This window comes from Chloroflexia bacterium SDU3-3 (assembly GCA_009268125.1).
In the GTDB taxonomy this organism is placed as follows: Bacteria; Chloroflexota; Chloroflexia; order Chloroflexales; family Roseiflexaceae; genus SDU3-3.
This window is the reverse complement of record WBOU01000003.1, coordinates 458,433-512,591: the sequence shown is the minus strand read 5'-3', so window position 1 is coordinate 512,591 and position 54,159 is coordinate 458,433. Positions and strand designations below refer to the sequence as shown.

The 54,159-nt window shown below is 66.6% G+C and carries 48 protein-coding genes and 1 other annotated feature (1 of these 49 cut by a window edge); of the genes, 26 read left to right on the top strand and 22 right to left on the bottom strand.

Annotated elements, in window-relative coordinates; all coding sequences use genetic code 11:
* From tuf to F8S13_07265, 9 genes are all read left to right on the top strand, one after another.
* Positions 1–127 (top strand): elongation factor Tu (gene tuf, locus F8S13_07305; GenBank protein ID KAB8144669.1); only part of this gene is annotated, 127 nt, incomplete at its 5' end.
* A 74-nt stretch (positions 128–201) separates the two neighbouring features.
* On the top strand, positions 202–429 hold the full coding sequence (gene secE, locus F8S13_07300; GenBank protein KAB8144668.1) for a preprotein translocase subunit SecE: 228 nt from the start codon (positions 202–204) through the stop codon (positions 427–429).
* Positions 430–447: 18 nt separating this feature from the next.
* Positions 448–1,020 carry a transcription termination/antitermination protein NusG gene (gene nusG, locus F8S13_07295; protein ID KAB8144667.1) on the top strand — a complete coding sequence of 191 codons (573 nt, stop codon included), beginning with the start codon at positions 448–450 and terminating at the stop codon, positions 1,018–1,020.
* A 101-nt stretch (positions 1,021–1,121) separates the two neighbouring features.
* Positions 1,122–1,547, top strand: a complete 426-nt coding sequence (gene rplK, locus F8S13_07290) for a 50S ribosomal protein L11 (protein ID KAB8144666.1) — start codon at positions 1,122–1,124, stop codon at positions 1,545–1,547.
* Between the two features lie 80 nt (positions 1,548–1,627).
* Positions 1,628–2,347 (top strand): 50S ribosomal protein L1, encoded by a 720-nt coding sequence (locus F8S13_07285; GenBank protein KAB8144665.1) that lies wholly within the window; start codon positions 1,628–1,630, stop codon positions 2,345–2,347.
* A 50-nt stretch (positions 2,348–2,397) separates the two neighbouring features.
* Positions 2,398–2,541 (top strand) — a sequence feature (ribosomal protein L10 leader region).
* A 118-nt stretch (positions 2,542–2,659) separates the two neighbouring features.
* Positions 2,660–3,193 carry a 50S ribosomal protein L10 gene (locus tag F8S13_07280; protein KAB8144664.1) on the top strand — a complete coding sequence of 178 codons (534 nt, stop codon included), beginning with the start codon at positions 2,660–2,662 and terminating at the stop codon, positions 3,191–3,193.
* 92 nt (positions 3,194–3,285) lie between these two features.
* Positions 3,286–3,681, top strand: a complete 396-nt coding sequence (locus F8S13_07275) for a 50S ribosomal protein L7/L12 (GenBank protein ID KAB8144663.1) — start codon at positions 3,286–3,288, stop codon at positions 3,679–3,681.
* Positions 3,682–3,745: 64 nt separating this feature from the next.
* On the top strand, positions 3,746–5,023 hold the full coding sequence (locus F8S13_07270) for a DUF2029 domain-containing protein (GenBank protein KAB8144662.1): 1,278 nt from the start codon (positions 3,746–3,748) through the stop codon (positions 5,021–5,023).
* Positions 5,024–5,064: 41 nt separating this feature from the next.
* Positions 5,065–6,297, top strand: a complete 1,233-nt coding sequence (locus F8S13_07265; protein KAB8144661.1) for a DUF2029 domain-containing protein — start codon at positions 5,065–5,067, stop codon at positions 6,295–6,297.
* Positions 6,298–6,370: 73 nt separating this feature from the next.
* Here the strand turns inward: F8S13_07265 and F8S13_07260 are convergent, their stop codons facing one another.
* Entirely contained in the window at positions 6,371–6,658 is a 288-nt protein-coding gene (locus tag F8S13_07260) for a PspC domain-containing protein (GenBank protein ID KAB8144660.1), read from the bottom strand.
* A 190-nt stretch (positions 6,659–6,848) separates the two neighbouring features.
* Between F8S13_07260 and F8S13_07255 the strand changes: the two genes are divergently transcribed.
* Together F8S13_07255 and F8S13_07250 are read left to right on the top strand one after the other, a co-directional pair.
* Entirely contained in the window at positions 6,849–9,962 is a 3,114-nt protein-coding gene (locus F8S13_07255; GenBank protein ID KAB8144659.1) for a GAF domain-containing protein, read from the top strand.
* Between the two features lie 3 nt (positions 9,963–9,965).
* Positions 9,966–10,622 (top strand): endonuclease III, encoded by a 657-nt coding sequence (locus F8S13_07250; GenBank protein KAB8144658.1) that lies wholly within the window; start codon positions 9,966–9,968, stop codon positions 10,620–10,622.
* Positions 10,623–10,660: 38 nt separating this feature from the next.
* On the opposite strand, the gene F8S13_07245 is transcribed toward F8S13_07250, so the two are convergent.
* Positions 10,661–11,560 (bottom strand): NAD(P)-dependent oxidoreductase, encoded by a 900-nt coding sequence (locus F8S13_07245; GenBank protein KAB8144657.1) that lies wholly within the window; start codon positions 11,558–11,560, stop codon positions 10,661–10,663.
* A 443-nt stretch (positions 11,561–12,003) separates the two neighbouring features.
* Between F8S13_07245 and F8S13_07240 the strand changes: the two genes are divergently transcribed.
* Positions 12,004–12,594: a hypothetical protein gene (locus F8S13_07240; protein KAB8144656.1), complete on the top strand. Its 591-nt coding sequence runs from the start codon at positions 12,004–12,006 to the stop codon at positions 12,592–12,594.
* Between the two features lie 66 nt (positions 12,595–12,660).
* Here F8S13_07240 and F8S13_07235 read toward each other — a convergent pair whose 3' ends face one another.
* The gene (locus F8S13_07235) at positions 12,661–13,578 is read right to left on the bottom strand and encodes a methionyl-tRNA formyltransferase (protein KAB8144689.1); all 918 of its coding nucleotides are present in this window, start codon (positions 13,576–13,578) and stop codon (positions 12,661–12,663) included.
* A 332-nt stretch (positions 13,579–13,910) separates the two neighbouring features.
* Here F8S13_07235 and F8S13_07230 point away from each other — a divergent pair, with 332 nt between their 5' ends.
* From F8S13_07230 to F8S13_07210, 5 genes are all read left to right on the top strand, one after another.
* Entirely contained in the window at positions 13,911–14,879 is a 969-nt protein-coding gene (locus F8S13_07230; GenBank protein ID KAB8144655.1) for an alcohol dehydrogenase catalytic domain-containing protein, read from the top strand.
* Positions 14,880–14,881: 2 nt separating this feature from the next.
* Positions 14,882–16,024, top strand: coding sequence for a hypothetical protein (locus F8S13_07225; GenBank protein KAB8144654.1), 1,143 nt, complete (start codon positions 14,882–14,884; stop codon positions 16,022–16,024).
* Positions 16,025–16,119: 95 nt separating this feature from the next.
* Positions 16,120–17,088 carry a ribokinase gene (locus F8S13_07220; protein KAB8144653.1) on the top strand — a complete coding sequence of 323 codons (969 nt, stop codon included), beginning with the start codon at positions 16,120–16,122 and terminating at the stop codon, positions 17,086–17,088.
* Positions 17,089–17,157: 69 nt separating this feature from the next.
* Entirely contained in the window at positions 17,158–18,501 is a 1,344-nt protein-coding gene (locus F8S13_07215; GenBank protein KAB8144652.1) for a response regulator, read from the top strand.
* Positions 18,502–18,535: 34 nt separating this feature from the next.
* Positions 18,536–22,081 (top strand): tetratricopeptide repeat protein, encoded by a 3,546-nt coding sequence (locus F8S13_07210; GenBank protein KAB8144651.1) that lies wholly within the window; start codon positions 18,536–18,538, stop codon positions 22,079–22,081.
* Positions 22,082–22,152: 71 nt separating this feature from the next.
* Here F8S13_07210 and gmd read toward each other — a convergent pair whose 3' ends face one another.
* Both gmd and ybaK read right to left on the bottom strand, forming a co-directional pair.
* A complete protein-coding gene (gene gmd, locus F8S13_07205) occupies positions 22,153–23,124 on the bottom strand; it encodes a GDP-mannose 4,6-dehydratase (protein KAB8144650.1) in 972 nt (323 codons plus the stop codon).
* Positions 23,125–23,228: 104 nt separating this feature from the next.
* Positions 23,229–23,690: a Cys-tRNA(Pro) deacylase gene (gene ybaK, locus F8S13_07200; protein KAB8144649.1), complete on the bottom strand. Its 462-nt coding sequence runs from the start codon at positions 23,688–23,690 to the stop codon at positions 23,229–23,231.
* 450 nt (positions 23,691–24,140) lie between these two features.
* Here ybaK and F8S13_07195 point away from each other — a divergent pair, with 450 nt between their 5' ends.
* Positions 24,141–25,343: a L,D-transpeptidase gene (locus F8S13_07195; GenBank protein ID KAB8144648.1), complete on the top strand. Its 1,203-nt coding sequence runs from the start codon at positions 24,141–24,143 to the stop codon at positions 25,341–25,343.
* 611 nt (positions 25,344–25,954) lie between these two features.
* Here F8S13_07195 and crtI read toward each other — a convergent pair.
* The 3 genes from crtI to F8S13_07180 form a co-directional block, all read right to left on the bottom strand.
* Complete coding sequence (gene crtI / locus F8S13_07190) at positions 25,955–27,448, bottom strand: phytoene desaturase (GenBank protein KAB8144647.1); 1,494 nt, start codon at positions 27,446–27,448, stop codon at positions 25,955–25,957.
* Positions 27,449–27,519: 71 nt separating this feature from the next.
* Complete coding sequence (locus F8S13_07185; GenBank protein ID KAB8144646.1) at positions 27,520–28,440, bottom strand: hypothetical protein; 921 nt, start codon at positions 28,438–28,440, stop codon at positions 27,520–27,522.
* Between the two features lie 50 nt (positions 28,441–28,490).
* On the bottom strand, positions 28,491–29,894 hold the full coding sequence (locus tag F8S13_07180; GenBank protein ID KAB8144645.1) for an NAD(P)-binding protein: 1,404 nt from the start codon (positions 29,892–29,894) through the stop codon (positions 28,491–28,493).
* 137 nt (positions 29,895–30,031) lie between these two features.
* On the opposite strand from F8S13_07180, the gene F8S13_07175 reads away from it, so the two are divergent.
* The 3 genes from F8S13_07175 to F8S13_07165 all read left to right on the top strand — a co-directional run bounded on the left by F8S13_07175 (position 30,032) and on the right by F8S13_07165 (position 31,805).
* Positions 30,032–30,487 (top strand): hypothetical protein, encoded by a 456-nt coding sequence (locus F8S13_07175; GenBank protein ID KAB8144644.1) that lies wholly within the window; start codon positions 30,032–30,034, stop codon positions 30,485–30,487.
* Between the two features lie 91 nt (positions 30,488–30,578).
* The gene (locus F8S13_07170) at positions 30,579–31,445 is read left to right on the top strand and encodes an SDR family oxidoreductase (GenBank protein ID KAB8144643.1); all 867 of its coding nucleotides are present in this window, start codon (positions 30,579–30,581) and stop codon (positions 31,443–31,445) included.
* Positions 31,446–31,478: 33 nt separating this feature from the next.
* Complete coding sequence (locus F8S13_07165) at positions 31,479–31,805, top strand: DUF4174 domain-containing protein (protein ID KAB8144642.1); 327 nt, start codon at positions 31,479–31,481, stop codon at positions 31,803–31,805.
* A 116-nt stretch (positions 31,806–31,921) separates the two neighbouring features.
* Here the strand turns inward: F8S13_07165 and F8S13_07160 are convergent, their stop codons facing one another.
* From F8S13_07160 to F8S13_07135, 6 genes are all read right to left on the bottom strand, one after another.
* Positions 31,922–32,656 (bottom strand): RNA methyltransferase, encoded by a 735-nt coding sequence (locus tag F8S13_07160; protein ID KAB8144641.1) that lies wholly within the window; start codon positions 32,654–32,656, stop codon positions 31,922–31,924.
* Positions 32,657–32,672: 16 nt separating this feature from the next.
* Entirely contained in the window at positions 32,673–33,623 is a 951-nt protein-coding gene (locus F8S13_07155; GenBank protein ID KAB8144640.1) for a threonine/serine dehydratase, read from the bottom strand.
* A 351-nt stretch (positions 33,624–33,974) separates the two neighbouring features.
* Positions 33,975–36,758 (bottom strand): chitinase, encoded by a 2,784-nt coding sequence (locus F8S13_07150; GenBank protein KAB8144639.1) that lies wholly within the window; start codon positions 36,756–36,758, stop codon positions 33,975–33,977.
* A 92-nt stretch (positions 36,759–36,850) separates the two neighbouring features.
* On the bottom strand, positions 36,851–37,582 hold the full coding sequence (locus F8S13_07145) for a class I SAM-dependent methyltransferase (GenBank protein ID KAB8144638.1): 732 nt from the start codon (positions 37,580–37,582) through the stop codon (positions 36,851–36,853).
* Positions 37,583–37,751: 169 nt separating this feature from the next.
* Positions 37,752–39,740, bottom strand: a complete 1,989-nt coding sequence (locus tag F8S13_07140; GenBank protein KAB8144637.1) for an ABC-F family ATP-binding cassette domain-containing protein — start codon at positions 39,738–39,740, stop codon at positions 37,752–37,754.
* A 393-nt stretch (positions 39,741–40,133) separates the two neighbouring features.
* A complete protein-coding gene (locus tag F8S13_07135; GenBank protein ID KAB8144636.1) occupies positions 40,134–40,946 on the bottom strand; it encodes an alpha/beta hydrolase in 813 nt (270 codons plus the stop codon).
* Between the two features lie 436 nt (positions 40,947–41,382).
* Between F8S13_07135 and F8S13_07130 the strand changes: the two genes are divergently transcribed.
* Positions 41,383–41,835, top strand: a complete 453-nt coding sequence (locus F8S13_07130) for a helix-turn-helix transcriptional regulator (protein KAB8144635.1) — start codon at positions 41,383–41,385, stop codon at positions 41,833–41,835.
* A gap of 73 nt (positions 41,836–41,908) precedes the next feature.
* On the opposite strand, the gene sucC is transcribed toward F8S13_07130, so the two are convergent.
* Positions 41,909–43,051 carry an ADP-forming succinate--CoA ligase subunit beta gene (gene sucC / locus F8S13_07125; GenBank protein KAB8144634.1) on the bottom strand — a complete coding sequence of 381 codons (1,143 nt, stop codon included), beginning with the start codon at positions 43,049–43,051 and terminating at the stop codon, positions 41,909–41,911.
* 1,251 nt (positions 43,052–44,302) lie between these two features.
* Here sucC and F8S13_07120 point away from each other — a divergent pair.
* The 3 genes from F8S13_07120 to F8S13_07110 all read left to right on the top strand — a co-directional run bounded on the left by F8S13_07120 (position 44,303) and on the right by F8S13_07110 (position 46,724).
* Positions 44,303–45,532, top strand: coding sequence for a PLP-dependent transferase (locus F8S13_07120; protein KAB8144633.1), 1,230 nt, complete (start codon positions 44,303–44,305; stop codon positions 45,530–45,532).
* Between the two features lie 4 nt (positions 45,533–45,536).
* On the top strand, positions 45,537–46,352 hold the full coding sequence (locus F8S13_07115) for an MBL fold metallo-hydrolase (protein KAB8144688.1): 816 nt from the start codon (positions 45,537–45,539) through the stop codon (positions 46,350–46,352).
* A gap of 69 nt (positions 46,353–46,421) precedes the next feature.
* Positions 46,422–46,724, top strand: coding sequence for a hypothetical protein (locus tag F8S13_07110; GenBank protein ID KAB8144632.1), 303 nt, complete (start codon positions 46,422–46,424; stop codon positions 46,722–46,724).
* Between the two features lie 73 nt (positions 46,725–46,797).
* Here the strand turns inward: F8S13_07110 and F8S13_07105 are convergent, their stop codons facing one another.
* Positions 46,798–47,280, bottom strand: coding sequence for an acyl-CoA thioesterase (locus F8S13_07105; GenBank protein KAB8144631.1), 483 nt, complete (start codon positions 47,278–47,280; stop codon positions 46,798–46,800).
* 120 nt (positions 47,281–47,400) lie between these two features.
* On the opposite strand from F8S13_07105, the gene F8S13_07100 reads away from it, so the two are divergent.
* Entirely contained in the window at positions 47,401–48,582 is a 1,182-nt protein-coding gene (locus tag F8S13_07100) for an alanyl-tRNA editing protein (protein KAB8144630.1), read from the top strand.
* Positions 48,583–48,656: 74 nt separating this feature from the next.
* Here F8S13_07100 and F8S13_07095 read toward each other — a convergent pair whose 3' ends face one another.
* The 6 genes from F8S13_07095 to F8S13_07070 form a co-directional block, all read right to left on the bottom strand.
* The gene (locus tag F8S13_07095) at positions 48,657–49,064 is read right to left on the bottom strand and encodes a response regulator (GenBank protein KAB8144629.1); all 408 of its coding nucleotides are present in this window, start codon (positions 49,062–49,064) and stop codon (positions 48,657–48,659) included.
* A 6-nt stretch (positions 49,065–49,070) separates the two neighbouring features.
* A complete protein-coding gene (locus F8S13_07090; protein KAB8144628.1) occupies positions 49,071–50,552 on the bottom strand; it encodes a two-component sensor histidine kinase in 1,482 nt (493 codons plus the stop codon).
* Between the two features lie 116 nt (positions 50,553–50,668).
* Entirely contained in the window at positions 50,669–51,244 is a 576-nt protein-coding gene (locus F8S13_07085; protein ID KAB8144627.1) for a histidine phosphatase family protein, read from the bottom strand.
* 57 nt (positions 51,245–51,301) lie between these two features.
* The gene (locus tag F8S13_07080; GenBank protein ID KAB8144626.1) at positions 51,302–52,534 is read right to left on the bottom strand and encodes an aminopeptidase P family protein; all 1,233 of its coding nucleotides are present in this window, start codon (positions 52,532–52,534) and stop codon (positions 51,302–51,304) included.
* A gap of 66 nt (positions 52,535–52,600) precedes the next feature.
* Complete coding sequence (locus tag F8S13_07075; protein ID KAB8144625.1) at positions 52,601–52,912, bottom strand: hypothetical protein; 312 nt, start codon at positions 52,910–52,912, stop codon at positions 52,601–52,603.
* A 518-nt stretch (positions 52,913–53,430) separates the two neighbouring features.
* Positions 53,431–54,159: the 3' portion of a peptidoglycan DD-metalloendopeptidase family protein gene (locus tag F8S13_07070; protein ID KAB8144624.1), read on the bottom strand. The gene runs 459 nt beyond the window's last position; only the last 729 of its 1,188 coding nucleotides appear in the window; the start codon falls outside the window, past its right edge — the gene reads right to left on this strand; its stop codon occupies positions 53,431–53,433.

The following is a 54,159-nucleotide window of genomic DNA, read 5'->3' as shown; positions in this document are numbered from 1 at the left end:
GGGCGACAACGTCGAGATGGACGTCGAGCTGATCGTGCCGGTGGCGATCGAGGACGGTCTGCGCTTCGCGATCCGCGAGGGTGGCCGCACCGTTGGCTCGGGCGTCGTTACCAAGATCGTTGAGTAAGAACCGTGTTGGTAGAGCAGGGCGGGGCATACCCCCGCCCTGTTGCATCCTGAATATGGGCGAAGAGGCGTAGCATGGCGGTTGTCAAAGAAAAAGAGAATCGCGAAAATCTGGTTGTCCGCACATTTCGTGAGTTGCGTGCGGAGATGAAGAAGGTTGTTTGGCCGACACGCGAAGAGACGGTCCGCCTGACAACCGTTGTTGTTATTGTCTCAGCTGCTATTAGTCTTTTGCTTTTTATCGCCGACTCCATCTTTCAGTTCCTGCTGCTTCAGCTGCAGAACTGGGCTGGCAGGCTGTAGCTTGCCCCTGGGAAGATTATGGCAGATATCGATCACCAAAACGAGCCGATTGTCCAGGATGATGGACGCCGCTGGTATGTGATCCACACCTACTCGGGCTACGAAAACAAGGTGAAGCAGAACCTGATGCACCGCATCGAAACGATGGAGATGGGTGATCAGATTTTCCGCGTCATCGTGCCGACCGAGGAGGAGATCGAGATCAAGAACGGCCAGCGACGCACGGTGCAGAAAAAAGTCTTCCCTGGCTACGTGCTGGTGCAGATGCGCATGACCGAGGACTCGTGGTATGTGGTGCGGAACACGCCCGGCGTCACGAGCTTTGTCGGCCACGGCAACCGCCCCACGCCGCTGGAGGAGGACGAGGTCAAGAAGATCCTTCGCCAGATGGAGGAGGAGGCACCGAAGGTGCGCGTCAGCTACCAGGTGGGCCAGCCGGTGAAGATCACCGATGGGCCGTTCACCGACTTCGAGGGCGTCGTCGATGCCATCGATCAGGAGCGCGGGCGCGTGCGGGTGTTGGTCTCGTTCTTTGGCCGCGAGGCACCGATCGAGCTGGACTTCCTCCAGGTGATGCGTCTAGTTGACTAAATAAAGCATGTCTGTTAGAGTGTCGGGTCGCAGGCCTGTAGAGGCAGCATGATATTGGCCCTACGGGCTGCGGCTTGTAGCGTACACATAGGAGCACTGTTGTGGCAAAGAAAGTCGTTGGCGTTGTCAAACTCCAGCTGCCAGCAGGCAAGGCGACGCCCGCGCCGCCGGTAGGCCCGGCGCTCGGTAGCTATGGTATTAATATCATGGCTTTCGTGAAGGAGTACAACGAGAAGACCGCTAGCCAGGCCGGGAGCATCATCCCCGCCGAGATCACGGTCTACTCGGATCGCTCGTTCACACTGACGCTGCGCACGCCCCCTGCGGCGGATCTCCTGCGCAAGGCCGCAGGCGTCGACCGTGGCTCGGGCACCCCGAACCGCAAAGAGGTCGGCACGATCACCCGCGAGCAGCTGCGCAAGCTGGCCGAGCAGAAGATGAGCGATCTGAACGCGATCGACATCGCTGGCGCCGAGAAGATCATCTCGGGCACCGCCCGCAGCATGGGCATTCGGATCGTCGACTAGTATGAGACGGTAGGGCGAGCGCCCTGCCCCACAGCGTGGGAGAGCCGCGAGGCTCGATCGGACCACGAGGAGAAACACACGTGACCAAGAAGCACGGCAAGAACTACACATCGGCGCTGGCCAAGATCGACCAGGGCCGCGTGTACACCGCCAACGAGGCGATCAGCCTGCTCAAGCAGGTGACCTTCACCAAGTTTGATGCGACGGTTGAGGTGCACCTCCGCCTCGGCATCGACCCCCGCCACGCCGACCAGAACCTGCGCACCACGGTGGCTCTGCCCCACGGTACCGGCAAGGTCGTGCGCGTGCTGGTGTTCGCCCAGGGCGAGGCCGCCGCTGCCGCCCAGGAGGCTGGCGCCGACTTTGTCGGCTCGGATGAGCTGATCACCCGCATCGACAAAGAGAACTTCTTTGACTTCGATGTGGCGATCGCCACCCCCGACATGATGGGTAAGGTTGGCCGCATTGGCCGCAAGCTCGGCCCCCGTGGCCTGATGCCGAACCCCAAGTCGGGCACCATCGTCCCCGGCGAGGAGCTGGCCCGCACCATCCGCGAGGTTCGCGGTGGCCGCGTGGAGTTCCGCAACGATAAGACCGGCCTGCTGCACGTGGCGGTCGGCAAGGTCAGCTTCACCGACCAGCAGATCTACGAGAACATCGCGGCTCTGATGGACGTGGTCAAGGCTGCCAAGCCCTCGTCGACCAAGGGCGCGTTCATCCGCAGCGCCACCTTCACCTCCACGATGTCGCCTGGTGTTCCGGTCGATGTCGCCGATGTGCAGTCGATGAAGGTTAGCTAGTCGTTTGTATGTTGCTTGTCGGGCGGGGCCGCTGGCCTCGCCCAGGGCCGTGGGAAAGTTCATAGCTGCCACAGACAGCAGGTGCTTTGCATAATGGCGTTCGCGCCGCCTGCCGAGGTAGACCAATGCGAGGCGGTGTGATGCTGCCCGATGGCTGCTGTGTCTGTGGACAGCGGCCCTTTTTGTGTGCCGCTGCTATGGCCTCTCCCGCCCCCTCGGCAATGTATCTTTATCTGGCGGCCTCAGGGCTTCCAGATGCGCGAGCCGCATATGCGGCCTACACACTCCTCAAAAGGAGGGAGGTGAAACACAATGCCAACACAGCGCAAGATTGATCAGGTTGCTGATCTGACCGATAAGCTTTCGCGCGCGCAGGTGACCCTGGTGGCCGACTACCGCGGTCTGACCGTGGCCGAGATCACCGACCTGCGCAGCCGCCTCCGCAAGTCGGGGGCCGAGCTGATCGTGGCCAAGAACACCCTGATGGAGATCGCGGCCAAGGAGACCGGCCACACCGGCCTCAGCGAGCTACTGGCTGGCCCCACTGCGGTGGCGTTTGCCTACGACAACGCCTCGGCGGCAGCTAAGGCCATCCAGGACTTCAACAAAGGCCAGAAGCAGCTGAAGGTTCGCGGCGCGATGCTGGGCAACAGCCTCCTGAAGGAAGATGCCCTCGATCAGGTCGCCAAGATGCCTACCCGCGAGCAGGTGCTGGCCCAGATCGTCGGCGGTATCTCGTCGCCGGTGTCGGGCGTGGTGGGCGTGCTCAACGCGGCGATCACCAACGTGCTCTACGCCCTCCAGGGTCGCATCGACCAGGTGGGCGGCGACAGCGCCTCGGCGTAGTTTGCTTGGTCGCGCGGCCTCGCTGCGCGCCACCCTTGTTCGTTAGATGAAATCTCTAGTTCTTATTAAATTTGCTCTAGGAGGCAAATATCATGGCGAGCGATAAAGTCAACAGCATCATTGAGTCGATCGAGGGCCTGAATGTCCTCGAGCTGGTCGAGCTGAAGAAGACCATGGAGGAGAAGTGGGGCGTGACCGCCGCTGCTCCGGTGTTCGCGGGCGCTCCGGTTGCCGCCGCTGGTGGCGATGCCGCTCCGGCCGCCGCCGCTGAGGAGAAGACCGAGTTCGACGTGATCCTGACCGCCGCTGGCGCGAACAAGATCAACGTGATCAAGGTCGTGCGCGAGCTGACCAGCCTGGGCCTGAAGGAGGCCAAGGACCTGGTCGAGGGCGCTCCCAAGCCGGTCAAGGAGGCTGTGAGCAAGGAAGAGGCTGAGGCCGCTAAGGCGAAGCTGGTCGAGGCTGGCGCTTCGGTCGACGTCAAGTAGTGCTGGGGCTGCATCAGCAGCACCTCGGGGGCGAGAACATCACCATGTTCTCGCCCCCGTTTTTATGCGTCGCTTTGCTACCAGATCCGGAGTGGTTATGATGAGATCGACAAAGCCTCGGGGGCTTGCTCAGCTGGCCGCTATCCCGAGCCTGATCTTCTTTCTGAGCGCCTTGATCGCGTGGCCTGCGGTGGCGATTGGACAGAGCGATGTGAAGCTATACTACCGCTACGCCAATGCGATCTTTCAGGGGGCGGTGCCCTACCACACCCTGCCGATCGAGTATCCCCCGCTGTCGCTGATTCCTATCTTGCTGCCACGCATGTTCTCGCTCGGCTTCCCCATGTCGATTACGGTCTACTGGTTTCTGCTGCTCTGTGAAAATACGCTGTGGTTCTACCTGATCGTGCTGATCAGCTGCCGTCTGGCGCGCTCGCTAGGGCTGGCCGTGGGCAGCTTCCTTTTTCGCATGAGCCTTGTGGGTGCGGTGGCCGCGCTCACGCTGCCGTGGCGCTTTGATCTGTTTCCGGCGCTGATGACCTCGGCGATGCTGCTGGGCTTGGCGCAGGGCCGCGCTGGATGGGCTGGTGGCTGGCTGGGGGCGGGTGTGGCGGCAAAGCTCTACCCAGCGGTGTTTGGCCCGGTGGCGGCGGTGTGGCTGCTGGTCCAGCGGCGCTGGGCCGATGTGCTGCGCATGACCGGGGCTGCGGCTGCGGCGCTGCTGCTGGCGGTGCTGCCGTTCTGGCTGATAGATGCCAATGGGCTGCTGGCAATGTTTCGCTACCATAGCGCGCGCGGCGTGCAGATCGAGAGCGTGGCGAGCGGGGTCATCATGGTCGGCAAGCTTCTGGGCCTGACCACGGTGAGTGTGCAGTATAACTATGGCTCACATCACATGACTTCGCCCTGGGCGACTGTGGTTTTGCCTTGGCTGATGCCGCTTTTTCTCGGACTGTATGCGCTTTTCCTGGGGTTTGTCTTTTGGGCTGAACTGCGATCCCAGCACGTTGCTGATCCTGATGCGGAAGCGGCGCTTATGCGGCGATTTCAGTATTTGCTTGTGGTGCTTCTGCTCTTTATCATTACCAATAAGGTTTATTCGCTGCAGTATATTGCCTGGATATTGCCTTTTGCCGTTATACTATCTCGGCGACAGTCACTGTATTTGTTTGTCATTGTTCTCTTTTCGGTGCTGATATATCCTTTTACCTATCGATCGTTGCAGCAAGTGCAGTTTCTGGGTATAGTGGTGCTGAATATTCGTAATATCGCTACACTGCTGTTGATGGCCGATGTCTTTATTGCTATTCTGAGCCGCTACCGTAGCCTTCGGAGCCGGTAGCAGCTGGCGTCCGCTTGTGTCTTGTGACCAGAGGTTATGATATGCGTCGTGTGTTTTCTCGGCCATGGTTTCTGCTGGTGCTGTTGCCCGGCGTGCTGCTGGTGCTGATCGCACTGGCCACCCACAAGCCTACGGCGCAGTGGCAGGGCGACCTGGACATCTACGCCCGCTATGCGAATGAGATTGTCCACGGCAAGCTGCCGTACCGCGATGTGAAGGTTGAGTACCCGCCGCTGGCGCTGCTGCCGATGCTGCTGCCGCGCATAGTGACGCTGGGCTATGCGCTGCCGATCAAGTATATCAACGGCCTGTTCTTGCTGGGCAATGCCCTGTGGGCGACGATCCTAGCTGGGGCGATGTGGCGGGTGGCGCGGCAGGTGGGGCGGCGACCATGGGTGGCCATGCTGGTGCTGGCGGGCCTGGTGGGCACGCTCGCGCCCATGCTGGGCTGGCGCTTCGATCTGTTTCCGGCCATGCTCACCGCGCTGGCGCTGGTCTCGGCGCTGGCGGGCCGCGATGGCTGGGCGGGCGGCTGGCTGGGGCTAGGCATCGCGGCCAAGCTCTACCCGGTGGTGCTGGGGCCGGTGTTTGCGGCCCGCGCGCTGGCGCGGCTGCGCTGGCGCAAGCTGCTGGCGCTGGCGCTGGGCGCTGGGCTGGCCGTGGCCCTGGCCGTGGGGCCGTTCCTGCTCGTGGGGCGCGCCGGGCTGCTGAGCTTCCTGCTCTACCACGAGAATCGCGGGGTTCAGATCGAAAGCCTGGCGGGCGGCCTGGTGCTGCTGGGCGTGCTGGCCGGGCAGACCACGGCCACGGTGGTGTTCACCTATGGCTCGCTGAACCTGGAGTCGCCCTGGGCTACGGCGCTGCTGCCCTGGGCCATGCCGCTGTTCGTGGTGCTCTACGGCGGGCTGGTGGCGGCGCTGGTGGTGCGCGAGGTCAATGAGGCCCGCATGCTGCGCGACGACCCCAGCGCGTGGGCGTCGCGGCTCATCCAGGCCAGCGCGGCGGCGCTGCTGGTGTTTATTGTGGCCAACAAAGTCTATTCGCCGCAGTATCTGGCCTGGTTGCTACCCTTTGTGCTGCTGCTGCGCCCCGGCCAGATCGCGCTGTTCGGTGCTATCTGTATCGCCACGATTATCTTCTTCCCGTTTTTCTACCAGAGCCTGCTGGATTTTGTGCCGTGGACGATCTGGCTGCTGAATGCGCGGAATCTGGCCACGGTGGCGCTGCTGGTATGGGTGGTGCTGGCCCCGCCGCGCCTGCAGCTGCGGGCCTGATCGGGCGCGGGGGCGCGAAAAAGCGGGCCTGTGTGGGTATGCCACACAGGCCCGCCTGTTTGTGCCGATGGCGCTAGGCGCTGAAGGCGCTGCGCACGCGGTTGATCACATCCTCGGCGGCGCTGCGCATCTCGTCCACATTCTCGCGCACCTGCGAGCGCGAGTCGACATAGACGCTGTCGGCGTTGGGCACCAGCAGCCACAGCGCCAGGTAGAGCAGCACGCCCAGCCCGTTGAAGAGCGAGAAGATGACGAAGCCCAGGCGGACGAACACCGGGTCGATGTTGAGATATGTCGCGATCCCGCCCGCGACACCGCCGGCGACGCGGTGGTCGCGGCTGCGGTAGAGTCGTTTTTCCATGGTTTGGTATCCTTTCAGGTTCCTTCGTGCTCCTGCCACTACGACGCGGGCCTCTGGGGATTTGTTGCAGCGGTCGATTTGCGATCTTGCTCTGGCTGGGGCGCATGTGTGGCATGCCCCTAACCCTAGGGAATGTTGACAAGGCGTATTCACACTCGGTATTATTGTGCCTCATGGCGATGATTTTCTGATGGGAAGGCATGGTGGCATGCAGCGTTCACGCTACCGTTCATTTATCGCACGTCGGGTGATTCTCGCAGCGCTGCTGAGCGCTATTGCCCTGATCGCCTGCTTGAGTGCGCTTGCCTACTATGTGCTTGCCTATCTGCCCGTGCGCACGCTGCCGACAACGGCCTCCGACGCCCAGGCGATGGCCGCCCAGCTGCTGCCGATCTGGCCGCTGGCGGTGGCCGCCGCCGCCTTTATGGTGCTGGTGCTGTGGGGCATGTCGAGCTGGGCGGTCAGCCCGGTGGAGCACCTGGTGACGGCCGCGACCACGCTGGCCGATGGTGCGCGCATGCGCGCGGTGGGCCACGCGGGCGACCAGGGGCGGCTGGCCCAAAACTTCAGCGATCTGTCGGATGTGCTTATCCGCTCGTCGCGCGAGCTGGAGAAACAGAATCGGCTGATGAGCGAATCGATCGGGCGGCTGGAGCAAATGATGAAGGTCGGGTCGGAGCTGAGCACGATGCTTGACTCGGACGATCTGCTGCGGCGCTCCGCCGATACGATGCACGATCTGCTGGGCTACGAGCGGGTGGCCGCCGTGCTGGTAGATGGCGACATGCTGGCCTACCACTACTACGGGGCCGACCCGAAGGACCGCACGCTTCCCCGCATCCCGCTGCGCGAGAACACATCCGCCGCCCGTGCGGTGGCTACATCCGCGCCCGTGCGGATCGACGACATACGCATGCAGCAGGGCATGTTGCCCGCGCCCGGCGCGTCGGGGGCGCGGGCGGAGCTGGCGGTTCCGGTGGTGCACGGGCGGCAGGTGCTGGCTGTGCTGCTGCTGCAGAGCGCCACGCCCGCCGCCTTCGGCCAGCAGGATGAGGAGCAGCTGGCCGTGCTGGCCCAGATGCTGGCCAGCGCGCTCGCCAATTCGAGCCGCTTCCGCGACGAGCAGCTGCGCCGCCAGATGGCCGAGGCGATCTACCGCGTCTCGCAGACACTCAGCGGCGCGATGGCCTCCGACCGCGTGCCCGAGCTGATCCTTGAGCAGCTCGGCCAGGTGCTGCCCTTCGACCGCAGCGCGCTGCTGTTTGTGGATGGTGATATGGTGGACACCGTGGCCATCCGGGGCTACAGCACATCTAGCACGCTTATGCACCGCCGCGCGCCCCTGAATGCGCTGCCGCTCATCCAGGGCGTGGTGGCGCAGTCGCGCGCGCTGGTGCTGGAGCACGCCTCCGGCGATCAGCGCTACCGCCCGATCGTGGGCAGCGCCCCGGCCCAGAGCTGGCTGGGCGCGCCGCTGCACCGCGCCGGGCACGTGGTGGGCGTGCTGGTGCTGGAGAGCGACGAGCCGGCCCGCTACGGCTACGAGGAGCAGGCCGCGATGACGGCGATCGCCAACCAGGCCGCCGTGGCGCTGGAGAATATGCGGCTCTATACCGAGGCCCAGGATCGCGCCCAGCGCCTAGAGGTGATCAGCGAGCTGACATCGCTGGTGAGCACCCGCGACGTGCTGCGCGAGCTGCACAGCATCCTGCGCACCGCCATCCATCGCATCCGCCGCGTGGTGCCCTGCGACTACGCCGCGCTGGCGCTCTACAATGAGGACGACGACACCTTCTCGGTTGAGCCAGTCTACGACTTCTCGGTGCGCGACTGGGCCGACCTGCCCGCTGGCACGCGTCAGCCCGCCGCCAACACGCCCTGGCAGATGGCCTGCCGCACCGCCGGGCCGCTGCTGCAGTCCGAGCTGCGCCAGAGCGCCTTCGCCGAGGACCGCCCGCTGGCGGCCATCGGGCTGCGCTCCAGCATCGTGGTGCCCATTCTGGGCGCGATGCACCCGATCGGCGCGCTCACCTTCGCCAGCCGCGAGCCGAGCGCCTACCTGCAGCCCCAGCTGGCCACCCTGATGGAGCTGGCCCACTACCTCGGCCCCGCGCTCTACAACGCCCGCCTGCACCGTGAGCGCGAGGTGGTGGCCAACCAGCTGGCCCAGACCCAGAAGAACCTTAATCTGGTTGACAAGGTGCGCGTCGTCGGCCAGCTGGCATCTGGCGTGGCCCACGACTTCAACAACCTGCTGGCGGGCATCCTGGGCAACGCCCAGCTGCTGCTCTACGAGATCCAAGACCCCGAGCACCGCGACATGCTGCGCGTGATCGAGCGCGCCTCCAAGGACGGCAGCGAGACAGTGCGCCGCCTGCAGGGCTTCGCCCGCATGGAGCACGACTCGCCCATGACCGAGGTGCGCCTGGACATGCTGGCCTGCGATGCCATCGACATCACTAGGCCGCGCTGGCGCGATGTGGCTAAGAGTCGGGGCATCAGCATCGAGATCGTGCGCAAGCTCCAGCCGGTCACGCCGATCGCGGGCCGCGCATCCGAGCTGCGCGAGGTGCTCACCAACCTGATCATCAATGCGGTGGACGCCATGCCCAAGGGCGGCAAGATCACGATCGCCAGCTTTGACTCGCCCTCCGAGGGCGATGGCGAGGGCAACGTGGTGCTGGAGATCGCCGACTCTGGCGTGGGCATGTCGCCCGAGATCCGCTCGCGGATCTTCGACCCCTTCTTCACCACCAAGGGCGAGCAGGGCACCGGCCTGGGCCTTGCGGTCTCGCTGGGCATCATCCAGAGCCACGGCGGCAATATCGATGTGGAGAGCGAGATCGGCGCGGGAACCCGCTTCATCATCCGCCTGCCGGTGCGCCTGCCCGTGCACACCCCCCAGCGCGAGCCGCAGGGCGAGGTTCCGATCATCCCTGGCCACATCCTGCTGGTGGAGAGCGAGCAGATGATCCGCGACGCCCTGCTGCGTCGGCTCACCCGCTGGGGTCACCGCGTCACATCCGCCACCGGCGGCATCGAGGCGCTGCGCACCTTCGAGCCAGACCGGTTCGATGTGGTGCTCTCCGACCAGGGCATGCCCGACATGAGCGGCTGGGATCTGCTGGCCCAGATCAAGCAGCGTGAGGCCCACGTGCCCACCGTGCTGATGACGGGCTGGGGCCGCCAGCTGAATGAGGACGAGGCCCGCGAGCGCGGGGTGGATTTCATCATCGAGAAGCCATTTGACCAGGATGTGCTGCGGCACGTGCTGGCCAAGGCGATTGGCGCAAAGGCGACCTAGCCCATGGAACCATTTGACATTGATGCCGCGATCGCCATCCTGCGCGAGACCATGCCGCGCTTCCAGCAGCCGCTGATCGAGGCCATGGGCGAGGAGTCGCAGACGCCCTTCCACATCCTGATCGCCACCATCCTGAGCCTGCGCACCAAGGACACGCTCACATCGGTGGTGGCACCGCGCCTGTTCGCCCGCGCCAGCACGCCCCAGGCCATGCTGGCGCTCAGCGAAGAGGAGCTGGCCCAGCTTATCTACCCCGTGGGCTTCTACCGCACCAAGGCGCGATCCATCCTGCAGATCTGCCAGATCTTGCTGGCCCGCTACGGCGGCCAGGTACCATCCGACCTCGACGCCCTGCTGGAGCTGCCCGGCGTGGGCCGCAAGACCGCCAACCTAGTGGTGACGGCGGGCTTCGGCCTGCCCGGCATCTGCGTCGACACCCACGTCCATCGCATCTGCAACCGCTTCGGCTACGTGCTCACCAAGACCCCGGATGAGACCGAGCTGGCCCTGCGCCAGAAGCTGCCGCCGCCTTACTGGAGCATCATCAACGGGCTGCTGGTGACGCTGGGGCAAAACATCTGCCACCCCACCTCGCCGCGCTGCAGCGAGTGCCCGGTGAGCCACCTCTGCCCGCGCCTGGGCGTGGTGCGCAGCCGCTAGGCGCTGGGCCTGCGGGGCCGCGCTGCCCCGCCGCGCCCCTACGCCGCCTGCTCGCCCACCTCGATCTGGGCCAGCGCCTCCAGCGCCTTGATCAGCGCGTGGTTGCCCTCTAGCCCCAGCCCGCGCGCCTGCAGCGAGCGGTACATGTTCGAGATCATGGCCGTGAACATCACCGGCACGCCCACCTCGTCGGCGGCCTTCAGCACCAGCTTCAGATCTTTCTGCTGCAGGTCGATTGTGAACCCAGGCCGCCAGTCGCGCGCTAGCATCTGCGGCCCACGGTTCGAGAGCGTCCAGCTGCCCGCCGCGCCGTGCTCCACCGCCGCCAGCATCTTGTGCAGGTCGATCCCGTTGGCCTGCGCGAACAGGAAGGCCTCGGAGACCGCCAGCGTGGTGCCCACCACCAGGATCTGGTTGCACAGCTTGGCCGTCTGGCCGTCGCCCAGGCCGCCGATGTGGGTGATCGCCTTGCCCATGGCCTCAAACACTGGCCTGGCCCGCTCCACATCCGCCGTGTCGCCGCCCACCATAATCGAGAGCGTGCCGCGCGCCGCGCCCTCGCTGCCGCCGCTCACCGGCGCGTCCAGCAGCTTCACGCCCTGCTCGGCCAGCTTCGCGCCGATGCTGCGCGTCGCCTGCGGGCTGATCGTGCTCATATCGATCACCAGCGCGCCCGGCTGCGCGCCGTGGATCGCGCCCTGATCGCCCAGCAGCACCTGCTCCACATCCGGCACGTCGCTCACGCACGAGATGATGATGTCGCTCTGCGCGGCCAGTTCGGCGGGGCTGGCGGCCAGCTGCGCGCCCTCGGCCACCAGCTCGTCGGCGCGCGATGCGGTGCGGTTCCACACCGTCAGCTCGAACCCGGCCCGGAGGAGGTTGCGCGCCATTCCCTGGCCCATAATCCCTAGCCCAATAAACCCGATTCGCTCGGCCATGTGATCCTCCTGGCGTTCAAGATGAAGGCTTGATCGCCGCTATACTACCACGAATAGACGCCGCACCCGATTCATTCTGCGCACGCCCGATCTGCCGTAGGGAAAGCGGAAAAGTGGCCTGCCGCCCTGGGCCGGGCCTTCCTGCTGCGGGCTGGATCATGGCCAGCTGGCAGCACCCCACCCCTTTGCTGGATGGGCGAGGCCGCCGATTCATGATAGATGACCACGTTTCTGGGATAAACAACCGTGTTTCTAGGATAAACAACTGCATTCCTGGGCGAAATGACAGTGTTTCTGAGATGATCGTATGTGATTGTCGCTTTTATAGTGTTTAATACCTGTAGGGTGCAGCCCGCCACATCCGTCAAAAGTCCTGCAACAATCATGCGAGCCTCGCAGTCGAATAGCCAATTGCGACAGAGATAAGCCAAAGGAGTGAGGGTATGAGCTACGACTACACCGATCAGGACACCGAGCGCGCCCGCGCCAGCGAGCATGCGGCCTATCAAGCGCCCCAGCCGCTGACGCACGTCTCGGCCGATCGGCAGCGGCTCTGGGCCATCCTGCTGATGATCGGCGGCGGCGTGCTGCTGGCAGGGCGGCTGTTCTTTGGTGCAAGCGAGAGCATCGGCCTGTTTGGCCTGTTGGATGGCATCGATCTGCGCGGCAGTATTTTCTTCTCGATGGTATCGAGCTGCTTTTTATTTTTTGGCCTGTGGAAGCGGATCTACGGCCTGATCATCCCAGGCTCGATCATCGGCGGCTTCGCGCTGGCCGTCACCTTTGCGCAGCTTCTGGGCGGCGCGGGCTTCTTCTTCGGCATGTCGGTGGGCTTCTTCGCCCTGATGTTCCTGGGCCAGATGCTGTTCCAGCAGCGCAGCTCGTGGCCAGCCATCCCCGGCACCATCCTGCTGCTGTTCAGCATGTTCATCGCTAGCATGCAGATGCCCATGCTGATGGGCGGCATGACGCTGCTCATCCCAGTGGCGATCGTGGCTGCGGGCTTCTACCTCGGCTTTGGCCGCCATGACTAACGCCTCCGCTGCGCGCAGAAAGGCCGGACGATCGCACGCGATCGCCCGGCCTTTCTGCGTGGCGGGCTAGGCTCCGAACGAGGCCCCATCCAGGTCGCGCTGGCCGCGCGCCCAGTCTAGCGCGGCCATGGGGCGCTTGCCCGCAGGCTGCACGGTCAGCAGCTCTAGCGCGCCCTGGCCGCACGCCACCGCCACCCCCGTGCGCGAGGCCGCGATCTGGCCGGGGGCGGCCTGGGCAGGCCGCTCGGCCACCCGCGCCGCCAGGATGCGCAGCTGCTGGCCGCGCCACGCGGTGAAGGCCCCGGGCCACGGGTCGTAGGCCCGCGTCATGCGCTCGATCTGGGCCGCGTCGCCGCCCCAGTCGATCTGGCCATCGGCGCGGGTCAGCAGCTTGGTGTAGGTGGCCAGCGCATCATCCTGCGGCTGGGGCACCAGCGCACCGCTGGCGTAGGCATCCAGCGCATCCAGCAGCAGCCGCGCGCCCACGTGGAACATAGCCTCGGTCAGGTCGCCCGCCCGCGCGTCGGCGGCCAGCGGCTCGCGGTGCTGGGCCAGGATGGGGCCTCTGTCCATCTTGGTCTCCAGCAGCATCACCGTCACGCCCGCCTCGGCATCGCCCGCCAGGATAGCGCCGGTGGTGGGCGTGGGGCCACGCCAGCGGGGCAGCAGCGACGGGTGGATGTTCAGGTAGCCCAGGCGCGGGATGGCCAGCACATTGCGGCGCAGCAGCTCGCCGTAGGCCGCCACCACGCCCACATCGGGCCGCAGCGCCGCGAGCTGGGCCACGGCCTCCTCGCTGCGCAGCGTCTCGGGCTGGAATACCGGCAGGCCCAGGCGCTGGGCGGCCAGCTTCACCGGCGGCGGCTCGGGCGCGCTGCTGCGGCGGGCCGGGCGATCGGGCTGGGTCACCACGCCCACCACTTGGTAGCGCGGGTCGGCGGCCAGCGCATCCAGCGGGATGGTGGCGAAGCCGGGGGTTCCCATATACACAACACGAAGCATCTGTTCCTCACTTTCCACGCGGCGCAGGCTGACCCGCGCCGCGCCAGAGCGCATGATCTCGGGGGTGCGGCGGCACCTGCGCCGCCGCCAGCGTCGGCGCGGCGGGTTTTACCACGCGTGCGGCACGCCGACACGCGAAAAACCGCGCTGCTACGCGCTTTCTCGCCACAGGAGTATATTGCTTTACCCATGCCGCGTGTAGTATAATGCACTCCTATAGTGCTTTCCAGTGGTATATGCGTGCGATAGGCATTTTTTCGATGGTATCGCCGCCGCTGCCGCAGAAAAGCTCCGCCACACATGGTGAGAACGCAATGCGCGCGCTCGTGTTTGACGGCCAGCTTCACCTCGATCGAAACTACCCGGAGCCATCACTCCAGCGTGGCGAGGCGCTGATTCGCCCGCGGCTTGTCGGTATCTGCAACACCGATATCGAGATCACGCGTGGCTATATGGGTTTTCACGGCGTGCTCGGCCACGAGTTTGTAGGCGAGGTGATCGCCTGCGAGGAGTCCTTCTGGGTTGGGAAGCGCGTCGTCGGCGAGATCAACGCCGCCTGCCTGCGCTGCCCCACGTGCCTGCGCGGCGACCCAACCCACTGCCCCCAGCGCACCACTCTGGGCATCGGCGGGCGCGACGGCGTGATGGCCGAGCGCTTCTCGCTGCCGATCGCGTGCCTCCACGAGGTGCCCGCGGCCCTGCCCGACACCGCGGCTGTCTTCACCGAGCCGCTGGCCGCCGCCTTCGAGATCTTGGAGCACGCCCACATCCGCCCGACCGAGCGCGTGGCTGTGGTGGGCGATGGCAAGCTGGGCCTGCTGTGCGCCATGGCCCTGCGCCTGACGGGCGCAGAGCTGGTGATGCTGGGCCGCCACCCCGAGCGCTGGGGCCTGCTGCGCGAGCTGGGCGTGGCCGCCATGCCCAGCGCCAGCGCCACCGACCGGGCCAGCGGTGCGCTGCGCCCGCGCTCGTTCGACCTAGTGGTGGATGCCACCGGCAACGCCAGCGGGCTGGCCACCGCGCTGCGCCTGGTGCGCCCGCGCGGTCGGCTGGTGCTGAAGAGCACCTACCACGGCGACTCGCCGATCAACCTGAGCGCGGTGGTGGTGGACGAGCTGCAGCTGCTCGGCTCGCGCTGCGGGCCGTTCGCGCCAGCCCTGCGCGCCATGGCCAGCGGCCTCATCCCCACCGAGCCGCTGGTAGCGGATCGCTTTCTGCTAGAGGACGGCCTGAAAGGCTTCCAGGCCGCCCATGGCAAGCTCAAAGTTCTGCTGGAGGTATAAGCATGCAAGTCAAAGACATCGCCGCCTCGGTTGTGCTGGGCCTGCTCTTTGTATCGCTGCTGGCGATCTATATTGTGACCGACCAGAACCCGCTGGTCACCGGCCTGAGCGTGATCATCATCGCGATCTGCCTGCTGATCGTGCGCGTGGGCGACTGGCGCGAGATCGGCATCGTGGGCGGGCTGGCGGCCCTGGTGTCGGTGGTGGCCGCCTACCTGTTGGGCGCCGACCGTTTTGGCGGCATCGGGGCGGTGCTGGTGCCTACGCTGTGGGCCATGGCCATGCTGGGCGTGTTCGTGTGGTTCTCGGCCAACATCCAGCGCGTGCCCGGCGACCGCGCCATCCTCTCGGTGCGCACCTACACCGGCGAGATCGTGAACCTGCCCGCGCCGCTGGCCGCGCCGCGCATGCCGGTGCTTGAGCGCACCCTGGCCGAGATCCCGCTCTACCCGCTGAGCACCGATGTGGTGGTCTCCGACATCAACACCAAGGGCAAGAACGTGCCCGAGATCCACGTGCACGTGGAGTACAAGATCGCCGACCGCGACGCCGCGCCGCGCGCCATGGCCGGCATCCCCAACCGCGGCCTGGTGCAGACCAAGATCGCCAAGGATCTAGGCAAGACCGCCGAGGAGGCCCGCACCGATGTGCTGTTCTGGGAGCGCCTGCTCGACGAGCAGATGAAGGCCGAGGTGGATGACGTAGCTCGCAGCGTGATCCGCAGCGTCGAGTCGCCCTATCGGGTCTTCACCGGCGCCGAGCAGGAGTCGCTGCAGCCTGCGCTGCTGCAGCAGCTGAACGAGCGCGTGAACCGCTGGGGCGTGATCACCACGCTGCTGGCGGTGGATAAGGTGGTAATCCCCGGCGACGCCTTCCCCAAGGGCGATGTGGGCGACGCCGACGCCAAGCGCCGCGAGAACGACTACGCCCGCATCAAGCGCCTGCACGAGGCCAAGGTGGACGCCGAGGCCGACCGCGTGAGCAAGCTGATCGCCGCCGTGCGCGACGCGGGCATCCAGAATATCCCGCCATCGCTGCTTGAGGATATTATCGTGAGCGCGTCGGAAGATCCGGGCGACCGCGTGCTGGATCTGGAGCTGAGCCGGTGGTTTAACGAGAACTTTCGACCCAACGACAAGAAGTAGCGCATGGGCTTGCAAGCTACCGGTATCTAGGTGCGCCCTGGCTGGCGCGCCGCCATACTCGCAGCTCGCCGCTTCTATGCAGATAAGCGAGAGCTATGGACAGCACAGCGGCGACAGGTGAGTCGGGATCGGGCGCGCGTGCGACGCCCGATGTTGTTGTCATCGGGGCGGCCTGCATCGACATCAAAGGCCGCGCGCTCTCGTCGAGCGTGCAGGGCACATCCAACCCCGGGATGGTGCGGATCAGCGCGGGCGGCTGCGCGCGCAACATCGCCGAGAACCTGGCGCGGCTGGGCAGCCGCGCGGCCCTGCTGAGCGTGGTGTGCGAAGATGATTTTGGCCAGGCTATCATCCAGCAGACCGAGCGCGCCGGGGTGAATACCGACCACGTGCTGATGAACTGCAGCCGCCACTCTGCCGCCTACATGGCCCTGCTCGACTCACGCGGGCGTCTGCTGTTTGGCCTTGATGACACCGAATCGATCGAGGCGCTCTCGCCCGCATATGTGGCCGACCACGCCGACCTGATCCGCTCGGCGCGAATGGTGATGATGGACGCCAACCTGCCGCTTGAGACCGCCGAGGCCATCCTGGAGATCTGCAGCGACGAGGGCATCGCTGTTGGGCTCGACCCTGTCGCCTATATGCCCGCGCTGCGCTATCGCCCCTACCTCGGCCAGTTCTCGCTGGTGGTGCCCAACGCGATCGAGGCCCAGGCGCTCACCGGCATTGCGGTGAACGATGTCGAGGATGGCATCCGCGCCGCCAAACAGCTGGTGAGCTTCGGGGTCGAGCTGGCGGTGGTCACGCTGTCCGGCGCGGGCGTGAGCTTCGCCACCTCGGATGTGAGCGGCCATGTTCCCGCGCCGGATGTGGAGATCGTCGATGCGACTGGGGCGAGCGATGCCATGACGGCCACGATTATCTACGGCATCCAGAACCACCTGCAGATCGATGAGGCCGTTCGCCTTGGGGTGAGCGCCGCCACACTGACCCTGCAGACTTCCGAGACGGTGCGGCAAGATCTGAGCTTGGAAAGCCTCTACGCCCAGCTCGTCATCTAGTAGGAGGACGGGGGGAGATAGCTCGCACACACGATCACGCTTCTGTTCTCCTTCTACTTTTACGGTATCATGAGCATTCGTATCATCATTGCAGACGATGAAAAATCGGTCCGTCAACTTCTTGAGCTGGTGTTGCAGGATCAAGGCTACGAGGTGATCTCTGCCCGCAATGGCGATCACCTGATCCGCCTTGCCCAGGAAAATATCCCCGATCTTATTCTGGTGGATCTGATGATGCCCGGCCTCGATGGCTACGAGGCGATCCGCCAGCTGCGCAACGACACCCGCACCGCCCATATCCCCATGATCATCCTGACCGCGCGGTCGGCCCCCAACGATGTGGTGGTGGGCTTCGAGACCGGCGCAGATGACTATGTGACCAAGCCGTTCAACATCCCCGAGCTGCTGGCGCGGATCAAAGGCCACCTGCGCCGCGCCGCGCTGCCCTCGGTGCGCAACCCGCTCAGCGGGCTGCCTGGCAACATCCTGCTGACCGAGGAGATCAAGTTTCGCCTCAAGCGCGAGGAGCCCTTCGCCCTGCTGTATATCGATATGGATAACTTCAAGGCGTTTAACGACACCTATGGCTTCGCGCGTGGCGACCGCGTGATCAAGCTGATGGCCGACGTGATGACCGACACGCTACGCGAGTACGGGGTGGGCGGCGAGTTCGCGGGCCATATCGGCGGCGACGACTTCGCCATCCTGGCCTCGCCCGACCAGATCGACCAGCTGTGCGCGGCGCTGATCGAGTCGTTCGACCGCAATGTGCGCGCGCTCTACGACCCCGAGGATCTTGAGCGCGGCTACCTGCAGGGCGTCGACCGCCACGGCGTGACGCGGCAGTTTCCGATCGTCAGTATCTCGATCGGCGGCGTGACCAACCGCATCACCCGCTACGCCGACTACGAGGATGTGGGCCGCGTGGCCGCCGAGATGAAGCACTACGCCAAGCAGCAGCCCGGCAGCAGCTACGCTATCGATGTGCGCGGCCCCGAGGAGCTTGCGCTCGAGCCTGACCGGCGCGGCGCGGCCATCCCAGCGGTGCTGTTGATCAGCGCCGACGCGCCGCTGCATGGCCTGCTGGGCACATCCATGCGCGATCAGGGCTACCGCGTGTTCGAGGCCAAGAGCGTGCCCGATGCCCACGCCCTGCTGGCGCAGGCCTTCGACCTGGCGCTGATCGTGGTGGACGCGCGCCTGGGCGAGCCGCTGTGGGAGCTGGCCACCACTGTGCAGGAGAGCACCCCCGACACGCCAGTGCTGGCGCTGCTGACCCGCGCCGAGGATGCCGCCTACGCCGACGCGCACCAGGTGGCCGCGCGCATCCAGCAGCCCTTCCACACCCATGAGTTCCTAGAGATGGTCCTGCGACTCGCCCCGCTGGGCGGGCAGCCTGCAAGTGGCGTATAATGCCTGAGTCGGCGGGCGGCAGACCGTTTGGCCTATGCCTCGCCGCAGGTTGTCTGCATCAGAGCTGAACTTCGAGGTCGATATGATTGTGCTGCTGGTGGTGCTGGCCCTCGCCGTACTTCTGCTGGTGGTGCTGGCACGCTACCCATGGGCGCGCGACTATGCTCGGCAGGCCCTCCAGCAGGCGCTCCGCCTGATCCGCCGCCCCGCGCCATCGGAAAAGGTGACGGTGGTGCAAGATGGCGAGTCGTTCGAGGCCAATTTTGCGCCGCGCGCGGCGCTGCCCTCGTCTGCTGGCGCTAGGACTAGCCGCCTGCCCGCCATCTCGCAGCGCACGCTGATGCTGGTGGGACTCGCGCTGGCGCTGGTGCTTGGCATCGTGCTGTTTCCCCGCTCGTTCTTTGTCCCGCGTGATCAGTTTACCGTGATCGTCGCTCCGTTCGCCAGCCCCGCAGGCCAGGTGGATGAGGCCGGGCGCGCGGCGGCTCGCGAGCTGGTGGCCGAGCTGCAGCGCCAGGGCTTGGCCGCCTCGGCTGCTGCCGACGCGCCCGCCAGCGTGGCCGATGCCGAGACCAAGATGCGCCAGGCCGGGGCCGACGCCATGCTCTACGGCACGCTCGCCGACGGCGGTACGCTCGATCAGCCCTCGCTGATGCCCATGCTGGTGTATGTGCCCAGCGGGATGTATGCGCCCAACGCCTGGGGCGGCTACAGCGGGCGCTTCGCCATGCCCCACGCCTATAGCCTGAGCGCCGCGCCGATCAACGGCAAGGTCATCCTGCCGCCGCTGCTGCGTGCGCTGGGCGCATATGGCGCTGGCCAGTACGACATCGCCTACGCCGACCTGGGCACGCTGCTCAACGACTACCCCGAGCTGGCCCAGCCGCTGCCCCGCGCCGTTCGCGGCAACATCCTCTGGGCCACCGGCAACATGGCCGCCGCCGCCGATGAGTACCGCCGCACCGGCGTGCTCGACATGGCCCCCGGCCAGCCCAGCGAGATGGCGCTGCTGGCCAACAACCTAGGCGCTATTCTGCAGGATGCCCGCGCCGCCGAGGCCGATCAGGCTTTTGCGCAGGCCCAGGCGCTGCTGGGGCCGCAGGATCTGGCCGAGCTGCGCCGCAATCGCGCCATCGCTATGCTCGCCCAGCAGCGCTACGCCGATGCCGCCGCCGAGCTTGAGCAGGTGCCGCTGGCCAGCATGTCGGTGGAGACCGAACAGGCCCTGATCGACGCCTACCTGGGCGCGAAGCGGCTGGATGACGCCGAGCGCACTCTGCAGGATGCCGACCTGAAGGTGCGCGCCGAGGCTCAGGCCACCATCGATCAGTACCATGATCTGCTGTCGCAGCGGCTGCGGGCCGGGCTGGCCGCCCAGCGGGTGCGGCTGGCCCTGAGCCGCTCGGTGGGCAGCAACGACCAGCTGCTGTGGGAGCTGCTGACGGGCCAGGCGCTCAGCCGCAGCGAGGTGGACGGCCCCCACCAGCAGATCGCCGACACGATCGATCAGCTGGCCGATCTAGCCCGCAGCTGGCAGGGCCTGGCGGTCTCGGCAGATGTCTCGGGCCATGTCTACCAGTCGCAGGTGGCCAACCAGCAGGCGCGGCTGGCCGACGCCGCGCGCTTCGAGCAGCGCAAGCTGCTGGCGGCGCTCGATCTGGAGCTTGACCGCGAGCGCAACGGCGGCGAGAAGGCCATGGATGGCCTGGCCTCCTTCTTCAGCGGCCAGCGCGCCACCACCACCAAGATCGAGCGCGAGATGGGCGAGCTGTTCCAGCAGGCTCCCCAGGATGCCGAGGCGGGTGTGCTGCTGGGCTTCAGCCAGCTGTTGGCGGGCAAGCGCGATCTGGCCCGCCAGACCTTCGAGCAGGTCAACGGCTTCGCGGCCAGCCGCCCCGAGCCGGCCTTTGGCCTGGCCCAGGCCGCGCTCGAAACCGACCGCCAGCAGGCCAAGGCCTACCTGGGCGAGGCGATCAGCCGCGACCCGCTGTTCTACCCCGCGCACTCGCAGCTGGCCCTGCTGGCCGAGCAGGATGGCGACTGGCAGACGGCCATCGCCCAGCGGCGCTGGCTGGCCGAGCAGCGCGGCAGCACCCAGGACACCTTGTCTCTGGCCGCCACGCTGCAGCGCAGCGGCGCGGGCGGCTACGCCGACGCCGAGCAGGTGCTGCTGCCCCTGGCCAACCAGAATAACCTGGATGCGCTCAAGCAGCTGAGCGACCTCTATATCGCGGCGGGTAACCTCTCCGCCGCGCAGAGCGCCCTAGAGCGCGCGTCGACCATCGCGCCCAACGACGCCATGGTGGCCTACCAGCTGGGCCTGGTGTGCAAGCAGCAGGGCCAGAGCGATCTGGCCCGCCAGCAGTTCGAGCACGCCGTCGCGCTCGATGGGTCGCTGCCCCAGGCCCGCGTGGAGCTTGGCCAGATCTACGCCACCAACGGCGAATTCGACCGCGCCGCCAAGCAGTACGACGTGGCCCTGCGCTCGGGCACCCACGATGCGGCGGCCCTGCAGGAGATCGGGCGGGTGCTGCTGATCGCGGGCGAGGATGCGCGGGCTATGGATGCCTACCGCAAGGCTGCCGAGCTTTCCCCCAGCGACCCCGGCCCGCGCCAGGGCATGGCCCGCGTCTACCTGGCGCAGGGCGATGCCAAGGCCGCCGCCCGCGAGGCCGAGCGCGCCGCCGCCCTGCCCGGCGGCTCCACCGCGCCCACCTTCGCGCTGCTGGGCGATATCTCGCTGGCGCTGGGCGACCCCAAGGGCGCGACCGAGCACTTCACCCAGGCGCAGCAGGCCGCCCCCGGCACCAGCGAGCCGCTGCTGGGCCTGGGCCGCGCCGCCGCCGCCGGGGGCAGCTGGGATGTGGCCCAGGGCTACTTCACCCAGGTGATGGGCCTCGACCCGCAGTCCGCCGAGGCGCACTTCTGGGATGGCGAGGCCAAGCTCCAGGCCCGCGACATCCAGGCCGCCAAGGCCGCCTACGAGCAGGCCCTCGCGCTGCGCGCCAACTACCCCGAGGCCTACTATGGCCTGGCCAAGACCCAGGCGGCGGGCGCTGGCACCCTGGCCGAGGCCCACGCCTCGGTGGCCAAGGCCGTGGCGCTGCGCCGCAGCTACCCCGAGGCCTACGTGCTGGATGGCTTGGTCTACGAGCAGGAGGGCGACCGCGACGCCGCGCGTGAGGCCTACACCAAGGCGATTGACTTCGACCGCACCGCCGCCGAGGCCTACTACCGCCGCGCCCTGCTGCTGATCGGCGATGGCAGCCTGGCCAAGGCCCGTGGCGACCTAGAGGCGGCGGTGCGCTACCGCAGCAATTTCGCCGAGGCCCACTACTGGCTAGGCCGCAGCTATCTGGCCGATGGCCAGGCATCCCGCGCCAGCCAGCAGTTCGATCTGGCGCTGGCGCAGGCCCCGGCGGGCAGCTACCCCGAGGCCCAGTACTACCAGGGCGTCGCCCGCGAGCAGCAGGGCGACCGCGCCAATGCCTACCTGGCCTACAAGTCGGCGCTGGAGCAGGCCGCAGGCAGCCCGTGGGCCGCCGAGGCCCAGGCCGCGCTCGACCGGCTGGGCCAGTAGCGCGTTGGGCAGCAGAAAAGGGGCGGCGTCGAATGTTCGACGCCGCCCCTTCGTATTCTCGCCGCCCTCGGCTAGCGCGCCTCGCCCAGCGCCCGCAGGTCGGAGTCGACCATCATTGCGACCAACTGCTCGAAGCTGGTCTCCTGCTGCCAGCCCAGCTTCTCCTGGGCCTTCGTCGGGTCGCCGATCAGCAGATCGACCTCGGCGGGCCGCATGAAGCGCTCATCTGTCACCACGTAGTCCTGGTAGTTCAGGCCCACGTGGCCGAACGCCACCTCGCAGAAGCGCCGCACCGAGTGGGTCTTGCCCGTCGCCACCACGTAGTCGTCCGGCTGGTCCTGCTGCAGCATCAGCCACATCGCCTTGATGTAGTCGCCTGCGAAGCCCCAGTCGCGCTGGGCCTCCAGGTTGCCCAGGCGCAGCTCTTTGTCCAGCCCCAGCTTGATCCGCGCCACGGCGTTGGTGATCTTGCGGGTCACAAACTCCAGCCCGCGCCGCGGCGACTCGTGGTTGAACAGGATGCCCGAGCACGCGAACATGTTGTAGCTCTCGCGGTAGTTGATGGTCAGCCAGTGGCCGTAGACCTTGGCCACGCCGTAGGGCGAGCGCGGGTACAGCGGCGTGGTCTCGCGCTGCGGCACCTCCACCACCTTGCCGAACATCTCCGACGAGCTGGCCTGGTAGAAGCGGATGTCGGGGTCCACGATGCGGATCGCATCCAGGATGCGGGTCACGCCGATCCCCGTCACCTCGCCGGTGAACACCGGCTGGGCGAACGAGGTCTGCACGAAGCTCTGGGCCGCCAGGTTGTAGACCTCGGTCGGGCGGTGGTCGCGCAGCAGGTTGATCAGCGAGACCTCATCCAGCAGATCGCCGGTGGCGATTGTGATGCGGTCCTGAATATGACGTATGCGCTCGAAGTTGACGGTGCTGGACCGCCGCACCATCCCGATGACGTCGTAGCCTTGCTCAAGCAGGAACTCGGCAAGGTAGCTGCCATCCTGGCCGGTGACGCCGGTGACCAGCGCGCGTTTTTTCGACATGTGTGTTGCCTCCTCTAGTGCCGCGCCACGGGTGGCCTCGGCATAGGGGGCAGTATACGCGTTTCGACCCCGCCTGTCTGCTAACTTGGTTAGCAAGAATAGGCCTACTCGGCTAGATCGGCGAAGGCTGCATCAGCGGCGCGCGCCAGGTCGTCGGCGCTCAGCACGATCTGCAGGCCGCGCTGCCCGGCGCTCACCGAGATGCGCTCGTGCAGGATGGCCGACTCGTCGATGTACACCGGGTAGCTGCGCTTCGACCCCAGCGGCGAGACGCCGCCTTTGAGATAGCCGGTGAGGCGCTGCAGGTCGGCCACGTTGGCCATCTCCATGCGCTTCTCGCCCACCACATTGGCTAGCTTGCGCAGGCTCAGCGAGCCGCTGCCGGGGATGACGGCCATCACCACGCCGCGCTCGCCCTGGGCCACCAGGGTCTTGTACACTTGGTCCAGCGGCATGCCCACGCCCGCTGCCGCCTCCTCGGCGGTGAACTCCTTGGCCTTGAACTCGCGGATCTCGTGCGGTATTCCGGCATCGGTCAGTATCTCGATGGCGCGTGTTCGCTTCATCTGGGTTGCTCCTTTTCTTCATCGCGCCTCGTACGTGCGCCGCTGCGCCGAATCAGCATAGCACGCTTTCGCATGTTTCCTTTCGCACCTTCGCGCCTTCGTGGTATTTGTCCCGCTGTCTCCTTGTCCGACTTACTGTCTTGGTGGTAAATAGTTCTCCTCTCTCTTGGCGCCTTGGAGTTTTGGTGATAAATAGTTCTCGCGCTTTCCTTCGCGTCTTTGCGCCTTCGTGGTATTCGACCCTTTGTTTCCTTGGCGCCTTGGAGTCTTGGTGGTAAATGGTTCTCCTCTCTCCGTGGCGTCTTCGTGTCTTCGTGGTAAACGGTTCTCTTTTCTGCCCTCGCGTCTTCGCGCCTTCGTGGTATTCGTCTCGCAAACCTTTGGTGCCTTGACAGGCCCAGAACCCGCACTATAATCTGCGCAAACGCACTCTACCACACGAGGTTCCCCATGCGCTGCTGGCGATTTCTGTTCGCGATCTGTCTGGCACTGGGTGCGCTCGGCATTGCCGGCTCGCCCGCAGTCTACGCCGACGCCTCCACGCTCTACTTTCCGGCCACCGGCCATTTTCTGGACGATACCTATGGCTTTCTGAGCTTCTGGAACGCCAACCATGGCGAGCGCGTGCTGGGCGCGCCGATTGCCGAGGCCAGCGATACCGATGGCGTGGTGCGCCAGTACTTCGAGGGCGGTCGGCTGGAGCAGATCACCGATGAGAAGACCGGCGAGGTATCTATACGCCTGGGCGCGGTGGGCAGCGAGTACGCCGAGGCGCTGTGGAAGACCTTTGCGGCAGCGCCCAGCCGCCGTGGCGCGGGCGCATCGACCCTGGAGTTCGAGGAGACCGGCCACACGCTGCGCGAGCCGTTTCTCTCGTTCTGGCAGAGCTATGGTGGCGAGGATGTTTTCGGCGCGCCGATCAGCGAGGCCTACTGGGAGCTGACCGAGCACGGCCAGCGGCTGGTGCAGTACTTCCAGAACGTGCGCATCGAGCGCGATACCACCCAGGCGGGCAGCGACCGCGAGATCGTGGTGGGCGACCTGGGCCGCGCCCTGGCCGAGCTGATGCAGATCGACACTGAGCGCCTGGCCAACTGGGGCGCTCCCGAGTACGGGCCGAGCGCGCCGGTCTCGGCTAACGTTGCGTCGCTGGACATCCCCACCGCTACGCCCACGCCGGTGGCCACGCCGCGCCCCACACCGGCCCCCACGCCGCGCGCTGCCGCCGCCAAGCCCGCCGCCAAGCCCGCCCCGGCGGAAAAGCCCAAGCGGGTGGTCAAGGCCGAGAAGCTGATCGTGGTGAACCTGAGCGACCAGTGGATGTATGCCTACGAGGATGGCGAGCAGGTGTTCTCGGCCCCGGTCTCCACGGGCCGCGACGGCATGAATACGCCCGAGGGCACGTTCTCGGTCTATGCGAAGATCAAAGAGCAGACCATGAAGGGCGTGCTCGATGGCGTGCCCTGGAAGGTGCCCAATGTGCCCAATGTGATGTACTTTAACGGCGGGGTAGCGCTGCACGGCACCTACTGGCACAACCGCTTCGGCACGGGCGCGCGGCTCTCGCACGGCTGCGTGAACCTGCCGCTGAAGGCCGCCGCCTGGCTCTATGACTGGGCACCGATGGGGACGACGGTAGAGGTGGTCAGCTAGGCTTCTCGCCCTGTCGAACACAGGCCCTGGCGATTCTTGCGCAGAATCGCCAGGGCCTTTTACATGCCATCGCGCTACTTGCAGCTGTGGGGCGGTGCGGGATCGTACCGCTCGTGTTTCCTGAGGTCGGGGGAAAGATTCTAGAAGAAGATGGGAGGATTCCAGAAGTCGGAAGAAAGATTCTAGAAGAAGACGGGAGGATTCCAGAAGTCGGAAGAAAGATTCTAGAAGAGGACGGGAGGATTCCAGAAGTCGGAAGAAAGATTCTAGAAGAGGACGGGAGGATTCCAGAAGTCGGAAGAAAGATTCTAGAAGAGGACGGGAGGATTCCAGAAGTCGGAAAAAAGATTCTAGAAGAAGACGGGAGGATTCTAGAAGTCGGGAGAAAGATTCCAGAAGAAGACGGGAGGATTCTAGAAGTCGGAAAAAAGATTCTAGAAGAAGGCGGGAGGATTCTAGAAGTCGGAAGAAAGATTCTAGAAGAAGACGGGAGGATTCTAGAAGTCGGAAGAAAGATTCTAGAGGTCGAGGATATGGCTTGGGAAAGCCGCGCCGCCCGCTTTCAATCCGAAAATGGGCGGCGGAAGCCTGCCGCAGCGATCACCAAGATGCTAGGCCGCGCCCAGATCGCTGCCGATAAAGTGCGTGGCGCTCTTCGCCGCCTCCAGAATGGTCATCAGGCCGCTGCCGGGGTGGACCGCCCCGCCGATCCAGTAGAGGTTGCGCGCCCCATCCGAGCGGATATGGGGCCGCAGCGGGCCAAGCTGGCCCCAGCCGTGCGTGAGGTTGAACACCGCGCCCAGGTGCACGCGGTAGTCGTCGCGCCAGGTCTCGGCGGTGTACACGCGCTCGCTCACGATATGATCGGCCACGTCGGTGTAGCCCAGCGTGCCCAGCCTGCTGATGATCAGGTCGCGGTAGCTCTGGCGCTTAGCCTCCCAGTCGATCGGGTGGCTGGTGTTGGGCACCGGCACCAGCACGAACAGCGTGCTGTGGCCCTCGGGGGCGCTGCTGGGGTCGAGGATGCTGGGGTTGCACACGTAGAACGACGGCGCGGTCTCATCCAGCACGGCATCGCTGGCGTAGGCGTGCTCGCTGCGGCGCAGGTTGCTAGAAAGGTAGAGCTGGTGGTGGGGCAGGTCGTCGTAGCGCTTGTCCACGCCCAGATACATCATAAAGGTCGAGCACGAGAACGAGAGCCGCCGCATCCGGCCCTCGGTGTACGAGCCGCGCGCCTCGGGTGGCACCAGCGTGCGCATCCCATAGCCAAAGTCGGCGTTGATCACTACGGCGTCGGCCAGCACGCGCGCGCCGCTCTCCAGCTCGATGCCCTTGGCCACACCGTTTTCTACAATGGTGGTGCGCACGGGCTTGCCCATATGGAACTGAACGCCTAGGTCGGATGCGGCGCGGGCCAGCGCCTGGGCCAGGGCGCGGAATCCGCCCTTGGGGTGCCAGATGCCCTCGGCGAACTCCAGCCAGGTGACGAGGCTGAAGATGCTAGAGCAGTGGCGCGGGTGCATGCCCAGGTACTTGGCCTGGTAGGCCAGGGCGTAGGCCACGCGCTCCTCGCGGAAGTAGCGCCAGTAGTGGTCGTAGAGTGTCTCCCAGGGGCGGAAGGGCATGGCTGCGGCCAGCTCGGCGGGGCGCAGGTAGCCCAGCGGCGGGCGCACCGGCGAGCCGAGGTAGGGGCCGTAGCCCGCGCGGTTCTTGGCGATGTGGTCGGTGTACCAGCGATCGAAGGCGGCGGGCAGGTCGGGGCGGATGGCGGCCAGCTGGCGCTTGAAATCGGCGGTGTCCGACGTCAGGTCGAGGTGGGTGTTGTCCCAGAAGCGGATGCGGGTGTTGGGCGACACGCGCAGGAACTCCACGTAGTCCTCGCGGCGCAGCCCGCAGGCGGCGAACAGCTCGTCGTAGACGCGCGGCACCTGCAGGATGGTGGGGCCGGTGTCGAAGTGATAGTCGCCGTCGGAGAAGCCGCGCATGCGCCCGCCCACGGTGTGCTCGGCCTCGTACACGTCGACGCGGTGGCCCTGGGCGGCCAGGCGCATGGCGGTGGCAAGGCCGCCCGGCCCGGCCCCGATGATCAGAATATGGTGTGGCACTGGTGGTTTCTCGCTTATGTGTTCAGAGCGGCGGGGGATGGGTGCGCCCGCCGAAGATTTGAGCGTTGTTGCTAGGTGGGCAGGCGCAGCCCGCCGCTGAGGAAGAGCACCAGCACGATGGCCAGCACGATCAGCAGCAGCGCGGCAGCGCCCATGGTCAGCCAGCAGCCCGCCCCGATGCGGATGTCCTGCTCGGGCAGGGCCTGGGGCGGCGGCGCGGCGGGCAGGGCATCCGGCCCCAGCCCCAGCGACTCGCCCTCCATCAGGCGCACTGTCTCGATGGCGCGACGCAGCTCGCCCGCTCGCTGGTAGCGGTTGGCCGCCCGCTCCTGAAGGCCGCGCGCCAGCAGCCGCGCCAGCAGCTTCGAGCGGATGCCGGGCAGTCTGGCGTCGTCGGCGCTGCGCTGGGGCTGGGCGGCGGGCGCGGCCCCGGTGAGCGCGTGCAGCAGCAGGGCGCAGAGCGCGTAGGTGTCGCTGGCAGGCGTCGGCTCGGAGCCTGGCGCGGCCAGCTCGGGGGCCTGGAAAGGCGACGGCGCGTCGCCGACCATGCGCGCGAACGGGAAGGGCGTGATCTGCCAGCTCTGGGCGTCGGCCCGCAGGTCGCTGGGGCCAACCGCGCCGATGCAGATCGGCGGCGCGCTGGTGTGGAACTGCTCGACCAGGTCGAGCAGCACGGCCATCTGGCCCAGCGCCTCGCGCTCGGGCAGCTGCTGCGGCTCCACTGCCTCTCCCAGGTCGGGGCAGACCAGAGCGTAGCCGCCCTCGGTGGCGAAGTGGTCGATCAGGGGCAGCAGCAGCGGGTGCTGCGCCCCGGCGATCTGGCGGGCCAGCGCGGCCATCGCCTCGCGGGCGGGCGGGGCCAGCGCGGCCAGCTCGATCAGCACCCCTTGCTGGCGCTGAGTGTCGCTGGCGCGCAGCAGCTGCGCGTCGGGCCTTGTCTCGATGGTCTCAGTCACGTGGTAGCGCTGGTTGAGGAGGGTTTCGGGCTGCATGATCTCCTGCCTTCTGCTCTGCGACAGGGAACCCGCGCCAAGCGCTTGGGCTACGGCGTGACATGATTGTACACCATCTGCTCGGCCTGCGGCGGCGCGATCTGGCCCTGGGCCACGGCGCGGTCGATCCGCTGCACGCAGCGCTTGGCGCTGCGGATGGCCCCCTCGATCGAGGCCAGAAACTCCTGCTGGGTGAAGTCGCCCGCCAGGAACAGGTTGGGCACGGGCGTGGCCTGGTCGGGGCGGTACTTGTCCACCCCTGGGCGGGCCTGGTAGACCGAGTTGGGGATGCGCACCAGCGTGTACTTGCGCAGCGTGGCCTCGCGGGCGGCGGGGTGCAGCTTGTAGAACTCATCTAGGATGATCTGCACCACGGCTTCGTCCTCTAGGCCGATGATGTCGGCGGCGGGGGCTACCACCAGCTCGATCATGGAGCCTTTGCCATGGTTGTAGTCGGGCGCAACCAGCGGCATGTCGGCGTAGACGCTCAGGCGGGTGCCCGCGCTGAAGATCAGGTTGCGCTCATCCGTGACCATGCGGTCGAAGAACAGCTGGGCGGTGATCACGGGCTGGCCCTTTAGGTGGCGCAGATCGCCGAAGAACGGCTGCTCCTTCAGGACAGCGGGCAGGGCCTTGCGCAGACTGTGCACCGGCATGGCCGAAATGTACACGTCGCCTGTGAGCAGCTCGCCGTCCTCCATCAGGAACCCGGCCACCCTGTCGCTGGCCGCGTCGTACTGGATCTCGCGCACGCGCGCGCCCAGACGGATCTCCGCGCCGCGCTGGCGCAGCTGCTCGATCAGCGGCAGCCACAGCCGCTCGTGGGGCGAGCCTTTCACCAGCGCCATGCGGGCGGCCCCTGGCTCCTGGGCGAAGTGCAGCATGGCGGTGAGCGGCAGCTTGGCCGAGACATTGTCGGCATTCTGGAAGTTCAGCGCCAGCGCCATGGTGTCCATGATGCCGCGCAGCGAGCGCTGGCCCATGCCGTGGCGCAGGTGCCAGGCGCTGTAGGTCTGCTCGTCCTGCGCGTCGATGTAGGCCTGCGAGCCGAAGATCGGGCGCAGCAGGCCCAGGGCCATGCGCAGCTTGTCGGGCCACGAGAGGAGCTTGGTGGCGGCCACGCCCGCCAGGCCGTTGAGCGGCGGCGGCAGGCTGGGCACGAAGCGGATGCCGGTGCGCCCGTGCTCGGGCGAGGCGAAGATCATCTCCGAGGGCTTCCAGTCGAAGCTGTCGCCCAGGCCGCACTCCTCTAGGAAGCCCAGCAGGTTCTGGTAGGCCCCGAAGAACACGTGCAGCCCGCTCTCGACCCAGTCGCCGTCGGCATCGCGCCAGGCCGAGACCTTGCCGCCTGGAACGTCGCGCTTCTCCAGCAGCACCACCTGAAACCCACGGTCGGTAAGCCACTTGGCCACCGCAAAGCCGGCTGGTCCGGCCCCAGCAATGATCGCACGCATTGGCGAGTGTCCTTTTTGTGTGTCGTGTTGGGAACCCGAGGGCGTTGGCCACCGCCTCGGCGTGTATGATGCTACGCATGGGGGCTGGATGTGGATGCCCCGAGCGGCTATACTAGGGGCGCAGAGAAGGAGCGACCATGCGCAAGATTTTGATCACCGCCGTCGCAGCGCTGGCGATCGCCGCCACGGCATTTGTGGGCACCAGCTATGTGCTCTCGTCCGCCCCCGCCGATATCACCCTGAGCGAGTCGGGCTGCGCGGAGGCCAGCTTCACGCTGCCGCCCACCCGCGAGCCGCTGATCACGTTGCGCAACACCAGCAGCGAGCCGATGGTCTTCACTATCCCCAAGATCGCCCAGTGGGTGAGCGTGCCGCCGCACGCCAGCGCGCCGTTCCAGCTGCCGCGCTACATTATGGGCAATTTCACGGCCTTCTGCATGAGCGAGTCGGAGCACGAGGCCCTGAACGGCGGCGGCAACCACTTCCTCTGCTCGCTGCAGCCCGAGGAGGTGGCCCCCTACGCGCTGAACAGCGTGGCCTTCACCATCGCCACCCACGACCGCATCCACGAGCTGCTGGAGAAGGTGCGCTAGCTGCCCTGATCCTTGGCGATATTGCTGCGCTGCTGGCATAGTCGTTGCAGTAGCTGCCGGAAGAAAGCAATATGCTGAAGGAGAGCGCGCCATGTCTGAGCAGAAATCAAAGCAGACCCTGCCAGCGCAGCAGCAGTCGCAGCGCCCTGGCCGCGAAAGCGAGATGACGCCCCGCCCCAACGCCGACGACCAGCGCTACCAGGGCAGCGGCAAGCTGCGCGATAAGGTGGCCCTGATCACCGGCGGCGACAGCGGCATCGGGCGGGCGGTGGCGGTGGCCTTTGCCAAAGAGGGCGCCGACAGCGTGATCGTGTACCGCGAGGAGCACGACGACGCCCAGGAGACCCAGCGGATGGTCGAGCAGTACGGGCGGCGGGCCATGCTGCTGGCGGGCGACATCGGCGACGAGTCGTTCTGCGCGCAGGTGGTGGAGCGCGCCGTGGCCGAGCTTGGGCGGATCGATGTGGTGGTGAACAACGCCGCCGAGCAGCACCCCCAGAAGAGCATCGCCGACATCACATCCGAGCAGCTTGAGCGGACGTTCCGCACCAATATTTTTGGCATGTTCTACCTGGTGAAGGCGGCCCTGCCCTACCTGGGCAAAGGCAGCGCGATCATCAACACCACCTCGGTCACGGCCTACCAAGGCAGCCCCATGCTGCTGGACTACTCCTCGACCAAGGGCGCGATTGTGGCGTTCACGCGCTCGCTCTCGCAGGCCCTGATCGAGCAGGGCATCCGCGTGAACGCCGTGGCCCCCGGCCCGATCTGGACGCCGCTCATCCCCTCGACCTTCCCGCCCGAGAAGGTGGCCACCTTCGGCTCGGATGTGCCGATGAAGCGGCCCGGCCAGCCCGAGGAGGTGGCCAACTGCTTTGTGTTCCTGGCCTCGGACGACTCGTCGTACATGGCTGGGCAGGTGCTGCACCCCAACGGCGGCAACGTGGTGAACGGCTAGTGATCTTTATCGCATCGCGAAAGGGAGAAGGACATGCTAGAAATCGATCAGTATCGCTGGAAGAGCCGCCTGCTGCTGGTGTTTGCCTCGGCGGGCGATGACCCAGACTTTCTTTCGCAACAGCGCATGCTGGAGGGCCGCGAGGGCGAGCTCGCCGCCCACGAGACGCTGGTGATGCACATCCTCGACGGGGCGCTGCCGAACGTGGCCAGCGCCCGCGAGCGCTTCCGCATCGAGCCGGGCGCGTTTGCAGTGGTGCTGGTGGAGAAGGATGGCAGCGCGCCGCTGGTGTCGCGCACGCCGGTGGGCGTCGACCGGGTGCTGGCGATGGTGGCTGGCATACAGGAGCGGGCGATCTAGCGCTATGGCGACGATGGCCATTGGGTTCACCCGAACCCCAAGCGCGAGCGCATCCCAGCGCTAGCGGCAGCAGGATAGAGCGAGGCGGGCCAGATGGTGGCCCCGCCTCTTTTTTTCTACTGGCTGGCTGTGCGGCGCAGGAAGGCCTGCACCTCGCGGGCGATGGCGGTGAGCAGCGCCACCTCGCGGGCCTGCGGCTCGGCGCGCTGCAGCAGCTGGCGGAGCGCGCGCATGGTGGGGGCGCTGCCGCTCTTGAAGAACTGGATGGCCTGCAGCGCCCGCTCGGCCTCGGCGAAGCACTGCTCTAGATCGGCGGCGGTGGCGGGCTGGGATGATGCGGCGGGCTGGGCGGGCTGGGCGGGCGCGGCCATCCACAGCTCGTAGCCCAGCAGCAGCACGGCCTGGGCCAGGTTGAGCGAGGTGTAGGCCGGGTTGATCGGCAGGCGCACCAGGGCGTGGCAGCGGTCGAGCGCGGCGTTGTCCAGCCCGTTATCCTCCGGCCCGAACAGAAGGGCCACACGGCCCCGCTGGGCGCGGGCGCGCAGCTCGGCGGCCAGGGTGCGCACATCGGAGCGCGCGGGCAGGTCGCCCCGGGCGCGGGCGCTGGTGCCCACCACATAGGTGGCGTCGGCCAGGGCCTCGCCCAGCGTAGGCACCACGCGCATGCTGGCCAGCACATCCTCGCTGCGGTGGGCGATGCCGGTGATGTCCTCGGCGGCGAAGGGCGCGGGCGCGACCAGCCGCAGCTGGCTGAGGCCGGTGTTTTTCATGGCGCGCACCGCCCCGCCGATGTTGCGCACGTCGCGGGTGTGCATCAGCACCACCGCGATGTTGTCTAGCTCGCTGGTCATGCGTCCTTCCTGTATGCTAGCCGAGCCATGTCTGCATCTGCTCGGGGGTGAGGTTGCCACCGCACAGCACGGTGGCCACGGTCTTGCCCCGGAAGCGCGCGCCGTGCTCCAGCAGGGCCGAGATGCCGACCGCGCCCGATGGCTCCAGCACCAGGCCGAGGTGGCGGTGGGCCAGGCGCATGGCGGCGATCATGCTGGGGTCGCTGACGAGGATGATGTCGTCGATGCTGCCCGAGATGTCGGCCAGGGCCTCGGGGATGGGGATGCGGGTGCCAATACCATCGGCGATGGTGCTGATGCTGGGCGTCTCGACCAACGCGCCGCTGCGCCACGACTGCTCCATGCAGGGCGCGCCCCTGGCGGCCACGCCCACGATCTGGATGTGGGGGGCGTGGTGGCGCACCCAGCGGGCAACGCCGCCGAGCAGTGCGCCGTTGCCGAGGGCGATCAGCAGCACGTCGAACGGCTCCACCGAGCGCAGCAGCTCGACGCCGATAGTGCCCGCGCCCTCGGAGATGCGCGGGTCGCGGCCATCCTCGACCATAGCCGCGCCGGTCGTTTCGGCCACGCGCCTGGCCTCGATCTTGGCGGCGTCGAAATCTTGGCCGTGCAGCACCACGCTGGCCCCCATGGCGCGCATGCGCTCGACCTTGAGCGGGTTGGCGTTGACGCTGGCGTAGACGGTGAGCGGGATGCCGCGCTGGCGACATGCGTAGGCCATGGCCTGGCCGAAATTCCCCGCGCTGGCGGTGATGATCGGCTGGCCGGGTGTGGCGCTGGCGGCGTAGTAGGCGGCCCCGCGCCCCTTGAAGCTGCGGATGGGGTTGAGGGTCTCGACCTTGACGAGCAGCCGCGCGCCGAGCGCCTGGCCGAGCGGCTCGGCGACGTACTGCGGGGTGTTGCGGAAGATGGGGTCGATGATGCTTTCGGCCTCGCGGATGTGTTCGAGTGACAGTCGGTGGTGCATAGAGACCTCGCGGCACGACAGGTTTGGCCTATAGTACCACGTTCGCACACGCAGTCCGACGGGCTGGGAAAGAACCGTTTACCACGAAGGCGCGAAGGGGAGAACGAGAACCGTTTACCACCAAGACTCCAAGACACCAAGGGAGCAAAAGAACCGTTTACCACAAAGGCGCGAAGACACGAAGGGGGAACAAGAATCGTCTACCACTAAGATAGCAAGATGCCAAGAGGGGGAATGGGAGTGAATGCTGTGCCCGCCCCCAGCGTTACGCTGATGCACGCACAGCGACGGCGCGGGATTAATCCCGCGCCGTCGCTGTGCATACGCCCTATGGCGCGCTCTAGAGGTGGACTAGGATGCCTGCCAGAGCGCGGGGACGTTCGGCGGCTCCCAGCCTACCAGCGCGGTGTGGGCCTGGAGGCAGCGGTAGGTAACGCCGCTGTAGGTGACCAGGTCGCCAACCTTGTAGGCGGTGCCAGCGGCCCATGCCTTGACCGAGCTTGTGGCCGTAGGCGTGGCGGTGGGCGCTGCGGTCTTGGTGGGCGTGCTGGTGGCCGCTGCGGTCTTGGTGGGCGTGCTGGTGGCCACCGTGGTGGGGGCCGTTGTCTTGGTGGGCGTGCTGGTGGCCGCCGTGGTGGCGGTGGCCGTGGCGGCGCACGCGCCCTTATCCAGCCACACGCCGCTGGTGGTCACGCCCGGCTCCTCGCCCTGGGTCCACCACTGGGCCTGCCAGGTGTGTCCGCCGTGGCTCACCTGCGCGCCGCCGGTGTAGACATCAGCGCTTTTCCAGGCCGGGGCGGTGCAAGTGCTGCCGGTGGGCGTGGCGGTGGGCGCTGCGGTCTTGGTGGGTGTGGCGGTCGGCCCGCTGGTCTTGGTGGGCGTGGCTGTGCCCACGGCGGTGGGGGCCGCGGTCTTGGTGGGCGTGGCCGTGCCCACGGCGGTGGGCGTGGTGGCACCGCCGCTGGTGCGGGGGTACTCGGAGGCGAACAGGTAGCTCTGGCCGCCCACCTTGGCCACGAAGTTCGACGGCCCGGCGATCGGCAGGTAGTAGACTAGGGCCACATCTACGCTGCCGCCCACCGGGATGCTCTGCCACGAGGGCAGGGTGAACGACACGCGGTTGAAGTCGCCCTTTAGGCCGCCCTTGTTCGCGCCGGTGTGGCCGCTGCTGATCACCTTCAGGCCAAAGCCCGACTGGTCGGCCATGGTGCTGGGGGCGGTGGTGGGGTAGTCGAACTGGAACTCGCTGCCGCCCGGGATGGCCATGGTGCTGTTGTTGGTGAGCCGCAGCTTGGGATTGATCGGGTAGTTGTTGTCGCCCAGGGCGAACTCGACCAGCTCGGCCTTGATGTTGATCGTGCCGGTGGGCATGGTGTCGTTGGCCCGCTTTGCTCCGTAGGGTGTGGCGGTGCGAAACTTGTCGTAGAGCAGGCTGGTGAGCGTGGTGCCCATGAAGTACTCGCCCTTGCCGCCGTTGCGGCTGGCGTCGTAGGCGTAGTCGCCCGCCAGCTCCCAGATCATCACGCCGCCGATGCCCTTGTCGATCACATACTGGGCCTTGGCCGCCAGCGACTCCTCATCCTCGGTGGAGATGAAGACCTTCTTCTGGGCGTTCCAGAGCCACGGGGCCACCAGGCCGCTGTCGTAGTAGCGGGCGTAGCTGCCGGTGAGCTTGTCCTCGGGGTCGGCGCTGGGGTTGAGGCCGTAGACGCCCAGGTAGCTAGGGGTGATGCCATGCTGGAGGTTCTGGGCGTGCCAGAGCGGGTTGGAGCCAGCGCCGATCTCCGAGCCGTCGGCGTTGCTGTCGTGCCACAGGTTGTCGATGCCGCGCGCGCCGTCGCCGCAGGTGCTGAGGCCGGTGGCGCAGCCGCTGCCAGGGGCGGTGCCCCACAGGCCGTTGGTGCCGCCGCTCACGTTCTTCCAGCCGCGCGTGTAGTAGGGCACGCCCAGGTTGATGCGGCCCGACTGCACCGCGCCGCGGAAGTAGTGGTAGGCCCAGTCGGTGTTGAGGTAGCCGATGCCGCCGTACTGCTGGGTGGTGTAGATGCTGGCGCTGGCCAGCTCGCCGTCGTTGCCCTGATCGTAGAGCGCGGCGTTGGGGCCGACGTACTGGTTCCATGCGCCGTGCAGGTCGTACGACATCAGATTGATGTAGTCGAGGTACTGGGTGACCTGGTAGTTTTCCATGCCGCGCAGCAGGTAGCCGGATGTGGGGGCTGCGATGGTGAGCATGTAGTACTTGCCATCCTGCGCCGCCGCCGCGTCGAGCTTCTCGCGCAGGGTCTTCATCAGGGCCACGTAGCCCTTCATCAGCACCGCGCGGCGCGGGTTGGCGGTGGCCCAGTCGATCGGGTTGCCCGCATCTTTCATGGATGTGGGGTACTCGTAGTCGATATCCACGCCGTCGAAGCCGTAGGTGCGCAGGAAGGTCACCACCGAGTCGGCGAAGGTGTTGATGCCTGCGGTGTTCACCGTGCTGGCGTCGGATGTGGTCATGGTGTAGAAGCCGCTGGTGTCGGCCCAGCCGCCCACCGAGATCAGCGTCTTGACGCTGGGGTGCTGCTTCTTGTACTTGTTCAGCAGGTTGAAGTGGCCCTTGTAGGCCAGCGCGCTGTCCATCTCGGCCCCAGCCACACCCGGCCATGTCATGCCGGTGGCGGGGTTGTCGGCGCTGGCGGTGTCGCCGATCGCGATCTTGTTTTGGCTGCTGACACTGGCGAAGGCGTAGTTGATGTGGGTGACCTTATCCCACGGGATGTTGCTGGCCAAGAAGGCGGGGGTGCCATCCTTGCCGGTGCGCCAGCTGGCGAAGTAGCCGATGATCCGCCGCCCGTGGTCGCTGCCCAGCTTCTCTCGCCCGCTGGTGTCGTAGGCGAGGCAGTAGGGCGTGTTGACGCCGGGGGTCTGGTACATCCCGTCGGGTCGGCACTGCTCCTGGGTGCTCTGGCTGGCTGGCATGGCCTGCGCGGGCGCGGGCGCGAGCGGCGAGAGCGGCAGCGCCAGCATGCCCAGCGTGGCGATGGCGGCGGCGCTGGTGCGGAGTCGGTGGGATAGCAGCATGGACAATGCTCCTTGTGTGCGGAACGGTGCGAGGAGGTGTTGGGCATTGGGGTGCCCATCGCTATCTCCTGCCATGTGTTCCTGAGCATAGCCGATGCTGCTAGGCGCGGCTAGGGTAGGATTGCCGAGTTTTTACCACTTTTTAATAAAAAGAGCGTGGATTCTGCCTAGGCAAGTGCGAGGCGCTTCTGGATGGTGACGCTGAGCCAACCCCCTTCGAGCGCGCAGGATGTGGCAGCACGCGTGGCCAGCTGTTGGGTGATATTGATCCGCGCGGTGCGGCTTTCCACCACAAAGTCGCCGCGATCTACGGTGAAGTTCCATTGATGGAGGCTGGTATAGCCCTCGCGCTCGGCCTCGTTGTCCTCGTGCCCAAGCACGATCCAGCCGCCGGGCCGCGTCGCCACGAGCATCGACTGGATGGCGACCAGCGGGTTCTCGGTGTGGTCGATGCAGTTCTGGGCATGGACAATGTCGAAGCGGTCGGGGCCAAAATGGCGCTCTACCTGCTCGGCGGCCACCGCGATAGTGCGGATGGGCGGGGTGATCTGGTATCGCGCGAGCAGCATGTCGTAGTGGGGGGCGAGAAGGTCGGTGGCCACGATCCGCAGCGTTTTCGACGGGTGCTGCATCCCGACGATGGTTAGCGGCCCCGCGCCCACATCGAGGATGTCGACCGCCTCGGCGTCAACCTGATCGGCTAGGGGGCGCAGGTGTGCGGCGAGCGGGCGCTGCGGGTCGAGCCGCTGCCGGTAGTCGTCGGGCCACTCAAGGCCGCGTGTGCGAAACCATTTGTCCCAGAAGGCGATCTCGTCGCGCAGGCCTGCGGTGCGGTTGGGAAAGCGGCGGCGGTACATGCGGCGCAGCAGCGAGAGCTGCGAGCGAAGGTACTGTTGCATGTATCTGCTCGTTTCTATCTTTGGCGGGTTGATTCTATAGGGTGCTTCGTTGGGGAAATTGTATCCGCCATTATAGATCAGATCGCTGTGATTTGTGCCACGAGTTTTCGGTATGATGCATTTTTTGGGTGGGCGCGGCACCCCCGCCGTGCCCACCCGCGCCGCGCTCCTAGCCCGCCACGGCGGCCCACTCGTCGTAGCGGGTCTGCAGCTTCTCCTGCACCTGGGTGTACTGGATGCCCAGGTTCGTGACCTTCTTGTGGTCGCTCTTCTCGCTGGCTGCGTTCATCTCCTGCTCTAGCTGCTTCAGCTCGGCCTCAAGCCGGGCGATCTCGTTCTCGATGCTGGAGAGCTGGCGCTGGCGCTTGCGCTCGTCGCGCTGCTGATCTTTCGAGATCGGAGCCTTGGGCTGGGGGGGCGCAGCGGGCTTGGGTGTTTCGGCAACTTTGGCAGGCTCGGCTTTGGGCTGAGGTGCAGGCTCGGCCTTGGGCTTCTGCGCGGCCTCGTTGGCATCGGCCCACTCGCTGTAGGTGCCCTCGAAGGGCGTGATTGTGCTGTTGTTCACCGACCAGATCGTGTCGGCCACCGCGTCGATGAAGTAGCGGTCGTGCGACACAAACAGGATGGTGCCGGGGTACTCGTTCAGCACGGTCTCCAGCGCCTCGCGGGCGTCGATGTCGAGGTGGTTGGTCGGCTCGTCGAGCACCATCAGGTTGCCGCCCATCAGGGTGAGCTGGGCCAGCGCCACGCGGCTGCGCTCGCCGCCGGAGAGGTCGCCGATGCGCTTGTAGACGTCGTCGCCGCTGAACAGGAAGCGGCCCAGCAGCGTGCGGGCCTGGGTCTCCTTCAGGTCGGGGTTGACCCGCCAGATCTCGTCGAGCACGCTGGCCTGGGGGTTCAGGCCCTCGTGGGTCTGGGCGTAGTAGTTCATCTTCACGTTGTAGCCCAGCCGGGTGCCGCCGCTGAGCGCGGGGTGCTCGCCGATGATCGTGCGCAGCAGGGTGGTCTTGCCGCAGCCGTTCGGCCCGATCAGGGCCACGCGCTGGCCGCGCTGGATCTCGATCTCGGGGGCGCGCAGCAGCACCTTGGCGGTGCGCTGGCCGTCGGCCTGGTTGGCGAAGCCCACCACCAGCTTGTCGAGGCTCAGCACGCGCTCGCCGCTGCGCAGGTCGGTGGCCAGGTTCATGGCCAGCTTCTTCTGCGTCTCGGGGCGGTCGATCAGCTTGGTGCCGCGCCCGCTGCCACCGACCCAGCCCTCCTTCATGCGGTTGAGCCGCTTCTCGCGGCCCCGCGCCTCCTTGCTGCGCTGGCCGGCCTTGAACCGGCGGATAAACTCCTCGGTCTTGGCGATCTCGGCCTGCTGGCGGCTAAACTGCTTGAGCTGCAGCTCAAGCTTTGCGGCCTTCAGCTCAAGGTACTTGTTGTAGCCCGCCGGGTAGTCGCCATCCAGCCTGCCGAAGGCCACCTCAAGCGTGCGGTTCGTCACCTTGTCCAGAAAGTAGCGGTCATGGGAGATCACGATCAGTGTGCCATCCCACTGCTTGAGGAAGCGCTCCAGCCACTCAAGCGCGGCGAGGTCGAGATGGTTGGTCGGCTCGTCGAGCATCAGCAGGTCGGGGTCGGAAAGCAGCACCGCCGCCAGCGCGGCACGGGTTTTCTGGCCGCCGCTGAACTGGCCGACCTTCTGGTGCCACTGCTCGTGGGTGAAGCCCAGCCCATCCAGCGTGCGCTCAATGCGCCGCTCGATCTCATAGCCGCCGCTGTGCTCGAACTTGGCGGTCAGCTCGCCGTAGCGCTCCATCTGCTCTTCCCAGTCGGGCGCGCTGGTGTCGGCGATGCGGTGCTCTAGCGTGCTGATCTCTTGGCGAAGCTCCATCAGGTAGCTCAGCGCAGCCTCCATCTCCTCCCATAGGGTCAGCGCGCCGCTGAACTGGGCCTCCTGGGTCAGGTAGGCCACGCGGGTGCCGCGCGCCATGTACACGCCGCCCTTGTCGGGCGTTTCCACCCCGCCGATGATCTTCATCAGAGTCGATTTGCCCGCGCCGTTCACGCCCACCAGCGCGATCTTGTCGCCGCGCGCCGCCTGAAAGCTGATGTCGCTGAAGATGTGCTCGGCTCCGTAGAATTTGGTCAGGCCGCCGACGTTCAAGATTGACATAGTCGTCCCTTCGTTTGACATAAAAACGCCGCGATGCAGATGCCTGCGCCGCGGCTCATGTATGGTCGTTCAGTCGTTTAGTTTCTGGAAAAAAGGCGCACGTATCCCAGGAATATCTAGCTTGCTGCTCTGATAATCAGCAGAAGAGCCATCCTAGGAAATCCTCCACGTGCGAGTACGAACGAAAGAAGCTTACCATAGCTTGGCCGCCCGTGTCAATCGTGCCAGCGACGGAGTGCCGAGCGGTCGTTTACCACCAAGACACCAAGACACCAAGGTGAGAAAGGGAACGAATAACCACGAGGGTGCGAAGACACGAAAGAAAACGGGCGCGGGGCCGACCGTAGGCCGACCCCGCGCCGAGGTGCGCTGTTTACACGTGCTCCCTGCGGCCTAGCGCGGCATGTGCTCGGCCAGGAATGCGCGTACGATCTGCTCGTACTTCTCGGGCTGCTCGTAGCGCACGCAGTGACCGGCATCTGCAAGCCGCGTCACCTCAATGCTGGGGTTCAGCTGCCTGATCTCCTGCTCGATCTTCGGGCTGATGATCGCGCCGCGCTCGGCCTCGGCGGTGATGATCAGGGTGGGCACGCGGATCTTGGGGAGATACTCGGCAGATGGTGTGACCGGCTCGCGCAGCCAGTCGAACACGTGCAGGTTGAGCTGCTTCTTCGACTCGGCCCAGTCGTAGAGCACGCGCTCATCCCAGCTGGGCACCTGCTGGTGCTGATGCGCCACCAGCTGCTCGATGCTGGCCTCCTGCACCTTCTTGTGCTCCGCCGCCCACTGGTCGACATTCGGCGGGGTGTCGCGCGCCTCGTTGTAGAAGAACGCGGGGTCTTCGAGGATGGCGAGGTGCACGCGCTCGGGGTGCAGGGCCGCCAGCATGCCGCTGGACTCGCCGCCCATCGAGTGGCCGATGATCGCGACCTTCTCCAGCCCCAGCGCGTCCAGCAGGCCGATTGCGTCGGCCACGCGGTCTTGGGTGCGGTAGCCCTTCTCGGGGACGCTGGTCTTGCCATGGCCGCGTGCGTCGGGCATGATCAGGTCGTACTCGCCCTCAAGCTGGCTGGCCAGCAGGCTCCAGCAGTGGCCGTGGTCGGTGAGGCCGTGGGCGCAGAGGATGGTGGGCTTGCCCGTGCCGGTGCGCCAGAAGTGAATGTCGATGCCGTTGGCGTGGATGGTCTGCTCGGTCCACTTGGTCATTGCAGCTCTCCCTTGCTCCGGCGGCTGCGGTGCCGTCGGGGCGTCGTCGTGAGCGGCCCAGCTCTCGTTTACGCGGCTGGGTCGCGCTCTCTATTATACGAGCGTTTTGCACTGTGTCGTGCGTCTGAAGCTGTAGCCGCAGGCCGCTGCGCCTCACCTGTTGTGGGGCCGCTGTGTTCTTGTTCGGCAGCAGGTTTATACCACCAAGGCAGCAAGGAAAAAAGGAGGCAAGACCCACGAAGGCTTGAAGATTCGAAGGAAAAAGATACAAACCTTCGAGCCCTGGTGTCTTCGTGGTAAAGAAGTTTCGGTGAATCAAGAGCGCATCGGCCCTGCACGCTTTGTAGTTAGGGGATGGGAGCGCGGGCGCACGTGCTACAATGCAGAATCACGGCACCCTGGCCGTGGGCGATGATGGGTGAGGGGAGGAGCGCGCATGGGCCGACACGAGCCGCCCGAGACGCTCGGGCAGCGCATCGCGCGGCTGCGCAGCCAGTGCGGCTGGACCCAGCAGCAGCTGGCCGAGCGCATCGCGGCATCGCGGGTTGCGGTCTCGCACTTCGAGATGGGGATGGCCCAGCCGAGCGAGCGCACAGTGGTGCTGCTGGCGGGCCTTTTCAAGATCGACCCGCTGGCACTGGTGGCCAACACGCAGTACCCCGAGGCCAAGATCGAGAAGCTGCCCGCCGTGTCGCTGCGCTACACCGAGGCCGAGCTGCAGATCGCGCTGCTGCGGCGCGACATGGAGTGGGCGGCGCGCATGGGCGAGGATGCGCTGGCCCAGCAGCGTAGTATCTGCCGCACCCAGGCCCAGCGCCTGCTGGAAGCAGCGGGCGACCGCGACGAGCTGCGGATGCTTGAGGGCTTTCTGGCCGAGATCGACGCCTAGCGGCTACACAAAGGCCCCGAGATACAGCAAACTACCGCTGTGTCTTGGGGCCTTTGTGCTATTCGATGGCGTGCTAGGCGCGGGCCTGCGCCGCCGCCACCGCCTTCTGGGCGGCGTCGGCCAGGGTCTCGGCGGCAATGAGCTTGGACTCGGCCAGCAGGGCGCGGCCTGCCTCGGCGTTGGTGCCCACCAGGCGGGCGATCATGGGCACGTCGGTGTCCACCTCGTCCAGCGCGGCGATGATGCCGCGGGCCACCTCATCCACGCGGGTGATGCCGCCGAAAATGTTGAACATCACGGCCTTGACGTTGGGGTCGGAGAGGATGATCTGCAGCGCGGCCTTCACCTTGTCCTTGCCTGCGCCGCCGCCGATGTCGAGGAAGTTGGCCGGCTCGCCGCCGTAGAGCTTCACCACGTCCATGGTGGCCATGGCGAGGCCCGCGCCGTTCACCATGCAGCCGATGTCGCCATCGAGCTTGATGAAGGTGATGCCCGCCTCGCGGGCGTGCTGCTCGGCCAGCGGCTCGTCGGATGCGTCGCGGATGGCCTCCAGATCGGGGTGGCGGAACAGCGCGGAGTCATCGAGCACGATCTTGGAGTCGAGGGCCTGGAGCTTGCCGTCGGGCAGCACCACCAGCGGGTTGATCTCGGCCAGGGTGGCGTCGGTCTCCATGTAGGCCTTGTAGAGCGCCGAGGCGATCTGGGCGAACTGGCGGGCCTGCTTGCCGTCGGTCAGGCCGATGCCGAAGGCCAGCTGGAGCGCCTGGAAGCTCTGCAGGCCCAGCATCGGCTCGGCCTCGATCTTCACGATCGCGTCGGGGTTGGTCTTGGCGACCTGCTCGATCTCTACGCCGCCCTCGGATGAGGCCATCACGATGATCTTCTTCTTGGCGCGGTCCATGATCACGCCAAGGTAGATCTCCTTCTCGTAGCTGATCGCTTCGGCGACGAGCACCTTCTCGACGGTGAGGCCCTTGATGTCCATGCCAAGGATCTGGCCCGCCACCTGCTCGGCCTGCTCGGGGGTGTCGGCCAGCTTCACGCCGCCCGCCTTGCCGCGCCCGCCCACAAACACCTGCGCCTTCACAACCACACGCCCGCCGATCTGCTCGGCCAGGGCGCGCGCTTCCTGAGGCGTAGAGGCTACGCCGCCGCCAGTCACCGGGATCTTATAGCGGGCGAGGATGTCGCGCGCCTGATATTCGTGTAGCTTCATCTACGCTCCTTATCTGTGTACGCCATCGTGCGGGCCATTGTAGCGCCGCGCTATGGTGCTGTCAACGTGGGGTAGCGGTTTCTTCACTATCCGATTATTTGGGGGTGCCTTTTGCTGTTTTGGCGGTAAAGCGGCGCACCGGGGCTAGCCCCTCACATGGTGTTATTTCTCGAAGGCGTTTCCGTATCGGGCCGACCTGCTGCGGCCTCGATCATGATGGTTCCTCATGGTTGGTGGGTGGATGCCCTGCGCGGGCAGCGGCTAGGGGCCAGCCCCTAGCAACCCCGCGATGGGGCGATGCCCCTCAACAGGTGTCACTTTTCCCGTCGGCGCTGGGCGTTTTTTCCTTCAGCGATGGCATTGGTCGATGTTTGGTTGGTGTGTGCCCTGCGCGGGCAGCGCCTCGGGGCCAGCCCCTAGGAACCCCGCGAGGGGGCGTTGCCCCCTTCGAAACCCCCAATTTGTAGCATTCCTATGCCGAAATCAGGCATCTGGTGTTCGTGCATATGGCCAGTGTGCACGAGCGGCACCTTCGCCGCATGGGCCGGGTGGGTGAGATCGAGAATCTTCCATGCGGTGCATGGCCTGGCACGCGTTCTCTCGTCATGTGCCGCATCCGAATGCTCCGCCAGAGCAAGTGACACCATGTGAGGGCATCGCCTCCTCCGAACCCCCCAATGTTGAGCGTTCCTATGCTGATCGCTGGCGGCTGGTGTTCGTGCCTATGGCCATCAAAACATACGTAACACCTTCGCCGCACGGGCCGGGTGGTAGATTTGGCCCCCGCTTTTTTTAATTGAGCGATAGTGCATGTAGGTTTTGATCTGCGGGATGTGTTCTTTAGACAAAAGACATGGTGATTAAGCTTCCGGCGATGGTGATTAAGCTTCCGGCGATGGTGATTAAGCTTCCGGCGATGGTGATTAAGCTTCCGGCGATGGTGATTAAGCTTCCGGCGATGGTGATTAAGCTTCCGGCGATGGTGATCGAGCAATCTCTTGTATGATCTGTGGGTACTCTTGATTATACGTTTGCTTGATATACGTTGCTCTGGTTTATCGTTCTTTTTCTTTGCTGCCTTCGTGTCTTCATGGTATTCGTCTGTTTTGTACGCTTGGTGCCTTGGATCCTTGGTGGTAAATGGCTCGCTCGTTTCGGGGTTGGTGGGGGGAACGTATGCTATACTTTTGCCGATCTGCGCTGTTTTGCCGACCCGTGGCACCGACACCTATTCCTCAGCGAGGTAGCCCTATGAGCCAAGAAGAACGATCGAGCTGGAACTTGACCACGCGCCTGGTGCACGAGGGCGAGCGTGATCGACAGCCGAAGGCCACCCCCACCGCCACCCCGATCTACACGAGCGCCACCTACCTCTACCCCAGTGCCGAGCAGCTCGACGAGTGCTTCGAGCGCGGCGAGGGCTTTGTCTACACCCGCCACGGTAACCCCACGGTCGAGGCCTTCGAGCGGGCCATGGCGGTGGCCGAGGGCGGCCACGCCGCCGTGGCTTTTGGGTCGGGCATGGCAGCGCTGCACGCGGCCATCCTGGCGGCGGGCACCCCGCGCGGCGAGACCAGCCCGCAGGTGGGCAGCATTCTGGCCGCGCGCGACCTGTACGGTGCGACCACCAGCCTGCTGCAGAGCTTCTTCGCCGACCAGGGCGCGCAGGTTCACTTCGTAGACATGTGCGATCTGGCCGCTGTGGATGCCGCGATCGAGCGGCACGCGCCTCAGGTGCTGCTGGTCGAGCAGATCTCGAACCCCCTGCTGAAGGTGGTGGATATCGCCGCGCTGGCCCAGCGCGCCAAGGCGGCGGGCGCGCGCATGGTGGTGGATAGCACGATGACCACGCCCATCCTGCAGCGCCCGCTGCTGCTGGGGGCCGATCTGGTGGTGCATAGCGCCACCAAGTACATCGGCGGCCACGGCGACGCCATGGGCGGCGTGGCGGTGGCCCGCGCCCCGCTGGTGGCCAGCTCGCTCGCGCGCTACAGCAAGCTGCTGGGCGCGGTGCTCGGCCCGCACGAGGCATTTACGCTGCTGCGCGGCCTGAAGACGCTGGCGCTGCGCGTGCGCCAGCAGAACGCCAACGCGGCCCAGGTGGCGGCGTGGCTGGCCGAGCAGCCCGAGGTTGGGAGGGTGTTCTACCCCGGCCTAGCCAGCCACCCGCAGCACGCGCTGGCGGCGGATGTGTTCGGCGGCCTGTTCGGCGCGATGGTGACGGTGGAGCTGGCCGAGGGCGGGCGCGAGCAGGTGTTTCGCGCCGTGAACGCGCTGCGGCTGGTGCTGCCGGCCACCAGCCTGGGCGATATCTACACCCTGGTGAGCGTGCCGATGATGTCCTCGCACCGCGACCTCTCGCCCGAGCAGCGCGCCGAGCGCGGCATCAGCGATGGGATGGTGCGCTTCTCGGTGGGGATCGAGGATGCGGGCGATATTCTGGCCGATCTGCGGCGCGCCCTGGATGCGCTGCGGGCCTAGCCGTATGACGATCTATGTCACATCCTTCGCCTCGGGCAGCAGCGGCAACGCGCTGCTGGTGCGCACGCCAGGCGCGGCTCTGCTGGTGGACTGCGGCATCGCGCAGCGCACCCTGGAGCGCCACCTGGCCCACGAGGGACTGCGCCCCGCCGACCTGACGGCCATCCTGCTGACCCACGAGCACGGCGACCACACCCACTGCGCCGGGCCATTCGCGCGCCGCCACGGCCTGACGGTGGTGGCCAACGGCCCGACTCTGGCCGCGCTCGGCCCCGCGCTGGCGGGCGTGCGCACCGCCGAGCTGGCGGTGGGCGGCGCTGCGGCACTGGGCGACTGCCTGGTGCAGAGCTTCGCGGTGTGCCACGACGCCGCCGCGCCGGTGGGCTACACCCTGCGCGCCGATGAGGGCTGCGTGGGCGTGGCCATCGACCTGGGCTGCTGGGATGATGCGGTGGCGGCGGCCCTGGCCCCCGCCGACATGGTGGTGCTAGAGGCCAACCACGACCGCGAGCGGCTGCGCATCGCGCCCTACACATGGCCGGTCAAGCAGCGCATCTTCGGCAGGCTGGGCCACCTAGACAATATCGACGCGGGGCAGCTGCTGGCCCGCGTGGCCAGCGATGGGCGGCGGCGCACCGCATGGCTGGCCCACCTTTCCGAGCAGGCCAACTCGCCTGGCATCGCCGAGCAGGCGGTGGCGGGCGTGCTGGCCCTGGCGGGCGTGCGCGGCGTGAGCGTGAAGGCCATGCCGCGCCGCCAGCCCATGCGCTGGGCCAGCGACCAGCTGATGGCGCAGCGCTCGATGTTCGACGAGGGCTAGCCCCGAAATGGCACAGGTCTTGCAAATGGCGTGGAAGAAGTTCTTGAAGCGGCAGAGAGCGAGGAGCCTATGGCAGTGCAAGGTATGCTGACGCGGCTGGTGGTGGTGGCGGGTGCCGCACTGGTTGGAACCTACGTCGGCGAGTTCATCCGCAGCCCCCAGCAGTCCCCCGATACGGCCTCGATGGGCCTGGTGCGGGCCTCGTACCAGGGCAGCAGCGTGGTGGGCGTGCGCGTGAATCTGACAAACCTTATTCCCGCCCTGATCATCGCGTGGCTGGCTGGCCCGCCGCGCCCGGTGGCCGCATTCCTGGGCGGCGTGCTCACCGGCGCGCTGCTGGGCGATACCCTAGAGCCAAAGGGCGAGCGATAGCGACCGTCGAGGCAGCATAGGGCGGGCGCGGCATATGTGCCGCGCCCGCCCTCGTCTTGTGCTGTGGCGCTGCCTAGCGCTGCTGGCGGGCCTTGATGCTGTGGCGGATCTCCTCGCCGATGGCCCACTCGGCCCTGGCCTCCTCGTCCTCCAGCAGCAGCTCGGGCACCAGCGCTGGGCGGCCCTGGCTGTCGATCGCCACCATGCTGAAGTAGCCGGTGGTGCACAGCCGTGTGTGGCCCTCCAGCGGGTGCTCGGCGTGGATGTGGATGCGCACGATCATGGATGAGCGCCCGGCGTGGATGACCTTGGCCCTGGCCTCGATGATCTCGCTGGGCTGGATGGGCGTGCGGAAGTCGATCCGCTCGGTGGAGGCTGTCACCACCGGCATGCGGCAGAATCGTAGCGCCGCCACCGCCGCCGCCCGGTCCATCTTGGCCATCACCTCGCCGCCAAACATGGTGCCGTGCCCGTTGGCCTGGCTGGGCAGCACGATGTCGGCCATAAAGATCTCGGGCGCGGCGAGCCTGGGCCGATCAATACTCTGGTCTGTCATAGTGTTCTCTCTCTATTGCTGTCGTGGCTACAGCTCTGGCGGGGCCGACGCGGCCCGGTCGCTCTCGTTGCTGCATGCGGCTGATTCAAGCCATTGTATACTTCTTTTCGAGGAGGACGTATGCAAACTGAACGGCTCTATTATTCCGACCCGTATATTCGCAGCTTTAGCGCGCAGGTGGTGGGGCGGCGCGAGCAGGCCGGGCACCACGAGGTGGCGCTCGATCAGACCGCCTTCTACCCCGAGGGCGGCGGCCAGCCGGGCGACCAGGGCCTGCTGGGCGGGGTGGCCGTGATCGATACCCAGGCGGAGGATGGCGTGGTCTGGCACCGGCTGGCCGCGCCGCTTGCGGCCGATGCGGCGGTGGGCGAGATCGACTGGGCGCGGCGCTTCGACCATATGCAGCAGCATCTGGGCCAGCACATGCTCTCGGCGGCGCTGGAGCAGCTGTACGATCTGCGCACGGTCTCGTTTCACTTGGGCGTGGGGCTGGTGACGATCGACATCGAGGGCCAGCTGTCCGCCGAGCAGGCGGCGGGGGCCGAGGCGCTGGTGAACGAGGTGATCTGGGAGGACCGGCCTGTGCTGGCCCGCTTCGTCACCGCCGAGGAGCTGGCCACCATCGCGCTGCGCAGGCCGCCCAAGGTCAGCGGCCCCATCCGCGTGGTCTCGGTGCCCGACTTCGACCACTCGGCCTGCGGCGGCACCCACCCGCGCTCGACCGGCGGGGTGGGCGTGGTGCACATCCGCCGCGCCGAGCGGCGGGGCGAGCTCACGCGGGTCGAGTTCCTGTGCGGCGGGCGCGCCCTGCGCGACTACCAGGCCAAGGATGCGGTCAGCGCCCAGCTGGCCGGGGTGTTCAGCGTGGCCCCCGCCGAGCTGCCCGACGCGGTGGCTCGCCTGCGCGAGGCCGAGGAGCGCAGCCGCAAGGCCCTGGCCCAGGCCAGCGAGCGGCTGCTGCTGGCCGAGGCCGCCGAGCTGGCCGCGCAGGCCGTCGAGCGCGGCGGGCTGCGCGTGGTGCGCCGCGCCTTCGCCGGGCGGACGGTGGATGAGGTGCGCGCTCTGGCCGGGCACCTGTGCGCGGCGGGCTGCCTGGCCCTGCTGGCCGCCGTGGGCGAGCGCGCCCAGCTAGTGTTTGCCCGCCCGGCCCAGGCCGCCGCCCCCGACTGCGGCGCGCTGCTGCGCGCCACCGTGGCCCAGTTCGGCGGGCGCGGCGGCGGCCAGCCCGCCATGGCCCAGGGCGGCATTGCCAGCGCGGCGGATGCCGATGCGGCCCTGGATGCGGCGCTGGCCCAGCTGTAGGTGTGGCCCACATACAAAGGCGGCGGGAGAGGCGCTACCTCTCCCGCCGCCTTTGCGTCGCCAGCGCGCCGCGCCTACCACCAGAAGGTGCGGCCCTCCAGCATGGCCCGCACCTGATCGGTGATCTTGTCGGGCCGGATGGGCTTGCTGATAAAGCTGTTGAACCCCGCGTCCTTGGCGCGCAGCCTCGTCTCGTGCATGATGTTGGCCGTCACGGCGGCGATATGCGTCCCGGCGGTCTTGGGGTGGGCGCGCAGCTTCTGGATGATCGTGAAGCCGCTCTCGCCCGGCAGGCCGATGTCGAGCAGCACCAGATCGACCTTGGGCAGCGCATCGACCAGCGCGATCAGCTTGGCCCCGCTGCTGCGGTGGTACACGTTCTTGAAGCCAGCGTGCTTCAGCAGCTCCTCGGCGATTAGGTACGAGTTCGGGTCATCCTCCACCAGGATGATATAGGCTTCCTCAACGGGCTGAACGGTCATGGTATCCTACACTTCCTGCTCAAGAGCCACAGTCTGCAGCTGCACCGTCGTGGCAACTGGCAGGCTGAAGCGGAACGTCGAGCCTTCGCCAGCAGTGCTCGCCACGGTGAGCTGGCCGCCGTGCAGCTCGACCAGCCGACGGCTGATCGGCAGGCCGAGGCCGGTGCCGCCGTAGCGCCGCGAGAGCGTCGCATCGGCCTGCCGGTACTCTTCAAAGATCAGGTTGAGGTGCTCGCTGGCGATGCCGATGCCAGTGTCGATCACCTCAACGACAACATACCACTGGGCCTCGGCCTCCTGGGTGCTGGGGATGAGCGCGGGCAGCTCGGATGCAGGGATGGTGAAGGCGCGGAGGGTGATAGAACCGTGCTCGGTGAACTTGATGGCGTTCGAGAGCAGGTTGAGCAGAATCTGCGCGATGCGCAGGCGGTCGCCGAAGATCGGCGGCAGATCGGGCTGGATGGCCTGGCGCAGCTCCACCGGGCGGTCGCGCAGCAGGCTGGTGGCGGTCATCATGGTCTCGTGGATGATCGCGTCCATCAGCAGCGGCTCGCAGCGCAGCTCGATCCGGCCCGCCTCCAGCTTGGCGTTGTCGAGGATGTCGTTGAGCAGCCGCATCAGGTGCTCGCCCGAGTCGTAGATGCGCTTGAGGTAGTCGAGCTGATCCTCGTTCAGCGGCCCCTTGAGCTGCTGGCCCAGGATGTACGAGAAGCCGATGATCGCGTTCAGCGGCGTGCGCAGCTCGTGCGACATATTGGCCACAAACTGCGACTTCAGCCGGTTGGCATCCTCGGCGGCGGCGCGCGCGCGCTCAAGCTCCTGGTTGGACTGGAGGATCTGGCTGTTGAGGAAGTCCTTTTCCAGCAGGGCGCGCTGCAGCCGCTTCTCGCTCTCGAACAGCTGGGCCTCGCGGCGCTCGACCTTCAGGTAGCTGTCCATGGCCCAGTCGACCGCAGCCAAGAAGGCCACCGCCATGCGCCACCCCACTAGTGCGCTCATGTAGGCCAGCGTCGTGGCCAGCAGAAAGTGGAACCCCAGCACCTCCCAGCCGTCGCCCATCATCAGGGCGGCCAGCGCCACCATGCCCAGCGCGCCGGTGGCCACCACAAACCCAAACGAGGGCCGCAGCAGCAGGCCGGATGCCACAACGATCAGCGGCGTGAAGAAGATGAAGGGGTTGGTCTCCAGGGGGTGGTAGAGCAGCGTCAGCACGATGGCCAGCACCATGCCGCCCAGCGTGAAGCCCACCGCCCAGTGGTACCACTCGCGCTTGCGCAGCACGTTGGCCAGCCAGCATGTGCCCAGCAGCGCGCCGCCGCAGGGGATGGTGATCGGGAGCGACCGCGTGTTGGTGCTGGCCATCAGCACGCCGCTCACCAGCAAGATTCCTGCGACCACCGCGACATTGCGCAGCAGGGTCAGAAACGCCTCCTCGCGGAGCGATTGCGTAAGGTCGGCACGGGGGGCCGTAAGAGTTGCTTCACTCATATGTTCTTTGTGGCGCTGGGTAATCGGGTACCTGGCCTAGTGTACCGCGAACTGCTGCGGATGACAAGTGGCAGCATGACAGCTTGGTGACGAAATACGCGGGTGCCGGGCGGGGCCTAGCGCGCCGCCACGATCGAGATGCCGCCGTTCGAGCGGTCGCGCTGCACCACACGCCAGCGCCCGCTGCGCTGCAGGGCTAGCAGCAGCATGCTGATCGTGCCGTAGTGCGCCACCGCCGCCACCTCCTGGGCTGGCTCGGCGGTGATGGCCTGCCAGGCGCGGCGGCTGCGCCGGTAGGCGCTGGCCCAGGTCTCGTGGCGGCTGAAGGGCCAGAGCATCTTGGTGTACGAGCCGATCCAGTGGCGGCGTAGCGAGGCTACCTTGCCCGGCCCGCTGCGAACGGTGGGCATGATCTCGCGTAGGTCGTCCACCACCACAGGGGCGAGGCCCAGCGCCTGGCCCAGGATGCTGGCGGTGGTGGCGGCCCGCAGCATGGGGCTGGTGTAGAGCCGCTCGATCTTGGCGTCGGCTAGGCGCTGGATGGTGGCCTGCACCTGCTGGGTGCCGCGCGCGGTCAGCGGCGAGTGGAACGAGCGCTCCAGCACGGCCTGGAAGTCGGCGCGGCTCACCCGCGAGCGCAGGTCGAGCGCGTTCTCCTCGCTCTCGGCGTGGCGGATGAGGTAGACCTTCATCGTCAAGCTCCTTGGGGCGCGGCGGGGCGGGTATGGCCCGCCCCGCGCACGTCGCGCCTACTTCATGGGGATGACAAGCTCCATGGGGAAGGGCGTGAGGCTCTCGAACGTGCCGTCGGGGCGGCAGTACACCGTATCCTCTAGGCGCACGCCCATGTCGCGGCCCGGGTAGTACAGCCCTGGCTCGACTGTGAACACCACGCCTGGCCCGATCACGTCGCCGCGATCCTGTAGCGAGGGGAAGCCAAAGTCCTCGTGGACCTCTAGCCCGATGCCGTGGCCCAGCGAGTGGATGTAGCCCTCCTCGATCGGGTACTGGCTGCCGATAGTCGGGTGGCCGCGATCCTCGAAATACTTGCAGACCATGTCCTGGTAGGGCTTGGTGGGCGCGCCCACCTCGAACTCGCTCATCACTAGGTCGAACGAGCCCTTCACCGTGTCGTACAGCTCCTGCAGCTCGGGCGGCGCGTAGCCGATGGCGAAGGTGCGCGTCATGTCGTGGAAGTAGCCGCCGCCGATCTGTCGCGGGAAGAAGTCGAACACGATCGCCTGGCCCAGCCGCAGCTGCGCCGCGTCGTCGCCAGTGGCGTGCGGCAGCGCGCTGTCGTGGCCCTGGGCGAAGATGGTGTTCTCGGGATCCTCGATGCCCTGCGCGGCCATCTCGCGCCGCATGTACGAGCGCACCATGCCGATGGTGATCGGCTGGCCCTGCGCATCCACCACGCCGCCATCCTGGGCGTGGCCGGTCTGGATGTAGTCCACCACGCTCTGCATCACCGCGCAGGCGCGTCGGCCCACCTCGCGCATCAGCTCCACCTCCTCGGGTGATTTGGTGAGCCGCGCCTGCGAGATCACATCCTTCTCGAACTCGGCCACGATCTCCAGGCCTGGGATCACCTGCGCCAGCAGGCTCCAGGTGGCGAAGCTCTGCCCGGCGTTCACGGTGCCGTACAGGCCCACGCGCCCGCCGATGCCCAGATCGGTGAAGATCTGCCGCCGGTACTCGACCACGGCCTCCAGGCGGCTGCTGGCCTTGGCCTGGATCTCGCGCATGTTCCAGCGGTCTTTATCCACCAGCACCAGGCCGGTCTTCTCGGCCTGCAGCTTCTCCCAGGCGCTGTGCACCAGCATGGCTGGCTCGCCACGCTTTTTCAGGACGAAGCCCGTGATATGCTCACCCTTGACAAAGTAGTTGTAGGCTGGGTTTGCGCTGCCGAGGCCATCTGGCCCCTCCACCACCAACGCATCGATATTGCGCTCTGCCATCAGCCGGTCAAGATCACTCTGCATGACGATGCCCTCACAGTCCTGAAGCGATGCCGCCAAGAGCTGGCGGCCAGACGATTGTAGCATAGCTCACGACGCGCTAGGCTCGTCGGCCTTGATGAAGCGGGCGATCTTCGCACCGCAGGTGGCGCATGTGCCGCGCAGCATGGGCCGCCCGTCCTTGGCGCTGTCGGGGTGTGGGTCGCGGATGGCGCGCTGGGCCTTGCAGCGTGTGCAGTAGCCCTGCGGCTGCGGCTCGGCGGGCGCGGCTTTGGGCGGTTCGGCGGGCGTGGCCTTGGGCGGTTCGGCGGGCGTGGCGGGCACTTCCGCGTTCAGCCCCAGCGCATCCCACAGCCGCCACCCCACCACCAGGCCGATGCAGAAGGCAAAAATGCGTCTCATGGATGTTTCCTCAGTCCAAACGAACAGCCCATGGTAGCACGCCGCCCCGCGCGCGGCAAAAATGCCCGCTGCGAGCGGGGAGCCGTTTACCACGAAGACGCGAAGACACGAAGTTTCTTTACCACCAAGACACGAAGGGGGCGAAGAGCACAAATACCACGAAGGTGCGGAGGCGCGAAGGGGAATAAAAGATTGTATAAAATGGGGCGGGGTCAGCCCTGGCCCATGCGGCGAGGGTGTCGCTTGTGTTTGGATGGCTCTATGCACGAACACCAGCAGCCAGTTTTCAGCACGGGAACGCCCAACATTGGGGTTCCAAGGGGGCCGCCTTCAGCGCTTGGGTGTGCGCACGATGCAATCATTGCTGTAGGGGCGGGCATCCGCCCGCTGTGGGGGAAAGCTGCGACATAGGCGGGGACGCTCTTGACACACGCGGGGGAATGGCTGACACGCGAGGTGGACGGGCCACAAACCCGCACCAGCGGCCAGCCCGCCCTGGGCTGGCCGCTGGCATGGGGCTACTGCGCCACCACCGTGCCCACCGTCACCCAGTCGGATGCGTTATCGGCGGCGTCGAGGGCCTGGATGCGCAGCGTGTAGCTGCCCGGCGCGAGCGCGGGGGCCTCGGCCTCGGGCGCGGTGACGTACCACTCGGATGTGCCAGCCGGATCTGGCCCTAGGTAGATGCGGTAGCCCGCCACGCCCGAGCCGCCATCGCTGGCCGCGCCCCAGCGCACCACCGCGCCCTCGGCGCTGGCCGCCACCGTCTGGCTCTCCACCGGCGCTCCTGGCGCTGGCGCGGTGCGGTCGAAGCCCACCGGCCCGAAGCTCGCCACCACCTGCTGGCCGCGCTCATCCCAGCCGCGCACATACAGCGTGTGCAGGCCCTCGCCGCTCGATGCCAGCTGCGCCTCGCCGCCCGGGCTGTCGGTGTGCTCGGGCTGATCGCCGTTTGGCTCGGCATCCCAGCCCACGCGGAAGCCCGCATCCAGCGCGTCGCCCTGGAAGGCGATCTTCATATCGTCGCGGTACCAGCGGTTGGGCTGGGCGTCGCTGCTGAAGCTGATCGTGCCGGGCTTGGCGGCCTCGCCGCTGGCCACTAGCTCCTTGCCCTGGTGCTGGCTGCACCCGCCGATGTCGGGCAGGTCGTAGCCCTCGGCGAAGCTCAGCGGCACGGTCTGGCGGTTCTTGGCCCACGCGCCCGTGGCCGTGAAGGCGTGGAAGTGCAGGTGCGGCGTGCCGGGTGA

Coding starts and splice junctions, on each gene's coding strand:
- F8S13_07195 (KAB8144648.1), top strand. CDS start 24,141: ATGCGCTGCTGGCGATTTCTGTTCGCGATCTGTCTGGCACTGGGTGCG.
- F8S13_07130 (KAB8144635.1), top strand. CDS start 41,383: ATGGGCCGACACGAGCCGCCCGAGACGCTCGGGCAGCGCATCGCGCGG.
- F8S13_07115 (KAB8144688.1), top strand. CDS start 45,537: ATGACGATCTATGTCACATCCTTCGCCTCGGGCAGCAGCGGCAACGCG.
- F8S13_07100 (KAB8144630.1), top strand. CDS start 47,401: ATGCAAACTGAACGGCTCTATTATTCCGACCCGTATATTCGCAGCTTT.
- F8S13_07280 (KAB8144664.1), top strand. CDS start 2,660: ATGCCAACACAGCGCAAGATTGATCAGGTTGCTGATCTGACCGATAAG.
- F8S13_07085 (KAB8144627.1), bottom strand. CDS start 51,244: ATGAAGGTCTACCTCATCCGCCACGCCGAGAGCGAGGAGAACGCGCTC.
- F8S13_07225 (KAB8144654.1), top strand. CDS start 14,882: ATGCAAGTCAAAGACATCGCCGCCTCGGTTGTGCTGGGCCTGCTCTTT.
- F8S13_07135 (KAB8144636.1), bottom strand. CDS start 40,946: ATGACCAAGTGGACCGAGCAGACCATCCACGCCAACGGCATCGACATT.
- F8S13_07140 (KAB8144637.1), bottom strand. CDS start 39,740: ATGTCAATCTTGAACGTCGGCGGCCTGACCAAATTCTACGGAGCCGAG.
- F8S13_07185 (KAB8144646.1), bottom strand. CDS start 28,440: ATGCAGCCCGAAACCCTCCTCAACCAGCGCTACCACGTGACTGAGACC.
- F8S13_07220 (KAB8144653.1), top strand. CDS start 16,120: ATGGACAGCACAGCGGCGACAGGTGAGTCGGGATCGGGCGCGCGTGCG.
- sucC (KAB8144634.1), bottom strand. CDS start 43,051: ATGAAGCTACACGAATATCAGGCGCGCGACATCCTCGCCCGCTATAAG.
- F8S13_07250 (KAB8144658.1), top strand. CDS start 9,966: ATGGAACCATTTGACATTGATGCCGCGATCGCCATCCTGCGCGAGACC.
- F8S13_07075 (KAB8144625.1), bottom strand. CDS start 52,912: ATGAGACGCATTTTTGCCTTCTGCATCGGCCTGGTGGTGGGGTGGCGG.
- F8S13_07235 (KAB8144689.1), bottom strand. CDS start 13,578: ATGGGAACCCCCGGCTTCGCCACCATCCCGCTGGATGCGCTGGCCGCC.
- F8S13_07180 (KAB8144645.1), bottom strand. CDS start 29,894: ATGCGTGCGATCATTGCTGGGGCCGGACCAGCCGGCTTTGCGGTGGCC.
- F8S13_07165 (KAB8144642.1), top strand. CDS start 31,479: ATGCTAGAAATCGATCAGTATCGCTGGAAGAGCCGCCTGCTGCTGGTG.
- F8S13_07145 (KAB8144638.1), bottom strand. CDS start 37,582: ATGCAACAGTACCTTCGCTCGCAGCTCTCGCTGCTGCGCCGCATGTAC.
- F8S13_07260 (KAB8144660.1), bottom strand. CDS start 6,658: ATGGAAAAACGACTCTACCGCAGCCGCGACCACCGCGTCGCCGGCGGT.
- gmd (KAB8144650.1), bottom strand. CDS start 23,124: ATGTCGAAAAAACGCGCGCTGGTCACCGGCGTCACCGGCCAGGATGGC.
- nusG (KAB8144667.1), top strand. CDS start 448: ATGGCAGATATCGATCACCAAAACGAGCCGATTGTCCAGGATGATGGA.
- F8S13_07105 (KAB8144631.1), bottom strand. CDS start 47,280: ATGACAGACCAGAGTATTGATCGGCCCAGGCTCGCCGCGCCCGAGATC.
- F8S13_07230 (KAB8144655.1), top strand. CDS start 13,911: ATGCGCGCGCTCGTGTTTGACGGCCAGCTTCACCTCGATCGAAACTAC.
- F8S13_07155 (KAB8144640.1), bottom strand. CDS start 33,623: ATGCACCACCGACTGTCACTCGAACACATCCGCGAGGCCGAAAGCATC.
- F8S13_07255 (KAB8144659.1), top strand. CDS start 6,849: ATGGGAAGGCATGGTGGCATGCAGCGTTCACGCTACCGTTCATTTATC.
- F8S13_07095 (KAB8144629.1), bottom strand. CDS start 49,064: ATGACCGTTCAGCCCGTTGAGGAAGCCTATATCATCCTGGTGGAGGAT.
- F8S13_07240 (KAB8144656.1), top strand. CDS start 12,004: ATGAGCTACGACTACACCGATCAGGACACCGAGCGCGCCCGCGCCAGC.
- F8S13_07080 (KAB8144626.1), bottom strand. CDS start 52,534: ATGCAGAGTGATCTTGACCGGCTGATGGCAGAGCGCAATATCGATGCG.
- F8S13_07175 (KAB8144644.1), top strand. CDS start 30,032: ATGCGCAAGATTTTGATCACCGCCGTCGCAGCGCTGGCGATCGCCGCC.
- F8S13_07090 (KAB8144628.1), bottom strand. CDS start 50,552: ATGAGTGAAGCAACTCTTACGGCCCCCCGTGCCGACCTTACGCAATCG.
- F8S13_07110 (KAB8144632.1), top strand. CDS start 46,422: ATGGCAGTGCAAGGTATGCTGACGCGGCTGGTGGTGGTGGCGGGTGCC.
- F8S13_07270 (KAB8144662.1), top strand. CDS start 3,746: ATGCGTCGCTTTGCTACCAGATCCGGAGTGGTTATGATGAGATCGACA.
- F8S13_07265 (KAB8144661.1), top strand. CDS start 5,065: ATGCGTCGTGTGTTTTCTCGGCCATGGTTTCTGCTGGTGCTGTTGCCC.
- F8S13_07120 (KAB8144633.1), top strand. CDS start 44,303: ATGAGCCAAGAAGAACGATCGAGCTGGAACTTGACCACGCGCCTGGTG.
- F8S13_07150 (KAB8144639.1), bottom strand. CDS start 36,758: ATGGCAGGAGATAGCGATGGGCACCCCAATGCCCAACACCTCCTCGCA.
- F8S13_07160 (KAB8144641.1), bottom strand. CDS start 32,656: ATGACCAGCGAGCTAGACAACATCGCGGTGGTGCTGATGCACACCCGC.
- F8S13_07215 (KAB8144652.1), top strand. CDS start 17,158: ATGAGCATTCGTATCATCATTGCAGACGATGAAAAATCGGTCCGTCAA.
- F8S13_07210 (KAB8144651.1), top strand. CDS start 18,536: ATGCCTCGCCGCAGGTTGTCTGCATCAGAGCTGAACTTCGAGGTCGAT.
- secE (KAB8144668.1), top strand. CDS start 202: ATGGCGGTTGTCAAAGAAAAAGAGAATCGCGAAAATCTGGTTGTCCGC.
- F8S13_07275 (KAB8144663.1), top strand. CDS start 3,286: ATGGCGAGCGATAAAGTCAACAGCATCATTGAGTCGATCGAGGGCCTG.
- ybaK (KAB8144649.1), bottom strand. CDS start 23,690: ATGAAGCGAACACGCGCCATCGAGATACTGACCGATGCCGGAATACCG.
- F8S13_07170 (KAB8144643.1), top strand. CDS start 30,579: ATGTCTGAGCAGAAATCAAAGCAGACCCTGCCAGCGCAGCAGCAGTCG.
- F8S13_07245 (KAB8144657.1), bottom strand. CDS start 11,560: ATGGCCGAGCGAATCGGGTTTATTGGGCTAGGGATTATGGGCCAGGGA.